The organism is uncultured Lactobacillus sp. (assembly GCF_948948975.1).
In the GTDB taxonomy this organism is placed as follows: Bacteria; Bacillota; Bacilli; order Lactobacillales; family Lactobacillaceae; genus Lactobacillus.
The window spans coordinates 1-57671 of record NZ_CARBVX010000010.1 but is presented as its reverse complement, the minus strand read 5'-3'; the positions used below and the strand labels follow the sequence as shown (position 1 = coordinate 57671).

Here is a 57671-nt window from a genome sequence, read left to right as displayed (position 1 = left end):
ATTGTATGGCAAAATCCAGAAACTGATATTGAAAACTTACTTAATTCTGATAAGTTTTCTTATGCGGAATCAGAGGCAGTTTCTAATGAAAAGTCTGATGATTTTGCTGAGTTTAGAATTTGAGTGAAAAATGGATATTTTTACACGTTTTGCTTCCTTTATTCAAGATTATATTTATGAACATGGTTGGAAAAATCTCCGTTCTATTCAAGTTGGAGCAGCAGAAACTATTTTTAATAGTCAAGATAATATCTTGTTAGCTGCTTCGACTGCTTCCGGTAAGACTGAAGCTGCATTTTTTCCAATTTTAACTGATCTCTATGAAAATCCTCCTCAATCAGTGGGTGTATTATATATTTCCCCACTAAAAGCTTTAATTAATGATCAATATGAACGGTTAAATGAACTTTGCCAAGATGTTGATATTCCTGTATGGCGTTGGCATGGCGAAGTGACTCAGACACAAAAGAGAAAATTACTTAAACATCCCTCTGGCATTCTACAAATTACACCAGAATCTTTAGAGTCATTGATGATTAATAAACATATGGATATTCCCAACTTGTTTCATGATCTGAGATATATTGTGATTGATGAATTACATTCTTTTTTAAGATCTGACCGTGGAGGGCAAACTTTTTGTTTAATCGAGAGATTATCTAAAATGGCGGGCGTTGATCCTCGTCGGATTGGACTTTCTGCAACAATTGGTGATACAAAATCTGCTGCTGCATTTTTAGGTGCTGGTTCTAAACGTAAAACTAGAGCTCCTAAAGGAGAAGGAAGCGGGCAAGTTTGGCGGCTATCAATGGAACACTTTTATGATAATGGCCCACAGGCTGATAGTAATGACTTTGATCCCACTCAACCAGTTTTAGATGAAAAAAGTGACCAAGCTCCAAACACAGCTGATCCATCAATGGCTTATATTTTTGAACATACACGCGGCAAAAAATGCTTAGTCTTTACTAATAGCCGTGAAGAGTGTGAAGCAGTTTGTCAGGTATTGAGGCAGTACTGTGAAGTAAAACATGAGCCAGATCGTTTTTTAATTCATCATGGTAATCTGTCTGCTGCTTATCGGCAAACAGCGGAGGCAGAAATGAAAGATGAAGACTCTTTGATGACTACTTGTGCTACTGCCACACTTGAATTAGGTATCGATATTGGAAAATTGGAGCGTGCCTTTCAGATTGATGCGCCATTCACTGTATCTGGCTTTTTACAAAGAATGGGAAGGACAGGACGTAGAGGCAATCCTTCGGAAATGTGGTTTGTAATGCGTGAATCACATCCTGAGTCCCGTGCTATGCTTCCTGAGATTATTCCATGGTCTTTATTACAAGGAATCGCTTTAGTTCAACTGTATCTAGAAGAAAGATGGGTAGAACCTCCTGAACCAAATCGTTTACCGTATAGTTTGCTCTATCATCAGACAATGTCTACCTTAGCTTCGAATGGTGAAATGACGCCTGCAGAGCTAGCTTCGCGAGTATTGACACTGCATTATTTTCGGAATGTTAGTCAAGATGATTATCGAGTATTACTTAGACACCTAATTAAAGAAGATCATATTCAGCAAACTGAAAATGATGGTCTAATTGTAGGTGTAAGCGGTGAGCGTGTAGTTAATAATTTTAAGTTTTATGCTGTTTTTCAAGAAAATGAAGAATATGCTGTTAAGTCAGAGTCAGAAGAGCTGGGAACTATTGTTAAACCACCGCCGGTTGGAGATAAAATAGCGATAGCGGGTCGTGTTTGGGTAGTAGAGGATGTAGATCGTAAGCGACATCAAGTCTATTGCCATCCTGTTAAGGGACGTATTCCGGCATATTTTGGGGATGTTGCAGGAGATATTCAGCCTGATATTTTGCAAAGAATGAATAAAATTTTAACCGAGAAAAAACAATACCCATATTTAATGAAACATGCTATTGCGCGTCTTAAAGAAGTACGTGATACTGCTAAAACTTCAGGGATGCTAGAAAGTAACTTAATTAACTTAGGTGGAAAAATGTGGTGTCTCTTTCCTTGGACAGGTACATATGCATTTTTAGCTTTAGAAAGATTAATCAAAATTAAGTGTGCTAAGCGAGTTGGTTTGCGTGGTTTTAATTCTAGTCGTCCGTATTTTATGCAATTTGCAATGGACGTAAGTAAGGAAGAGTTTTTAAAAATTTTAGTAGAAGAAGCTAATAAGGATTTTGACCCATTAGAGCTCGTCTATCCAAATGAAGTACCAGTATTTGATAAATATGATGAATATCTGCCCGATGAATTAGTGAGAAAAGAATTTGCTTACAGTATTTTAGATATTGAAGAAATGAGAAAATGCGTTAATAAACTGCAATAAAAAATCCATTCAATCGTGATGATTGAATGGATTTTTAATATTTATTTATCTTCGTAACCCTTTGGGTGACTCTTGTGCCAGTTCCAAGCAGTAGCAATTACGTCATCAACATCTTCATGTTTTGGCTTCCAGCCTAAAACTTTACGAGCTTTGCTTGAGTCAGCAACTAAGGAGTCAGGATCTCCGCCTCTTCTTGCACCAATGGTGTAAGGAATGTCGATACCAGTAACTTTCTTAGCAGCTTCAAGAATTTCTAAGTTAGAGTATCCTTGGGCAGTACCTAAGTTAAAGACATCAGATTTATTAGTGTCCATTACATGCTTAAGAGCTAAGATATGTGCATCAATTAGGTCTTCAACTTGAACATAGTCACGGACGTTAGTACCATCTTTAGTGTTATAGTCATCCCCAAAAATAGTGAAGTTACCATCGCCCGCAATAGCACTCTTTAAAATGTTAGGAATCAAGTGAGTTTCAGGTCCGTGATCTTCACCGATTGAACCATCACTTGAAGCACCAGCTACATTGAAGTAACGAAGGGCGATTGACTTAATGCCATTAGCCTTGTCAGCCCAGTGCATAATCTTTTCCATCATCATCTTAGTTTCCCCATATGGGTTAATTGGATTTAATGGAGTGTCTTCAGTAATTGGTAATTTTTCGGGAATACCGTAAGTAGCAGCACTAGAAGAGAAGACTAAATATTTAACTTTAGCATCTTCCATAGCTTGAAGTAGTGAAATCATTCCAGAAACATTATTATCATAGTATTTCAAAGGCTTCTTAACTGATTCACCAACTAATGAGTAAGCAGCAAAGTGCATTACTGCGTCAATATTTTCATCACGTAAGATTTTGCTTACTAAATTAGTATCCTCAATGTCGCCTTGATAGAACTTAGCTCTCTTGTCGACAGCTTTTCTGTGACCAGTGTAGAGAGAATCAAGGACAACAACATCGTTTCCTTCTTCAATTAATTTTCTAACAGCGTGAGAACCAATGTAACCAGCTCCGCCGATAACTAATACTCGCATTAACCTGTTACTCCTTTTTAAATAAATAATAACCGAATCAAGTTAATTTTATCATACTAGATTAGTTTGAAAATTCTGATTTGAAAATTTGTGCATTATTGCTACCGTGAATATCGATAACTGCAAAATCTACTTCTTTTATTGAAGAGGGATGAGAAAAAACATCATGCCACATTTTAGCAACTTCTTTTGAAGAAAAACCAAATGCTCCTGCTCCCCATGCACCTAAAACTAAATAATCTATTTGTTGATCTTCAGCTATGTTTTTAACAAAATACATTCGATCTTTTAAAGTCATGCAAGCCTCTTTATAAGAAATGTTATATAGCTTGGCTTCTCTATAATAGGGAGCTGCGCAGGTAATTACATTGATTGTATTTATCAATGTACCATCAAGATTAGTAAATACAACATTGGGACTATAAATAGCACGATTACGATAAAGATGATAATTTATATGTTGATTATTCCGCTTATAGTAATTTTTTAAATTGCTTATTATTTGATATAGGTTAGATTGATGACATAATATTTCCTCTTGAGCAGTTGCTCCTTGTAAATATCTTCCGCCCGGTGAAAGATAATCGGCGAAGTTTAAGAGAGCAATTTTACAAGTAGGATTTTTTTCTTTTAAATCAACAGCCGTATGGGCGGAACTTAAATTTATAAATTTAAGTTTGGAATATTGGTGAGTAGTATGTAAAAAAGTATTGTGCTCATCATAAATTTTACTTTGTTGAATACTTAACATAGTATTAACAGAGTATTTTTCTTTCATTATTCTATTATGTTGGTTAGCCATAACTGTATAATCATGGAACAATTTTGTATCCTCATTTTTTCTTATAGTAAATATTTATATAAAAATTATAGGCATAAAAGATGCAAATTAATATTATATGTATAAAATAATAGTTAAAAGAATAAGCTTATAAAAAGTAAGAGGAAAATAATATGGAAACAATTAAAAACATAATTATCGGCTTTGGAAAAGGCGGAAAAACTTTAGCTAAGTTTTTAGCACAAAAGGGAGAAGAAGTATTAGTAATTGAAAAATCTAATAAAATGTATGGAGGTACTTGTATTAACATTGCCTGCCTACCTTCAAAAAGATTAATTATTGAAGCAGCTAACGGCGTTTCTTATGTGGATGCAGTAAATGGTAAAAATGAAATGACTGCACAATTGCGGGAGAAAAACTATCATATGCTTGCAGATGAAAAGACTGTAACTGTATTAGATGGAGAAGCTCATTTTATTGCTGATCATGAAATTGAAGTAAAACTTTCTAATGGTAAAAAGGTTCAGTATAAGGGAGACCGTATTTTCATTAATACTGGTGCTGTTCCAGTGATGTTACCAATCCCGGGCTTAAAAGAAAGCAAGTATATTCTTGATTCAACTCAAGCCATGGATGAAAAGAAGATGCCAAAGAATTTAACAATTATTGGAGCGGGATATATTGGATTGGAATTTGCTAGTATGTTTGCAAAATATGGTAGTAAAGTTACAGTGCTTGATCATAATAAGGAATTTTTAGCCCGTGAAGATGAGGATATTAGTAATGCAGTAAAAAAAGATATGGAAGACGCTGGGATTAAGTTTGAACTTGGCGCTGATATTGAAAAGATTACTGATGAAACAAGTGATGCAAAAATTACCTATCAAATAAATGGAAAAAGAAAGACAATTAGTGCAGACCGAATTTTGGTAGCAACTGGTCGTAAACCAAATACTGAAAACTTAGGTTTAGAAAATACTGCAATTGAAACGACTGATCATGGCGCTATAAAAGTAGATGATTTTCTAAGAACTACTGTAGATAATGTATGGGCAATTGGGGATGTTAAAGGTGGTCTTCAATTTACGTATATTTCTTTAGATGATTTTAGAATTATTAAAGATCAACTGTTTGGTACGGGTGCTCGCATGGTCAGTGACCGAAAGGTAATTCCTTATAGTGTATTTATTTCACCCGCCTTATCTCAAGTTGGTTTAAATGAGAAGCAAGCAAATAAATTAGGAAAAGAATACAAGGTATTTAAATTGCCAGTTACAGCAATTCCTAAAGCAAAAGTTGCAAAGGATAATAGAGGTTTATTTAAGGCACTCGTTGACCCAGAAACTGAAAAAATTCTAGGGGCTACACTTTATGGAATTGAATCATATGAATTGATTAACATGATTTCTTTAGCAATGAAGGCCCATTTATCCTATACAGTTTTAAGAGATCAGATTTATACTCATCCGACAATGTCTGAAGCTTTTAATGACTTATTTAAATAAATTAATTGTAAAAAGCCAAATTTCATGAAAAAAGCAAAAGTTACTTTTATAATGTAAGTGATTAAAGAAATGAGGAAAAATATGAAATTTAATTCAGTTGAAGATACATATACATTGAATAATGGTGTCAAAATTCCGATTATTGGTTTTGGTACTTGGCAAACTCCCGATGGTGATGTAGCAAAACACGCAGTTGAAGCAGCTTTGAATAGTGGATATAGACATATTGATACTGCTGCAGCTTATGGAAATGAAGAAAGTGTAGCAGAAGGAATTAAGAATAGTGGCATTAACCGCCATGACTTATTTATTACTACTAAACTTTGGAATTCAGATCACGGTTATAAGGAAGCAAAAGCTGCAATTGATAAAAGTTTGCAAAATTTAGGGACAGATTATTTAGATTTATATTTAATTCACTGGCCTAATCCACTGGCTCTTCGAGAACACTGGGCTGAAGCAAATGCAGAAAGCTGGAGAGCTATGGAAGAAGCAGTTAAGGCGGGTAAGATTAGAGCTATTGGAGTTTCTAATTTTAGAAAGCATCACCTAGAGGAATTGCTTAAAACTGCAGAAATAAAACCAGTCGTTAACCAAATTATGCTTAATCCAAGCGATTTACAATCAGATGTGGTGAAAGTAAATGAAGAGTTAGGATTATTAAGTGAAGCATACAGTCCATTAGGCACTGGTGGTTTATTAGGAAATGAAGTTGTTGGCGAAGTAGCTAATGAAGTCGGAAAATCACCAGCTCAAGTTTTAATTCGTTGGTCGCTAGAACACGGATTTTTACCTTTACCTAAATCTGTTCATGATAAATACATTGCAGCCAATATTGATGTATTTGATTTTGAATTAGATGATGAGCAGATGAGTAAATTAGATAGTTTACATGGAGTTAGCGGCTTAACTACTGATCCAGATACAGCTAACTTTTAATAAAAAAGTCGAAGTAGTGGTGCTTCGACTTTTTTTATTTGTAAAATTTACTGATGCTTTACAGGGGAAGAAGATCTTTGTTATAATTCTAGTGTTAATGCTGAATTAGCTCAGTTGGTAGAGCGCTTCCCTCGTAAAGAAGAGGTCGCCAGTTCGATCCTGGCATTCAGCACTCAGGGTATTAGCTAAGAGTCTTTCAAATAAAGTTTTAGAAAACTTGGTTTGAAAGACTCTTTTTGCATTAATTAATATTTATATAATCTAACAAGGCAGGGCCACGGCCCTGCCTTGTTAGGTATACTAGTAGAAAAATGAAATGAGTGAGATTATGACTTTAATTTATACACGCTATGCCACTAATGCCGATTTATCAAATATCATGGTTATTATTAATGAAGCAAAAGATTTTCTAAAGCAGAGTGGTAGTAGTCAATGGCAAGGAACCTATCCGAATGAAGATACAATTTTAACTGATATCAAAAATAAAAGTGCCGTGGTGTTAATGGTAGATGATAAGGTAGCTGGATATGCGGCAAGTGTTGTTGGGATAGAGCCAACTTATCAGAAAATAAATGGAGAGTGGAAAAATACTAACGATGATTATGCTAATTTCCATCGTTTAGCTATTAGCAGTAAGTACCGCGGGATGCATTTAGCTAATTTTATGTTTTCAGATTTGATTTCAATTATGGTGAAGCAAGGAATTAAAAATTTTAGAATTGATACATCACGTAAAAATCAAATTATGCAACATTTAGCTTTAAAAAATAATTTTATTGAACGTGGGATTATTATGGTTGATGAAGATCCAGAGGATCCTAGTCGTTTAGCCTATGAACTAAATCTATAATTTGATATGTTCGTTCAAAATTACTACTCCAATAATTAGCAATAGGATTGCTACTGCATGAATTAAAATTTGCATTGGTTCACCATGGGCAGTAATTAAATTTCTTAAAAGGGCTGTAATTCCTAGACTCATTAAAAAGTTTAAGCTTGTATGACCCATATGCTTTAAGGCCGTCACAATCATAGCTGAAAATTCAAAGAATAAGAAGAAAGTGACTATTTCATCTAAAACTTTCGTAGGTATGTTAATTAAATTATTGCTAATCATAATACGACCTATTGCAAATAATTGACTAAACATCAGGATAAGCATTAAAGCTCCTAAAATTCCTAAAGCAATTATAGTAAAAAAGCGTAGAATATTAGCATATTTACTAGCTGTTTTATTAAGTTTCTTCATTATATATGTACCTTTCAATTACAGATAAGAATATTTTTACGCTTTTTAGTTAATTTTTCCAGAGGTGTTGTACGCCTTAATTTCATTAAAGAATGATATCTTTAATATAGAAGAGTCTAAAAATTACTTATGAGGTATTAAAAATGCCGTTTACTTTTTCTGAAATTATTGTTTTATTTTTTACATATTCTGTAATTGGCTGGATATGGGAAACAATCTATTGTTCGATTAAGGATCATCATTATGATTATCGGGGATTTTTGTTTGGGTCTTATTGTCCCGTATATGGCTTTGCAGTAACAACGATTTTAATCTGTACCTATCGGATTCAAAATAATATTTTCCTATTATATGTAGTTGGTGTAATAGTAGCGACAATTTTTGAGTATTTCGCTAGTGTATTTTTACAGTACGTTTTCCATATGAAGTTATGGGACTATTCTCATCTATGGGGAAATATTCAAGGCCGGGTTGCCCCAATTATTTCTTTATTTTGGGGAATAGGGGTAGTCTTTCTTGTAAAAGTTATTCAGCCATTTATTCAAAAGTTAATTACTTGGGAAGAAATAAAAACACATGGCTATCTTGCTTTAATAATAGTAATTGTGATGGGAACTGACTTTATCCTTACTATCTTTAGTGTAGAGAAACTACATATAAGTACTAAAAGTTGGAATGAACGTTTAGATACTCGTATAAAATTAGATGAGACCAAATTAAATCAGGCCTTTGATAAATTAATGGGAACATTATCTTGGAATCAGAAACGATTCCTTACAAGCTTTCCGCAGTTAAAGTTTACAGATACAAGGAAATTTAACCAATTTAAGAATAGATGGATAAAGAAAAGAAGAGAGAGTTAAGGAAAATGACTCTCTTTTCTTTGTTTTGCTACAGAAAGATTACATCGTTACATTATTGTAACTTAAGGCGCAAATATTACAGGAATGTAACAAGATGAAATATATCCTTAATTTTCTAGGAACTATTCTGCAATATTGAGCATGTATTATATAACCTGTAAAAAGAAATGACGAATTAATGATTCAAATCGAATTTATCAAGGAGAGAATTTAATTTTGGATATGCTTAATAAAAATTTGAAATCTACTTTAACTAAAACTGCTGCAGCTGCTGCCCTTACTTTAGCAGGTGCTGCAATTGTAAATAACACTCAAAATACTGCAAAGGCTGCAGAAGTTACTGTTGGCCAACAAGAAAAAGTTGTTACAATTAACTACCTTCCACACAAGAGCATTGCTGTTTGGAATTCATACGGTCCTGACAAGCAAATGACTGGTCAATACTTACCACATGCAACTGCTTGGAAAGTTATCAGAGCTGCATATGATGCTGCTGGTAACAAGTGGTATGATCTTGGTGCAAACCAATGGGTAATGGCTAAGTACACTCGCTTAGGAAAAGATACTGTTGATCCTAACGTTGCTTCAGAATTGTTTACTTCACAAGCAAGTTCATACAATACTGTTGCTCAAACTCAAACTACTCAAGGTTCATACTCAGCACCTAAGACTTCTGTAGGTACTTACTCTTCAGTACAAAGTACCCAACCTGCTCAAAGTACACAACAAACCCAACAAGCACAACCGGCACAATCTCAATCAAGTTACACTTCAAATGTATCTGGTTCTGAAGCAGCAGCTAAAGCTTGGATTGCAGGCCGTGAGTCAGGTGGTTCATACTCAGCAAGAAATGGTCAATACATTGGTAAGTACCAATTATCAGCATCATATCTTGGTGGAGATTACTCAGCAGCAAACCAAGAACGTGTAGCAGATAACTATGTAAAATCACGCTATGGTTCATGGACCAACGCTCAAAGTTTCTGGCAAGCAAACGGCTGGTACTAAAATTAGTGAATATAATATAAAAAGAGATGTCGTAATTGACATCTCTTTTTTGCGTTCATAGTTACAAGTCACATGATGTATTGATTTATTTTTATCTTATTTCTAATGAGTCATCTTAATTAATTTTGACCTCATAATTAAGATGGTTTGGAGTTTATTTTTTAATCGTCTAAGCATCTAATAATCATTAAAGGAAAGAAAGACATAATATGACTGATTCATAAGGAATAGTAGTTTTATATAGAAATGTTACAAGAAAGCGTGTTTAAGTTACAAATATTACATGACCTGTAACATAAGGCACTTTTATTTAATAATGTGGTAGCATTCATGTCATGGTTTTGACATTTTGAGGCTGTATTATGTAACTTGTAAATTAAATGACTGATAAATATGAAAGGAAGAATTTCTCTTGAAATTTCAATCTATCTTAACTAAGTCACTTGCAGCAGCTGCTCTTACCGCAACTGGTTTGGTAGCTTTAAATTCACAAAATACTAATGACGCACAAGCTGCTACTATTGTTCAAAATGATACTAATGTTGTAACTATTAACAATGCAAACTCTACTGTTGCCGTTTGGGATGGCGTTGAAAATGCCAACTTTACTGGTAAAGAATTAGTACATGGTACTACTTGGAAAGTTATCAGAACTGCTTACGATGTTATGGGTAACAAGTGGTATGATCTTGGTGCAAACCAATGGATCATGGCTAAGTACACTGTAGAAGGTGGAAATTCTGCTACTGCCAAAGTTGCTACCCCAGTAGCTCCTCAAGCACAAGCTCCTGTACAACAAGTACAACCGCAAACTACTGTACAAGCTCCAGTACAAAAGCAAGAAACTGCTCAAGTACAACAAGCAAAACCAGCTACTCCTGCAGCTTCACAACAAGCTTCTACACAACCTGCACAAGCTCAAACTAAGCAAGCACCAGTAGCTTCAGCACAACAAACTACTGTACAAGCTCCTAAGACTAACTACAACTACAATGTACAACGTACTTACTCAGCTCCTGTACAACAACAAAGAACTTACAGCTATGCTCCAGCACAAAAGCAAACTACTCAAGTAGCACAACCTGCTCAAACTCAAGCAACTACTAGCTACACTTCAAATGTATCTGGTTCTGAAGCAGCAGCTAAAGCATGGATTGCAGGTCGTGAATCAGGTGGTTCATACTCCGCAAGAAATGGTCAATACATTGGTAAGTATCAATTATCAGCATCATACCTTGGTGGAGACTACTCAGCAGCAAACCAAGAACGTGTAGCAGACAACTACGTAAAATCACGTTACGGTTCATGGACTGGTGCTCAAAAGTTCTGGCAAACTAACGGCTGGTACTAAAATATCAACTGAATTATGATTAAAAAGATCGTCTTTTGGCGATCTTTTTTTGTTTTTAATTAATTTTAAAAATAATAAACATTTTTTAGATTATTTTGTTGACAGACTTTCGTATTTATAATATGATATTAATCGTTGAGTGATTAAGTTCATTCAAATAGAGCCAACAAGTAAAAGGCTTGAAGGATGGGTTATAGCCAAGTGGTAAGGCAATGGTTTTTGGTACCATCATGCGCTGGTTCGAATCCAGCTAACCCAATAGATTAGCCAGGTTTTTACCTGGCTTTTTTTGTACATAAAATTGGATTGGGAGAGATTATTACGGAAACAAGACATGGGCGTAATTCTTTTTTTGATGGTGGTTTATTATCTTTTATTGGATGGCATATATTAGGAACAGTTATTACTGTTTGTACATTAGGAATTTGCTATCCTTGGGCTGTGTGTATGACCTATGGTTGGGAAATTAACCATACTGTAATTGAAGGGCACAGAATGAAATTTACCGGAAGTGCCTTTGGATTATTCGGTAACTGGATCAAGTGGCTACTTTTAACTATTATTACAGTCGGTATTTATGGCTTTTGGGTAGGGATAAAAATTCGTGATTGGAAGGCAAAAAATACAATTTTTGTTAACTAATAGAAAAGACTAGGGATGTGGCATTTTTTGTACCATCTCTAGTCTTTTAATTTACGAAAAATTATTTTTCATCAAATGGATATTTCACTCCCCAGAATCGGCAGCTCTAATAAAAGAAATTGAGTTGGCTAAAAAGAATAAAATTAAAATTATCGGTATTACTAATAATCCAGATTCTCCGATTGCGTTAAATAGTGATTATTATTTAAGGACAGGGGTAAGACAAACAGTTTTACAAAATCAATATTACTCCTCTCGTGTAGCAGCTTTTACAATTATTGAAGCCCTATTTTTGTTACTCATTAAAAGAGATGAGAAACGAATTGAAAATATTAAGCAACATGAAAAAATATTTTCTAGTCAAAAGATATAAAATGAATTTAAATCTTAGCTCAAATAGATTATCCTTAGGGTGTAAGACTTTTTATAGAAAGTAGGAATTGCAATGAGAAATGTAGCCGTAATTGGTATGGGACATGTTGGTGCGACAGTCGCTTTTACTTTATTTACTCATGGAATTGTTGATAATTTATACTTATTAGATAAAAATCAAGCTAAGGCAGAAGCCGAATATAATGATTTACGTGATACTTTAGCTAGAAATGATTATCATGTTAATGTTTTTTTAGGTGACTATAGCGATTTAAAGGATGTTGATATTATTGTAACTTCCTTTGGTAATATTGCTGCGACAGTTAAAACTGGAGATAGATTTGGTGAATTTGAAATTAATTCTAAGAATGCTAAGGAAGTAGGAGCAAAAATTAAAGAATCTGGTTTCAAGGGTATCTTAATTAATATTTCAAACCCATGTGATGCAATTTCGACTATTTTGCAAGAAACTACTGGTTTATCAAGAAAGCAAGTCTTCGGAACTGGAACTTTCCTAGATACTGCTAGAATGCAAAGAATTGTCGGAGAAGAACTTAATGAAGATCCAAGAAATGTAGCAGGATTTGTTTTAGGCGAACATGGAGCATCTCAATTCACTGCTTGGTCAACTGTATCAGTTAATGGTAAGTCTGCCAAAGAGTTGTTTACAAAAGAACAAGAAGAAAAATTAAGTGCACAACCTAATAAGAATTCAATGAAGGTAGCATTTGGTAAAGGATACACCTCATATGCAATTGCAACCTGTGCTGTTCGCTTAATTCAAGCTGTATTTAGTGATGCCAGATTATTTGCACCAACTTCTGTATATTTAGATGAAGTGCAAACCTATATTGGATATCCAGCAATTATTGGAAAAGATGGAGTAGAGAAAGTTATTCCGTTAGAGTTAACTTCTGAAGAAGATGAAAAGCTAAGGGAATCAGCTACTATCATTAAGAAGCATATAGCCCAATTAAAGTAGGTAAGAGTAAAAATAAAAAAGTTAGATTTTTTCTAATTTTTACTTGCTTTTTGCTAGGCAGTTCGTTATTATAATTAAGTAACGTTTCGGAGGCCTAGCGAAGTGGCTAAACGCGGCGGTCTGTAAAACCGCTCTCTCTGAGTTCGGTGGTTCGAATCCACTGGCCTCCATTGCTGAATTTTATTCAGCTGGTTGTATTGAACAACAAGTAAAAGTTCAATCAAATGGGTTATAGCCAAGTGGTAAGGCAATGGTTTTTGGTACCATCATGCGCTGGTTCGAATCCAGCTAACCCAATAGTTCGAAAGAACACCCAACCCGAAAAAAGGTCATCTTTTGATGACCTTTTTTGTTATATTGCAATTTTAATTTATACTTTGTATTTTACCTTTCCAGTTAAGGATACCGTCAGTAATGCTAATTAATTTCTTATAACCTTTAGATTTTAAAGATTGGCATACATAGTTTGAAAGATCACCGGACCGACAAATAAAATAGTAGGTCTCATTTTTAGGATCATTGAAGTATTTTAATTCTTCAAAGGGAAGATTATGACTATTAGGAATATGACCTGATGCAAATTCAATTGGTGTTCGTAAATCATATAAATTGATGTTAGAATCTTGTGCTAAAATTTCTGCTAATTGATTTGTAGTAATGTTAATCATAGTTACCTCCATTTCTGATTATATTTAAGCAGAAAACATTGAAAATAAAGGGAATAATGTATGAAATTTTTATGTAGAAAGGATCGATTTGTATGGCGCGTCTTGTTAAAGTCAGTGGTCGAGGAGACGGTACTACTTGGAAAAGTGCTCTTAAAGACTTGCAGCCCGATGATGTATTACTGCTTGCTCCTGGATTTTATGAATTAGATAGAGGCTTAGAAGTAAATAATATTACTATCAAGGGAACGGGGAGTACACCAGAAGAGACTGTAATTAATGGCTTTTTTGTGTTGGAGAGTAATTGCAATTTTTTCACATTAGAAAATATTGCTCTTCAAACAAAATCTGGTCATAATACTATTTATGTTGATGATGCTGCTGATACTTATCTTACTTTACGTAACACTACCCTTTATGGGGATGAAGATGATATGGCCGCAATTGCTGTGAATGGAAAATGTACATTAGAATTATTTTCAAGTAAAATTTTGAATTCTAGTGTTTCCTTATTTGCACAAGCTGACTTTAGACTTACAATGACCGATTCATTAATTGATTATGATTCTGAAAATTACGCAGCTTTAGGTATTCAGGGAAAAGGGACTGCAATTATTTCTAATAGTATTATTCATGGTAATCTAAGTACATATCCAAATTCAAATGCAGAAGTTGACTTGAATAATACGACTATTTCATATGGTTTAATTCATGGCCAAACTTGGGTAAATATGCTCAATTCAACGGTTGAAAAGAACGATGACTCTAGCTTCTATATTTCAGATGATTCATGGGTGAATATTTTACAGTCTAAATTTAAAGGCGGTATTTTTCTTGATAAGAATACGAGAACTTTGATTCAAAATAGTAAAATAGACCGTTTAATTGCATGTGATAATGCGAAAGTAACCTTAAACAATTCAACTATTATTAGTCACGCAGATTTTCAAGATAAGGCCACGGCAGATGCAACTAGAGTCGCCTTTTCTGGAAGAGATGATTTTGAGTATTTTTTAGCCTTAAATGGGCAAGCAACTTTAGGGGGCCGGGATTTAATTATTAATCCGAATGGGAGTAGGCTGGCAGTCCAGGATGATGCTAAGATTAAACTAAATATTGTTTCAAGTAGTGCTCAAGATTTAGAGGTTGAATGCAATAGTAGACCCAATATTAATATTTTGGGAATGCGTTGGGAAGCAAAGAAGAACAATGACTAATCAGCTGGTTTAAGCTAAAATAAGTTTGGTAGCAGAATGAAGTGAGGGGTTATCATGCAAGAACCGATGTATATTAAAATTCACAATCAAATAAAGCGTGATATTGAAAATAAAAAATATAAAGTTGGAGAGCGGATCCCTGCTGAGCGGCAATTAGCTTCAAAATTCAATGTCTCTAGAATGACGTTGCGTCAAGCAATTAAGACATTAGAGGATGAAGGGATCTTAGAAAGACGTTTAGGTAGTGGAACCTATGTTTCTAGCCAAAAGGTCCAGGAAAAAATGTCTGGGATCATGAGTTTTACCGATATAACTCGTTCTAATGGTCAGGTTCCTTCTAGCAAATTACTGTCTTATCGTATAACGAAGCCATCCCTATCTGAAAAAGAAAAGCTAAAAATTCAGGATACAGATAATGTATTGAGAATGGAACGTGTTCGTTTTGCCGATAATGTACCAATTTGTTATGAAGTAGCAACAATTCCTTATGAATTAGTTTCTCGTTTTTCTAAAGATGAAATTTCAAGTAGTTTATATCAAACTCTTGAAGAAAAGGGTGGCTATAAAATTGGGAGCGTTGTAGAAAACATAGGTGCAGCTGTTGCTAATGAAAATGAAGCGCGCTTATTGTCAGTTAAAAGGGGTGAACCATTGGTAACTAGACGACAGGTTACTGAACTTAGTAATCATTATCCTTTTGAATATGTTCGGGCATCGTATGTAGCCGAAAGATTCGAATTTACATTTGAAAAATAAAAAATGCATAATGTAGTTTAACTTTTGATATGTACTACATTATGCATTTTTTATTTCAAGTCTTTTTTGATTTGTGTAGTAGAAATTCCAGGAGTTCTTTCAAGATATTCAACTTTACAATAAGGTTTTAGAAAATCGAATTTTCCCTCCCAGTCATTACCCATTACGAAAGTATCGATATCATATTTTTGTACGTCATTAATTTTTTGATCCCAATTTTCTTCAGGAATAACTTTATCTACATATCTAATTGCCTCTAAGATATATTTTCTTTCAGCATAGCTATTATAGGCTTGTTTATGTTTGCTAAATTCATTAAATTCGTCTGTTGATAGACCTACGATTAAATAATCGCCTAAGGCACGAGCTCTTTTTAGAAGGCGAATGTGACCATAATGCAATAGATCAAAGGTTCCGTAGGTAATAATTTTTTTCATAATAAATACTCCCTTATAATAGTTACTATTCTAGCAGAAGTAGAAAAAAGTGAAACTTTTATATTAAAAAAGTTTCTAGGTCTTTTTTGTTAAAATAATAAGTAAAGATATTATTTCACATAGAAATGGTTAAAAAGTAGAGAATGAGTAAAGTTAATATTTTAGGAATTGAATTTGATAACTATTCTTTGGAAGAGTTCAAAGATAGATTGATTAGTAGATTGAATAATAAATTATCAACCATGGTAGTAACAGCTAATCCCGAAATTGTAATGGCTGCTAATAAAGATCCAAAATTTATGAAACTTATTACCAAGAATGCAGATTTGATTACACCGGACGGAATTGGAATTGTATTAGGCGGAAAAATGTTAAAAAAGTCGCTTAAAGAACGAGTGACAGGGTATGATCTGTTTACTTGGCTACTACAAGTAGGAAATTTAAGAAAATTACGTGTATATTTAATTGGTGCAAAGCCTGAAGTAATGCGAATTACTAAAGAAAAAATTACGCGTGATTATCCCGGAATTGAATTAGTCGGAGCGGAAGATGGCTATTTTAAGGATGACTTAAAGACAGTAGCTAAAAGAATTGAAGAATCGAAACCTGATTTAGTTTTTGCAGCAATTGGTTTTCCAAGACAAGAAGAGTTAATCTCCATCCTCCGCCAAGCAAAAGTGCCCGCAATTATGATGGGAGTTGGCGGAAGTTTTGATGTTTTTTCTGGCGTAGTAAAACGTGCTCCAGAAGCATTTCAAAAAACGCATCTTGAATGGTTCTATCGCTTAATTACTAATCCAACTCGCTTTAAGCGTATGCTTGCATTGCCAGAATTTGTAGTTGAAGTTGAAAAATCAAAAAAAGAAAATAAAAGAAAGAATTAATTAAATGAAAGTTTTACATATTAATGCTGGTTTAGAAAAAGGTGGGGGACTGTCTCATATTGTTAATTTGTTGACAGAAGCAAAAAAACAAAATGCTGATTTCGAACTCTTAACTTTGGCAGATGGCCCTGTAGCAAAAGCGGCTAAAAAAGCAAAAATTAAAACAACCATTTTAGGAGCACAAAGCCGTTATGACCTAAGTGTTTTAAAGCGCCTTACTAGATTTATTAATGAGGGAAACTTTGATATAGTTCATACTCATGGAGCACGGGCTAATCTATTTGTTTCAATGATTAAAAAGCAAATCACAGCAAAGTGGATTATTACTGTTCATTCTGATCCTTTAAAAGATTTTGAAGGACGAGGAATGGTTGGAAATATTTTTACTAAATTAAATATCATGGCTTTAAAAAAAGCAGATGGTATCTTTGCAATTACCCAGAACTTTTCTAATCTTCTAGTTGAAAAGGTGGGCATTCCGAAAACAAAAATTTGTGTAATTTATAATGGGATTTTTTTCCATCAAAATAAGGATGTTCCTAAAAAATATGCTCATCCCTATTTCAATATTATTAATGTTGGTCGAACTGAAAAAGTTAAAGGACAAGACTTGCTTTTAAAGGCAATAAGAAATCTTAATGATCAAAATATTCGCTTGCATATTGTAGGTGATGGCAATGAATTAAATAATTTAAAAGCACTGGCCCGAGATTTAGGCATTAGTCCGCAAGTAACTTTTCATGGCTTTTTGACTCACCAAGAGACTAGAAAGTTATATCAAAAGATGGATTTGGCAGTTTTAACATCTTATTCAGAAAGTTTTCCCCTTGTTTTATTAGAGGCTAGTGATAACTTAGTGCCAATTTTGTCAACCGATGTTGGAGATATTGAGAAGATGATTCCTAGTGAAGAGTATGGTTTTGTTGCTAAAATTGGAGACATAGATAGCATTAGTGAAAAATTAAGACAAGCTATCGCTAGCAGCAAGACGGATCTTAGAATTATGGCTGAAAAAGAAAAGACATATCTAATGCACGCTTTTTCAATGAAAAACCAATTGGTGGCAATTGAAAATTATTACAAACTTGTTTTAGGTGAAAATAGTGGAAAATTATCATAAAAGCAAGATTTTAGCGATTTTAATTGGAATTTTACCTTTAATTTTTGAATTTAGTAGCAATATTTGGAAGGGTGATAATGGCTTTCTCATTATTAGTGCCGCTTATGGATTGATATTGCTCTTATTAGCTTTATCGATTCTTCTTGAAGATTTAGATCAATGGTTTCTAGAAAAAACTTTGAGTCTTCTTTCAGTTTTTTTAGCGTTAACAGTAGTTCTAAATAATCTGGATATCTTCCCTCTATCAGAAATTGGAGCTTTATATCAATTAACAATTATCTCTTATATGGGGATTTTATATTTTTTAGATCGACACTTTAATACAAAGAATTTAGTATTATTATTACTTAATTTAAATGTTTTAGCCCAATTACCAATCAAAGCAGGTACTTTGTTAATTTTAATTATTTCTGTTTTAACTTTTGTCTTTTATCTGATTAGAGTTATGGTTACTTTTAGTGAACAGTTGCGTCCTTTTTTATTGTGTGTTTATTTGATTGTTCTACTTATTTCTCTAGTTTGGTATGTACCGGAATTGCCTGAGGGAATTTTAGGGAATCTTTCTTGGAATATTGGTGCAATTCTTTTATTGATAGAGCTAATTATTTTAATAGAAATAATAGGCGCAATGATTTATTTAAAAGCTAAAGGTTATTTAGCTATTAATGCTCACTTAATTGTAGGAATAATAGGATTTTTGACGATTAGTGAGCTAAGTATGCTTGTTGTTGAATCCAATGTGATTAATACAAGCTACTTAGTTTTAATCTTTATTTTGGCTTTATCTATTGTTAATATCTTTGGAAATATAAGTTTAGGGAAGAAACAAGTAAAAATTTCAGTCTTAATCCCAGCCCATAATAGTGCAAATACGATTGTTGAAGCCCTAGAATCAATAAAAAATCAAACTTACCAAAATTGGGAAATTATTTTAATTAATGATGGCTCAAGGGATAAAACAGAAGAGATTATAAGACGATACTTAGGAAATACAAAATTACCTCTTACATATACTAAGCAGACTCATCATAATTATTTTCAGTCTATTAGACATGGTCTGAAATACGCTAGTGGAGAAATAATTTTTGTTTTAGATGCTGATAAAATACTATTCAATCAAAATGTTTTTTACCGTGCTGTTAGCACTATTCTTGGTGAAAAATGTGACGGAATGTTTATCGGAATTAGAGCCATGTATCAGCGCTTAAAAGATGGTAAATTTCATTTAGTTAGACCTTATTATCGAAACGAAGTTAGTTTAATAAAAACCGCCCTGGGACTGGGAAAAAATATTTATACTAACTATGCTTTTTGGCGTAGAGAAGTATTTGAAACTAGCGTATATGAAAATTATTTAATTAATGGGATGCCAGCTTGGTATAATGCACAAAATAATTTAGGCTTAAGAGTAGCCAATGGGAATTTCGTTGGGTTAAAATATCGGGTTTCCAAAAAATCAAGTTTAGTTAATAATCACCTAAAACAAAATAATTCTAAAACTTTATTTGAGTTATCTACAAATTTGAGAACTTTGCATCATATTGTAAGCCGGATAAAGATCCCTGCCTATTCTACTCAAGCGACTTTATACAATTTAATCAATAGGCTTCGTATTGCTTCTTTATATCCATCAATTTTTAAACAAGGTCAAACTTCTTTAAAGGAAATCACGCCTCTAGTTGTTAAAAATATTAAAGATTCTGAATTGGATAATGTATATTTGAAAACAATTGTTGATTTTAGCAATAATTTTGACCCTCAGAAAACTGCAAAAATTGTTATTCCCAAAGGTACAAAAATATATTTGGGAACAGAAATTGATGAGTTTAGTAATAAGTTGTCAAAAAATATGTTAGACCAGTTTTATTACGATTTAATGAAAATAATTAGTCAAGGAACTAATATTTACAAAATTAAAAAAGATGATCAGAAAAAGTTAGAACAGATCCTAGAATTTTTTACAATTAGGGATTATGTAAAAATAATAAGTAATTAAAATATTGAAAAAGAGGCATCTATTTTGATGTCTCTTTTTGATATCTGCTCTTCTTTGATTATAATAAAATACAAGAAAAAAATTATTTGTTTTAGTGATGAGGGGATAAAATGTTTTACCCACAAGTTGATCAAGATGATTCATTAATTTTACATACTGATTTGTATGAAATTAATATGATGTATACCTATTTTAAAAAGGGAATAAGTGAAAGAAATTCTGTATTTGAAGTGTTCTTCAGAAAAGAACCTTTTGGCAATGGTTACGCAGTTAACGCTGGTTTAAGTCATGTTATCCAATACTTAAATAATCTTCATTTTAAAGAAAGTGATTTAGAATATCTCAAGGAAACCTGTGACTATGAGGATGACTTTATCGATTATTTACGTAATTTAGAATTGAAGTTAACTATTCGAAGTGCTAAAGAAGGTGTATTAGTTTTTGCTAACGAGCCAATTATGCAAATCGAAGGACCATTAGCTCAAGCACAATTAGTTGAAACTGCAATTTTAAACATTATTAATTTCCAAACTTTGATTGCTACTAAGGCAGCTAGAATTAAGGTCGCTGTTGGTAATGATGGTTTAATGGAATTTGGCTCACGTCGTGCACAAGAAACCGATGCAGCTATTTGGGGAACACGAGCAGCATACATTGGTGGCTTTGACGCTACTAGTAATGTTAGAGCAGGAAAATTATTCGATATTCCTGTCGCTGGTACTCATGCTCACTCTTTGGTTGAAGCATTTAATAATGAATATGATGCTTTTAAAGCATATGCTGAAACTCATAAGGACTGTGTATTCCTAGTTGATACCTATGATACTTTGAGAAGTGGTGTGCCAACTGCTATTAAAGTTGCTAAAGAAATGGGCGACAAGATTAATTTCCAAGGAGTTCGAATTGACTCAGGTGATATGGCATATATTTCTAAGAAAGTGCGTAAGCAATTAGATGATGCTGGCTTTCCTGATGCAAAAATTTATGCTTCAAATGATTTAGATGAAAAGACTATTCAAAATCTTAAGATGCAAGGTGCAAAAATTGATGTTTGGGGAATTGGTACCAAATTAATTACAGCTTTTGATCAACCGGCTTTAGGTGGTGTATACAAGTTAGTAGCAATTGAAGATAAAGAAGGCAATATGCGCGATACTTTGAAAATTTCTTCAAATGCCGAAAAAGTATCTACCCCAGGTAAAAAACAGGTATGGCGTATTCAAGCAAACTCTGAAAAGAAAAATGAGGGTGACTGGGTATCACGCTATGATGAAGATCCAAGAAAATTTGATGCACTCTTCATGTTCCATCCGCAATACACTTATATTAATAAGGTTGTTACTGATTATACTGCTCGTCCTTTACTACAAGAAATTTTCCATGAAGGAAAACTTGTTTATGAAGAACCTACTCTTAAAGAAACAAAAGAATTTGCAGCCAATAACTTAGACGGATTATGGGACGAATATAAGCGTAGTTTGAATCCACAAGATTACCCAGTGGATTTATCACAAAAGCTATATGATAACAAGATGAGCTTAATTAATGATATTCGTGGTCGAATTGTGAAAAGAGGATATTAAATGCGTCCATTACAAGAAGAAATTGTTGCTTATGAACATGTATTACCTGAAATTGATCCGAAAAAAGAAATTAGAAAATCTATTGACTTTTTGAAAGATTATTTAAAAGAAAATCCTTTTTTGAAAACTTATGTTTTGGGAATTTCCGGTGGTCAAGATTCAACTTTAACGGGTAAACTTTGTCAAATGGCAATTGAAGAAATGCGTGAAGAAACTGGGGATGATTCTTACCAGTTTATTGCTGTTCGTCTACCTTATGGCATTCAAGCAGATGCAAGCGATGCCGCCGATGCAATTGCTTTTCAAAAACCGGACCAAGACTTGATTGTTAATATTAAAGAACCAGTTGATGCAATGGTAAAAGTCGTTGAAGCAACTGGTCAAAAAGTTACTGACTTTAATAAAGGAAATATCAAAGCGCGTCAAAGAATGGTAGTTCAATATGCAATTGCCGGTGCCAATAATGGAGCTGTTGTAGGTACTGATCATGCAGCAGAAAATTTCTCTGGTTTTTACACGAAATATGGTGACGGTGCTGCTGATATTACTCCGTTATTTAGATTGGATAAGCGTCAAGGCAAGGCAATGCTTAAGGAACTTGGTTGTCCTAAGCACTTATATGAAAAGGCACCAACTGCTGATTTAGAAGAAGATCGCCCAGATTTACCTGATGAAGTAGCATTAGGAGTAACTTACAAAGATGTTGACGATTACTTAGAAGGTAAAGATGTAAGTGAAGAAGCAGCTGAACAGATTGAAAAGTTGTGGAAAAAGAGTGAACATAAGCGTCATTTACCAGTAACTATTTTTGATGATTTCTATAAGCAAAATTAGTTAAGTATTTTTCTTGGAGGAAATATGACGGTTTTTGTAGTTGGACCAGATGACCGAGGTTTTTTCAAAAAGCAGCGTACTACTTGGAAATTTGAAGATGCATTAAATCAAGCTTCAGATGGGGATGATATTCTAATCAAGAGAGATTATCAGTTCCCACTTGAGGATCAAAATTATGTAATTAGCAAGAGTCTAAATATTTCTGGCGAAGATAATACTTTTATTTTAGGCGGCTTTATCATTAAAAATGGCGCCCGGGTAAAATTAAATAATCTGACTCTGAGACACTATCGAGATAAGAATAATTCCCTTCAAGTAACAAATAACAGTCAGTTAATTGCGACACAGGTTTCGGTCGTTAATGATGCTACGACTGGTCAAAATTATCCAATTATTTATGTAGATGATGGTGCTAGTGCTCAATTTGATGATTTGTACGTTAAAAAGGATAAAATTGGTGACGGTGCACATAGAATTTATGTTGAAAAAGGAAATCTAGAGATAAAGAATAGTACTCTTAATTGTAAAATTATTTCTATTGGAGCGAATTTAACTCTTCAGAATACTGCGCTTAGCTATGGTGAAAGTAATGCCCTTAATTTATCTTCGAATACTGTTGCTACATTACAAAATGTAACTGTAACGGGTGGAGTAAAAGAAAAAGATTATCCTTGCATTTTTAGTAGTGAATCTACTCTCAATATTGTTTCTTCAATTATTGAAGAACCTAATTATTCGGAGGCCCTTTATTTACAAAAAGCTGCTCAGGCAAAAGTAGAAAATTCAATAATTGATTCTTTATATCTCTATGATCAAAGTAAGATAGATGTAGGAAATACAAGTAGAATTGTTGAGTCAATTACTCTAGAAGATCATAGTGCTTTAACTGGAGAAACTCTTTTACTTGATGGTAGAGATAATGGGAAAATTAACATTTTTGCTAAAGGTGAAAGTAATATAAAGCTAGACTGGATTGGGCTAGCCTTTGAAAGTTCACCTAATATTAAAATTGAAGATAATGTAACTTTTAATGTTCCTAAAGTTTATGTGTTGAAATTTGATTCTACTAATGATGAATATGATTTAGATGAAAATAATCAATACACGATAGTAAAAGATAATTTACAAGACGATATTGAGTACTTTACTACCCAGAAAAAAGAATCTAACTCTAAGCAGGCACATAAAACAGAAAAAGACCAAAAGGATCTACCAAAAGGTCCTCAAAAGTCAGGTATGCAGCAGCTTGATGAAATGATTGGTCTAGAAACGGTGAAGCAACAAGTCAAAGAATTTATTGCAGTCACTGTTTTAAATAAAAAGCGTGAAGAAAAAGGTTTAAATACTAGTTCTCAAACTTTGCACTCATTGTTTTTAGGAAATCCAGGAACTGGAAAGACAACCGTCGCACGTATTGTTGGCCATGTTCTATATGAAAAAGGCGTAATAGCTGAAGATAAGTTAATTGAGACATCTCGAGCTGATCTAGTAGCGGGCTATATTGGTCAAACAGCCGAAAAAACTAGAAAAGTTCTTGAATCGGCTCTAGGTGGGATCTTGTTTGTTGATGAAGCATACACCCTAGCTAGTGGTGGTCAGAATGACTTCGGTAAAGAAGCAATTGATGAAATATTAAAGTTTATGGAAGATCATCGTTCTAATATTATGATCATCTTTGCTGGTTATACTAACGATATGGAGAAGTTTTTAGAAACTAACCCAGGATTACGTAGTCGTATTCCGAATAAATTTGATTTTGAAGATTATACAGTTGATGAAATGGTTCAAATTGGGTTGTTTGCTCTAAAGAAACAACAATATCATGTAAATCCTTCAAGTTATGCAGACTTATTGAAGAATAACTTAAGTAAAGATAACGATAACAGTAATGGGCGTTGGGTTCGAAATCTAAATGATAAGATCATAAAGAAACAAGCAGTACGCGTAGCCTTGAGTGATAGTTATTCAGAAGAAGACTTGATAAATATTACTGATGCGGATTTAGATGCTGTTAGACTTTAATTTTTAAAATTTAACTGCTATTTTTGATGATTTTTATAAAAAGAACTAAACTTGTAACGGACTAAATAGTTTAATATACTATAGATGCATAAGAGAGTAACGGCAAGTTATTGCGATAAGTTCAACAACCGAGATGAATATCTCTGGGCTTATCTTAATTAGTGAGACTTATGACTGATAACTGGTCATAAGTCTTTTTTGTTTATTGGAGGGTTGTACGGTGAAAGGGAAATACTATGCTCAAGATATTCCTCAAATTGAGAAAGAGTTGAACACATCGTTAGACAATGGATTGTCTGATAATGAAGCAAAAAAGAGACTAGCTTCAGATGGGCCCAATTCTTTAGCTTCAAAGAAAAAGCGTAGTATGTTTATGCGCTTTATCGATCAATTTAAGGACTTTATGATTATTGTCTTAATTGTAGCCGCCGTTTTATCTGGTGTAGTGGCTAATGAATGGACTGATGCAGCAATTATTATGATTGTTGTTTTGTTAAATGCAATTTTAGGGGTAATTCAAGAGGCTAGATCAGAAGCTGCTATCGATGCTCTAAAGGAGATGTCGACACCGAATGCCCATGTAAGACGTGGAGGTGCAATTTTAGAAATTCCAAGTACAGAGATTGTGCCTGGTGATATTGTCTTGCTTGAAGCAGGAGACGTTGTACCAGCGGATATGCGACTAGCTAAGACTGCAAGTTTAAAAGTTGAAGAGTCAGCTTTGACAGGTGAGTCAGTACCTGTTGAAAAAGATAGTGATGTGTTAAAAGCTGATGATGTAGCATTAGGTGACCGTGTTAACATGGCTTACGCAAATACTAATGTAACTTACGGCCGAGCAGAAGGTATTGTTGTTGGCACTGGTATGAATACCGAAGTTGGTAAGATTGCTACAATGCTTAATAATGCAGATGAAACAGCTACTCCATTAAAGGAAAACTTGAATCAGCTTGGTAAGACTTTAACAATTATGATTTTGGCAATTTGTGTGATTGTCTTTATCGTAGGAATGTTTACCAAACAGGGAAGCGAGCCAACTAATAAATTAATTATCGATATGTTTCTAGTTGCTGTCTCCTTAGCTGTAGCTGCAATTCCAGAAGGATTACCAGCTATCGTAACTATTATTTTGGCTTTAGGAACGCAGACAATGGCTAAACATAAGGCAATTGTTAGAAAATTGCCAGCTGTTGAGACCTTAGGAGCTACCGATATTATTTGTTCTGATAAGACTGGTACTTTGACACAGAACCAAATGACTGTTGAAAAAATTTACTATAATGGCGAACTTCATAACGATGAAGCACCGATTAATAGTGATAATCCAGCTATGATGTCAATGATCTTAGCCAATGACACAAAAATTGAAGATGGTGGTCGGCTTTTAGGGGACCCAACTGAAACAGCCTTGATTCAATATGCTTTTGATCAAAATATTAAAGTTGAAGATCTTCTTAAGAAAGACAGCCGCGTTCAAGAAGTTCCATTTGATTCAGAAAGAAAATTAATGTCTACGGTTAACCATTATGGCGATAAGTTCTTTGTGGCTGTAAGGGGAGCGCCAGATGAATTATTAAAGCGAGTAACAAAAATTGAAAAAGATGGTCAAGTAACGCCAATTTCAGATAATGAAAAAGAAACAATTCTTGCATCAAATAAAGGGATGGCTGAACAAGCTTTACGTGTCTTAGGACTTGCTTACAAGATTGTAGATAAAGCTTATGATGATCCAACGACTAATAATGTTGAGCAAGATCTAATCTTTGCTGGCTTAGTGGGAATGATTGATCCAGAAAGACCAGAAGCAAAAGCTGCTGTTGCCGAAGCAAAAAGTGCCGGTATTAGAACAGTAATGATTACTGGTGACCATCAAATTACAGCTGCTGCAATTGCATCTCGCTTAGGCATTTTAGAAGAAAGTCCAGATAAAAATAAGGCTGTAATTACTGGTGCAGAACTTGATAAGCTTTCTGATGAATACTTCAATGAGCATGTTCAAGACTACAGTGTCTATGCTCGTGTTTCACCAGAAAACAAGGTTAGAATTGTTAAAGCATGGCAAGCAAATAATAAGATTGTTGCTATGACTGGGGACGGTGTTAACGATGCACCTAGTCTAAAACAAGCTGATATCGGTATTGGTATGGGAATTACTGGTACTGAAGTTTCAAAGGGTGCAGCTGATATGGTTTTGGCAGATGATAACTTTGCGACAATTGTTGAAGCTATTAAACAAGGACGTAAGGTATTTGCCAATATCCAAAAAGCAATTCTTTATCTGATGAGTTGTAACGTTGGTGAAGTTTTAACAGTATTTATGATGACCATGCTTGGTTGGGATATCTTAATGCCAGTGCAATTGTTGTGGATTAACTTGGTTACTGATACTTTGCCAGCAATTGCTTTGGGTGTTGAACCAGTAGAGCCAGGAATTATGAAGAAGAAGCCACGTGGTAGAAAGTCAAACTTCTTCAGTGGAGGCGTTGCAAGCTCGATTATTTACCAAGGTATTTTAGAAGGTATTTTAGTTTTAGGTGCATATCAATTTGGCTTGCATGTCGGTCCTCATGTTGGAAATGCAGCTATGCAGCATGCTGATGCTTTAACGATGGCCTTCCTTACCTTAGGATTAATCCAATTATTCCATGCCTTTAACTCTAAATTTATTCATAAATCAATCTTTAGAGCACAAACATTTGAAAATAAGTGGTTTAATGGAGCAATTCTTATTTCTGCTTTAGTTATGGCAGCAGTAGAAATTCCATTTTTAACTAAGATTTTTGATGTAACTGAGTTAGATGGAATGCAGTGGTTAGTAGTTATCGTTGCAGGATTCTTGATGATAATTATTGTTGAAATTATCAAATTCTTTGAACGGAAAGCTGCTAGAAAATAATGTAGAAAACAAAAGATGTTAAAGCAGGTTAAGAAATCTGTTTTAGCATCTTTTTTCTAAAAAATTTAGTTTTGGAGTTAAAATATTAAAAAGTAAATTTTAGAAGGGCTAAAGAAAATGAAAAACATTGGTCAAATATTAAAAAAAGAACGAAAAATTAGAGGCCTGACTCAAGAAGAATTTGTAAAGGAAATTATTTCTGAATCATATTATTCTAAAGTTGAACGTGGACTGAATGAGATTAGTGCTAAAGATCTATTTGCTATTTTGGATCATAATAATATTAGTGAAGAAGAATTTATCTCTAAGTTGCACGATAGTAAAGACAGTGAGAAAGATTTAGAAATTGAACTACTTCAAGCTTTTTATCATAAAGATATTAAAGAAATTAATAATATATTTGAGACAATTTCTAATTCGAATTGTAGTGAACGTTTAAAACTTACAGCTTTGATAGTACAAGCGCAATCTCAAAATAGAATTAAGACATTAAGCAAAAAAGTTAGGTCGAGAATTAATATAATTTTTTTTGAGAATAAAGAATGGGAAATAGATATAACTGCACTTCAACTTTTTTGTAACTCTATGCTTTTATTTGACTTTGAAGAATTAAATGATCGTTTTTATCAACTGTGGAATTTTTATAATTGTAAATTAGATAAATACTCTTTTCATATCCAGAAGTTAATCGGGACGATTTGTATCAATTTTTTACAGAATTGTTATTTAAATAATAAACATAATGATGTGGAATTAGCTTATAATTTAATTAATCAATTGGCTCCAATTCCTGATCTCGGAATGTTTCAAATTGTTAAGAACTATTATTTATTTTGGTTTAAAAAAGATTTTACTCAATGCAGAATAATTAAAGATTTTCTAATTAAGAATAAATTGAAATTATTTACAAATAATTTACCACCTTTAAATTAGAAATCTTCAAATATGACGATTAAAAAGTAAAAAATAAAAATAAGATAAACTTTAAATTAAGAAATTTTTATTGAGAACTAGGTAGGAGGCTAGAAATTTATGGTATGGCTTGGATTTACCATAGTATCAGTAAATTTTCTTTTAAATTTATTGTAATTATTTTATTAGGAGTCTTCATTATGAAGATCATGGATAAAAGTCGTAAGTTTGATGAAGAGAAGAATTTAGGTAGAGAACTACCTGCTGCAGGATGTTGCTGTAGTTGTAATGGTAATGAGGAATCATCAGATTAAAGGAAAAAGCTCCTGGTACAGGAGCTTTTTTGGTAGGTGAAAGTTATGGAATACAAAGATATATATGATTGTGGTAACAAACTTAATAAGCTCGCATTTAATAGAACCTTCTCATTAGCCACAGGAAGTAAAGAAGATTATTATAATCGCTTTGTAAGAAGGACGGATTATCTTGAACTGAATAATGTAGAAAATGATTTTATTGGAGATAAGTTTGTAAGGAGTTTTGAATCATATTCAAATCCGCAAAATCAAAAGTTTTCAATGTCATTTAATCTAAAAGAAGATTTAAACCGTGCTATTAAATTACCAAAGGTATACAAGTCAAGCAATAAAAATCTAGAACAAATTTTTTTTGAGAGAAGTAGTAAAAGAGAATTTAAAAATACTATTTGGAGTTTACAAGATGTAAGTAATTTATTTTCCGGAATTAGAGTATTTTCAAATAAGCATAGATCATATGCTTCTGGGGGAGGATTATATCCAATAAATTTATATTTCTTTGCACAAAAAATTAGAGGATTAAAGAAAATGGCAGTGTATAGATATCAGCCAGTGACCCATACAGTTTTAGAGATAGGAGAAATCCATCAAAATAATCTTTCAGCGTATGCCCATATAGAAAACTTTGTAAATCTTGAAAATATAAGTATGATGATGTTTTTGGTTAATAATAGAAATGAAAATGAATTTAAGTATGGTAATCGAGGAACGATTTTTTCTTTGGTAGAAGCTGGAGAAATGATACAAAATATTGCTCTGTGTGCAGCTGAATATAATTATAAAATGTGTCAGTTAGGTGGATACAACATTGAAAAAAGTAATGTTGAATTAAAAATTGATGGGGTTAATACATTTATTGCAGCCTGCGCTGTTGTTGGGAGTTGATGAAATGGATTATATAGAGTTGAAAGATAAAAGTGTAAAGTTTCGTCTGGAAAAAGACAGACTGTATCTAAGATTGGGAATATGGGATTACACAGATATATATATTGACAGAGAAGCATTCATTGAACATAATTCGAATTTTGATAATTTTGTAGTACTTTTTTTAGATTTATTGAATGGAAAAAGAAAAAAGAAGAATGATTTTTCTGATCCATATTGGATAGCTTTACTTGATGAATTGATAGAGAATCACTTAATTATTGGATATGAGGAGCGACAACAGTCTCTCTTGTATGTGATAACAGATGAATCAAATTATGATAAGTTAGTTAAATATAATTGTCTATGTAATCGAAATGCACAAATTCATCTGTTGAATGAAACTTTTGAAGTAGATGAAAACTTTAATTATTTTGTTGTGTTAAATAATCCAAAGGTTCATACACTTAAAAATCTTAACAAACAATTTTTTAAAGCTAAGAAAAGTTGGAATATGGGTATTATAGATGGAAAATTTATGCATCTAACGTCTTTTGTACCAAATATCACAGGCTGTTTTGAATGTTTTGAGCTAAATAACAGTATAAGGATGGCGGACTATGAAAATTATATCAATTATCTAGAAATAGAAGAAAAACTGAATTTAACTAAAAATGTATGGAGTTCTTCCTTATTTATGTATCAATTTCTTTTGATGCTGGCTGATAAAAAAGTTAGTTCATTGAGAGGAAAATTGCTAAGTGTATATCTTCCAACACTTGAATTTAACCTAGAAACGTTACATAAGAGTAGTTTATGTTCTTTGGATGGTCTGAGAGCTCAAAAAATATCCCAAAATTTAAATTTGAATGCACAGACGGTAATAAAGAAAATATTAGAGGATAAAAATGATAAATAATTGGAAATTATCACCCTTAGGTATAGATAAAATAAAAAATATAAGTGGGAGATACACTGGATTGCTTACAGATGAAGTATTTTATACGCCTGGTGCAAATGATGGAGTTCAAATGAATATAGCTACTGCCTCTTTACCCAATTATGAAAAACTACTAAATGGACCAAAATCTAAAATTAATTATCATTTGTCTGGATATGGTATAGATTTGAATGATAGTTTAATCAGACTGGGCGGTGAAAGTGTAGAAAGAGCAGCAGGCGTATTTTCACATGTGTATCTACAAAATAGAGTTATCAATGCAGAATATGCGGAGTTTAATGAGAAAAATATAGTAAATATTAACTATCTATTTCCCTACACTAATAAACAATTAACTCTTTTACATAGACTTAGTAGTAACTTTTTAAGTAAAAATCCTACTAAAAATTTACGACAGAATTGGATAAAAACTTATTCTTTGTTTAACCCTGAAAAAGTAATTTATGTTCCAGAAAATATTTTCTTTTTTGGACCTAAAAGTAAATCCAGGTTTTATCTTTCTGTTTCTACTGGAACGGCTGCTCATATTAATTGGGAAAAAGCTTTATTGAATAGTTTAATCGAATATATTCAAATAGATGCTTTTATGTTTTCTTGGTATGCAAATAAAAAGTATTTAGGATGTGAGCTAAGTAATATTAAAGAAAAAGCAATAAAAGAAAGAATATATAAGTTATTTGGAAATTATAAAGATGAATATAAATGCATGATCATTGATATTTCAGAGTATGCACAAATTCCAATTTTTGTATATGGGGTGTTTCTGATATCAAAAAATGGGAAAAATGTTCCTGCCATTTCTTTTGGATTACAGGGAGGAATAAAAAGAGATGAAACTATTTTAAGAGCATTTTGTGAATCATTAGCTGATTTAAAAATGTCAGAATCTAATTACATTAGAAAAATGAATTTTTCTAAGATCGATACTGATAAGATATTAGACTTTGATAAGAATGTTGAATATTTTGCTAATCCTGAAAATTATATCAAAAATGTTAAGTATCTGTTAAGTAGGATTAAAAGTGTAAATAAACTTGGCACTAAGGAAAACTATGTAAAAAACCTTTCTGAAATATTAGATAGATTAAGGGAGATAGCACCACAATCTTCTTTTCTTGATATAACGCCACCGTATGTTAATGGATATAGAGTAGCACGAGTATTTATACCTGAATTTTTAGCAATGACTTTTCCATCGTTTCCCCAATTAAATCATCCGCGATTGAGAAAATACATCAATGAAAAATACTACATTCATCCTATGCCTTAATTTATTCATAGTATTATTTTCGAGTACTATAGCTGGATATATATTTGCGTATACCAAATATTCGTTTTATAAAATATATAATTTAATATTAATTGGAATCCTATCAATTCAGTTAGTTGAAATACCAAATAATATAATCTTTAATTCGCTTTATAAAAAACTATATATAAATATTTTTGTTTTACTATTAACTTTTTTTCTTTTAGTACTAAAAATAAAAGAAAAAAAGATGCTAGCTTTAACCGCTGTTTTAGAGGAGTGTATATATCGAATTGTTGCTGTTCCAGTTTTTATGTATGCATCAAACTCTAAAATATTATTGATTATAGTCGTTAGTTTAGTCTTTATGATTAATCATATATATATAATATTGAAATCAGCAAACATTTTTGTGTCTTTCATGATTCTATTTATGCTCAATCTTATTTTAATCTTAATGGCACTCTATATAGATATTTGGATTTGTCCGTTAATCCACCTCTTATATGACTTGGCGGTTATGCGACAGCAGCAACAGAAGGAGGGAGAAACATGACTTTACTATCAGTAGCAAATGTTTCTAAGACTTACAAAAAAGCAACTAAAGATGCAGTTTCCAATGTATCGTTTACAGTAGATAAAGGTGACATTGTCGCTTTTCTTGGACCAAATGGAGCAGGGAAGACAACTACTTTAAAAATGATTTTAAATCTAGTTAGTCCCGATAAAGGAAAAATTTTTTTTAAAGAAAATGAGATAACAAATAATAGTACTACCTTGTTAAAGAACACAGGGACTTTATTGGAAGGATCAAAAAATATGTTTTGGTCTCTTTCTCCGATAGAAAATTTTATCTATTGGGGAGGGCAACGAGGACTAAGAAAAGAGGTTGCTAGGCAAAAAGGATTAGCATTGTTAGAGCAATTTGATTTACTTGATAAAAAAGACATTTCGATTACGAAATTAAGTAGAGGTATGCAGCAAATTGTTGGAATTTGTTGTGCCATGATTGCAGATCCTAGTCTTTTGGTCTTAGATGAACCAACATTGGGATTAGATCTTAGTGCAACGCAAATAATGATATCTAATCTGAAAAGATTAGCCTGCAATGGAGTAGGCATATTAGTAACTACTCATCAACTAGATTTTGCTCAGAAAATTGCAAATAAAATATTATTAATAAATCATGGAAAATTGGTCTTTTCAGATAGTATAAAATCTAGTTTAGATTATTTAAATAAACAAATAATTATGGATTTAAATCTATCTAGACCATTAAATTTAGAAGAAACAGCTGGATTAGTATGTTATTGCAATCTTGTTTCGCAAGATTGCAATAGTTATCAGCTAATCATTAAGAAACAAGAATATCTGCCTAAGGTACTTTCTTTACTGGGAAGACTTCCTATTATAAAAATACAGACGAAAACTAGAGGATTAGAGGAAATATTTGAACATTATGCTAAGGGAGAAATAGAAAGATGACTAGTTTTAAGAGCGAATTATATAGACAATTATATTTATACAAAAGATATCCTTTCAATTATATTTCAGATTTTTTTTTATTAGTCTTAATGTTTATGTCTATCTTTTGGGGCGGTACGCTTGTCGGCGGAGGAGTAATTGGAACCTCGTTGAATGCTTTGGTCGTTGGTTATGTTTTATGGTCTTTGATACAAAATACTGTTAGTCAAATGGGAATGACAATTATGAATCAAGCTAAAAGTGGAATTCTTGAACAGCAGTATTTAATGCCAATTTCTTCTAAGAGATTATTTTTTAATAAAAGTATAGCTAATATTATTGTTTCCTTGATACAAGCTATATTGGTTTTAGTAGTTTTGATGATATGTACTAGTCACTGGATTAAACTTCCGTTAGTTACTATAATTCCATTTACACTATCTTTAATTGTAACAATTGGTTTAGGTTATCTAATAGTTAGTTTAGTGTTGCGCTTTAAAAGAATTGGTAGTACTTTAATTATTTTTCAATATATATATTTAGGTATTTTGTTAACTAATTTTGAAAACTATCCTTTTTTTATTAAAATTGTTTCCTGTTTTTTGCCAATTTGTCCCATGGTTAGTTGGATGAGATTGGCTGTTAACAATAAGTTTTATGATTGGTGGTTTTATCTACTTGGATCACTATTTAATACGATCTTGTGGTTGGTTATTGGTATATTAATTTTTTCTTTAACAGATAAATATGTAAAAAGAAATGGAACACTAGCACTATATTAATTACAGAATAGATTATTAGAAAATAAAGTTTTATCAAATAATCAAAAAAAGCTTGAGTTTACTCAAGCTTTTTTTATACCCTTAGTAATGAGTATATAATTGACAAATATTAAATAGTTGTCAGCAAATCCATTTATTTAAGGAACATTTAAATGAAAAGTTTATTTTTTCGCTTATACTTATGGGGAATGAGTTTCCTTGCAAGTCTTCGACCAATTAAAGAAAAGAATATTGTAGTTTTAAATGGCTCAGGTAGATCCGGTTCAAACGGCTATTTATTTTATAAATATATTAAGGCAAAACATCCTGACTATAACATTACTTTAGTTGAGCCTTGGCCATCTTCTCATTTATCTTGGGAAACATGGAAAAAGATTGGTGCAGCCAAGTATGTGATCACAACACATCAACCTTTTAAAGCGCGCCCTGCACAAATTAATATTCAATTCTGGCACGGTGTTCCACTAAAGCGAATGGGATTTATGGCGCATAATACACGCTATCGTGCTAATAAACGAAATCAAAAACTTTGGCATAAAAATGCTGATATGGTAACATCAAGCTCTGATTTATACGAAACTTTAATGAGCGCATGTATGGCAATTGAGGGTGAAAAATATCAAAAGCTAGGCTTTCCTAGAATTGATTATATTGATCAACCAGCAATCTCTAAAGAAAAATTATTAGAGGATTTGTTTAACACTAAGGATGAGCAAGCTAAAATCGGGATTTATATGCCAACTTTTCGCTATGAGCTCGACGATCCAAACGTGATGGAAATGATAAAACAAGGTAATTTTTTTGCTTTTTTAGGCTTTGACCCTTATGAATTGGATAATGCTTTAAAGAATAATCACCAATATTTGATTGTGAAACTTCATCCCTATGAAATGCGAATGTTTGACGACTTTAATAGTCAGTGTTCCAATGTTGCCTTTTTAAATAATGATTATCTTTTTGAAAATGACCTTGATTTATATGAATTGCTTGGAGATACTGATTTCTTAATAACTGATTTTTCATCAATTTATTTCGACTATTTGTATCTTAACAAACCAATTATTTTTATTACGAACTATCTAAAGCAATATGAAAAAGTACGTGGGCTCTTACTAAGCCCCTACGAAGATGTTACACCGGGACCTTGTGTTAACTCACAAAAAGAACTTCTGCAAGTTTTGAGACATCCTGATGATAAGCAATACCAAAATCAGCGTTTTTATTGGCTTAGTTTAATTGATGAAGTTGAAGATATTGATTCTTGTGAGCCTATCTTTGATTACATGACAAAGAAGTTTTAGAGGAAAAAGTAGTGAAGCGAACTTTTCTTAATATTTTATATAATGCGGTCTATCAAATTTTTCTAGTTTTAGTACCGCTGATTACTGTTCCATACTTATCAAGAGTGTTAGGTCCTAAGACTTATGGGATTTATGGTAGTGTAAATAATACTGTGCAATTTTTAATGGTATTTTGTACCTTATCAGTTTCCTATATTGGTATTAGAACAGTATCTCGGACTAGAACATATGGTACCCCTCAAGAATTGACTGAGGCTTTTTGGGGCTTATGGTATTTTCAAGCAATTGCTGGTTTAGTAACTATTTTAATTACTTTATTTATCACTAATATTTTTCATATTCAATATTGGAACTACTTAATCTTAATGGTTCCATACTTAATTTCAGCTCAAGTTGATATTTCCTGGTTCTTTCAAGGACTAGCTGATTTTGGGAGGGTTGTATTAAAAAATACTACCGTTAAATTAGCCAGCGTAGTTCTAATTTTATTATTAGTTAAATCACCTGCAGATCTTTGGAAATACTTCCTGATTATGTCGGTTTCAACTATGCTAGGATCTTTTGTGTTTTGGCTTGATATTCATCGTTATGTAGGAAGACCAGTAGGACATTTCTATAAATATAAGACCACCATTATTTCGATTATAACCTTAATGATTCCTCAGATTGCTACACAGATCTATACTTCTCTTGATAAGCCAATTTTAGGTTTCTTCAGTAATTCAACGCAGGTAGCCTTTTACGATAATTCACAGCGAATTTCAAATATGGTATTAGGGGTAATTACTAGTATCTCTCTGGTAATTATGCCGAAGATGGCTAGTGAAGAAAAAGAGACCCAAAAGGTAGTTTTAAAGAAGTCTCTGGAAGCAACTACAATGCTAGGAACGTTATTTGCGGTAATTATTATGGCGAATACTAAACAGTTTGTACCTTTCTTCTTTGGTAAACAATTTATTCCAATGACACCTTTGATGTTCTTTTTTGCATTAACAATTATTATGATTCCGATGGGGGGAGTCTTTGCTAATCAATTTGCCCTTGCTAATAGAAGGGATAAAGAATATGCAATACCAGTTGTAATTGGAGCTATAATTGAATTGATTTTAGCAGCTATACTAGATCGACCATATGGAGCCGGCGGTGCTACAGTTGCAATTTTAATTACAGAATTTGTAGTGTTAATTTTACGCCTGTGGATTGTTAGAGATGACTATAATTTTAAAGATGCCTTTTGTGATGTACCTAAATATTTCCTAATTGGAATAATTACCTTGATTGCTGGCATGTTAATGCCAAATATAATTAAGTCAAGCTTTTTAAACATGGCAATTAAGTCAATTTTGATGCTAATCATTTATGCAGGAATTATGTTTATGATGAAGTTAGACTTTAATCAAGATATGATTGAATTTGTTACTCGCTTTTTTAGAAAGATTAAAAGATAAAAATGATTCCTAAAAAAATCCATTATATTTGGGTGGGAAATCACCCTAAATCACCTTTAATTGAAGAATGCATTGCAACCTGGAAAAATAAATTACCGGATTATGAAATTATTGAATGGAATGAAAATAATTTCAACGTACATGGAAATAAGTATATTGAACAAGCCTATGAGGCCAAAAAGTGGGCATTTGTTTCTGACTATATTAGGGCCCGTGTGATTTATGAACAAGGGGGTATTTACTTAGATACAGATGTTAGAGTACTTAAGAAATTAGATCCGCTTTTGAATAATCGGGCGTTTATTGGTTTTGAAAACAATAATTACTTGTCGGCTGCTATTTTTGGTGCTGAAATGAATCATCCTTTTATGAAAGATATTCTTAATTATTACAATAATCGAGATTTTACTTTTGATAAGAATGATCAAATGGCAGGCGTAAATAGTATTTCAGTAACTGATATTTTAAAAGAAAAATACGGTTTAAAGACAGGCAATAAGGAACAAATATTAAAAGAAGGGCTCCATGTTTATCCGGATGGATTTCTGTGTAATCCAAGCAAGGATTCGTATTCCATTCACTTGTTTACTGGAACATGGATAGATGGGAAACAGTCTTTAAAACAAAAAATTGTGACTGATTTAAAGAGAAGGATATCTTCTCCAAAACAAGCTGGGATATATCAAAAATTAATACGAAAATAATGAATCAAGCAGAGTTACAAAAATTAGTAAAAGAAATTTCTTTACAGTATTTTCATGTTCCGTTTAAGCATGAAGTTAAAATCAATAATCGAATGACAACGACGGGCGGAAGATACTTTTTAAATGACCATCATATTGATATTAACGGCCATTTTTTAGAGAAAAAGTATCATGCAGATTTAATTGGAATAATTAAGCATGAGTTAACGCATTATCATTTGCATTTAGCGGGTCGCGGTTATCAACATCGTAATCGTGATTTTAAGAATTTGCTTGCGGCTGTTGGAGGCAGTCGCTATACACCAGATATTGGTTTAAGACGAAGCCAAAATCGAAACTATATTTATGAATGCAAAGATTGCCATTTTAAATATCCTCGTGTTCGCAAAGTAAATACAAAAAAATATAGGTGCGGCAGATGCGGCGGAAGACTAACATTAATCAGAGAAAAGAAATAAAAAATTTGAATTTTCATTTGCTAAAAGAAAAATTATCTGGTATATTATTTAAGTACCGCGGGCGTGGCGGAATGGCAGACGCGCAAGACTAAGGATCTTGTGATCGCTTTTAGATCGTGGAAGTTCGAGTCTTCTCGCCCGCACCACTAAGAAAAGGAAGTCGCAAATGCGGCTTCCTTTTTTGTTAAAGTTATAATTAATAAAGTAGGAAAGACTATGATTAATAAGAAGACTTTTAGAATTGCTATCAGTGCTATTTTTATTGCAATCATTTTAGTTCAGACCTTTGTCCCTTATATTGGTTACATCCGTATTTTGCCGGGCTTGCCTTCAATTACAACTATTCCTTTAACAGTTGCGTTGGCCGGATGTTTAATGGGACCAGGATTTGGAACATCAATTGGTTTATTTTGGGGATTCTTGAGTATGTTTGTTGCATATACACAGCCCGGTGACATTGTCAGCATGCTTTTATTCCGAAATATTCTTATTGCTTTAGTTCCTCGGACAGCTGCAGGTTTTATTGCGGGAATGATTGGACAAGCTGCAAAGGACGATTCAAAATTTCAAAAGACTATTGTTTATACAATCACGGGATTATGTACTTCTTTGACTAATACACTCCTTGTAGTTGGTATTACTAGTCTTTGGTACATGAAGGATCCGTCTGTTTTACTTCATTCATTAGGTCAAACTCAAAATTCAGCTCCTTTAGTTGCCATTTTAATTAGTGTTTTAGGTATTAATGGTATTGTAGAAGCAATATTTACCGCTGTTCTTACACCAGCAATTGTGATGCCTTTGAAACAAGTAATGAAAAGGAAGATAAGTTAAAATGTCGCGTAGACGCCGTCACAAAAATATTCAGTATGTAATTGCAAGAGCATTTGCAATTTGCTTTACTTTGGTAATAATTTTATCAGGCTTTTTGTACTGGCGTCAGCAAGCTGTGAATAATGAACGATTACGTCAGGCACAATTAGAAAAAGAACGATCTCTTCAAAGCAAAGAAAAGTTTATTAAAGTAGTAGCTCCAATTGCCCAAAGGACTGACAAGCCTTATGGACTCTTTCCAAGTGTTACAATCGCGCAGGCTTGTTTGGAAAGTAATTTTGGTCAAAGTGAGCTTTCTAGAAAATATAATAATTTATTTGGCGTTAAGGGAACAGATCCTAATACAAGTCGCGAGTTAACGACTTCTGAATTTGTTAATGATCATTGGGAAACCGTTACGGGGCGTTTTCGAGTTTACGATACTTATGAAGAATCAATTGAGGCACATACACGTCTATTTGTGAATGGGACTACTTGGAATAGCAACCAATATCAGCATGTTTTAGCTGCCAAAGATTATGCCACGCAAGCGCAAGCATTAGAAACAGATGGATATGCGACAGATCCAGGTTATGCAAAAAAATTAATTGATATAATTAAAGAATTCAATTTAACACAGTATGATTAAACTAAAAACGACAATAGTTAAGTAAATGCTATTGTCGTTTTTTGTTATAATAGACAAGTCTATTTTAGCGTTTGAGTTAACAGAAAAGGAAGAAGCAATGAGCGAAGAAACAATTCTTGCAGGATTAAATCCTCAGCAGAAAAAAGCTGTGCAGTGTACTGAAGGTCCACTTTTAGTAGTTGCTGGAGCTGGTAGTGGAAAAACATCAGTTTTAACACGTCGAATTGCCTATTTAATTGAAGAAAAGGGCGTTGCGCCATGGAATGTTTTAGCCATTACTTTTACTAATAAGGCTGCAACTGAAATGAAAGAACGTGTCCAAAAGTTATTAGGACCAGCAGCAGATAGTGTTTGGATGTCAACTTTTCATGCGTTATGTGTCCGTATTTTACGTCGTGATGCAGAAAAAATTGGCTACTCTAATAATTTTTCAATTGCTGATTCTGCAGAACAATTGACACTAATTAAACGAATTGAAAAGGATCTTAATATTAATCCTAAAATGTATGATCCAAAAGCAATTTTAGGTGCTATTTCGAATGGAAAAAATGATTTACTTACTCCAAAAGATTTTAAGGAGCAAGCAGCTAGTCCATTTGAAAAGATAACAGCCCAAGTGTATAGCGAATATCAACATCGCTTAAAGCGTGATCAAATTATGGATTTTGATGATTTAATTATGCAAACGCTAGTCTTGTTTAAGAAGGACAAAGAAACTTTGCATTATTATCAAAATAAATTCCGCTATATTTTAGTCGATGAGTACCAGGATACGAATGAAGCACAGTATCAACTTTGTGTTGCTCTAGCTGCTCAATATAAAAATATTTGTGTTGTTGGGGATGCAGATCAGTCGATCTATGGTTGGCGCGGAGCTAACATGGAAAATATTCTTAATTTTGAGCACGATTACCAAGATGATGAAGTTACTACTATTAAACTGGAGCAAAATTACCGCTCTACTGGCCATATTCTTGATGCAGCTAACTCGGTGATTAAGAATAATATGAAACGTAAACCTAAGAAACTTTGGACTGATAAGGGCGCTGGCGATAAAATTAATTACTACCGTGCTCAAAGTGGAAATGATGAAGCACTGTTTATCATTTCAAAGATTAAAGAGGAAATAAAAGAACATCAAAGAGACTACAAGGATTTTGCTGTTCTTTATCGGACCAATGCTCAATCACGTAATGTCGAAGAAGCGCTAGTTAAAGCTAATATTCCGTATCGGATTGTTGGAGGACATAAGTTCTACGATCGAAAAGAAATTAAAGATATTTTGGCTTATTTAAAAGTTGTCGCAAATCCTGCGGATTCAATGAGTTTTAATCGAATTATTAATGTACCAAAACGTGGTTTGGGTCCGACTACGATGGCAAAGTTTAACGGCTTTGCTAATGATAATGACTTTACAGTAGAAGAGACGTTTAAGAACTTGAGCTTAGCACCAATTACGGGTCGTCCTGCTAAAACTCTAGCTACTTTTGGAACTGCCCTAAAAGATGCGATTGAATATAGCAAGACGCATGGCGTAACAGGTTTAACGGAAAAAATATTAGCAGATTTTGGATACAAAGAAGCTTTAGAAAATGAACATACAATTGAAGCAGATACTAGATTAGAAAACTTAAATGAATTTCTGACTGTTACTAAGCGTTTTGATGATAATTATGAGCCCGAAGATGAGAATTCAACAGCTTTAGGTGATTTTCTTTCAGAAATTTCATTATTAAGTGATCAAGATGATTTAGAAAATCAAGATAACCAAGTTGCATTGATGACTCTTCATGCTGCAAAGGGATTAGAGTTTCCAGTGGTCTTCTTGGTTGGAATGGAAGAGGGGCTCTTCCCACTTTCAAGAGCAGCAGAAGATCCAAGTGAACTTGAAGAAGAACGTCGACTAGCCTATGTCGGAATTACGCGTGCTGAGAAGAAACTCTACATAACCAATGCTTTTTCTAGAATGATGTACGGTCGCCCGCAACGTAATCAACCATCACGCTTTATTGATGAGATTGAAGATAAGGATTTAGAATTGGTTAACCCAATGCCATCTAATTCTGTCATATCTGTTCCTTTTGCTGTTAATAGAAAGAAACAAGCTAACTCTCATGTTTACCTTCCAAAGATTACAATTGAGGAGGCTAAGAAAGCAACTGGTGCAGTTGGAGCTGAGAAAAAGTCCTGGAATGTTGGTGACCAAGTTTTCCATAAGTCATGGGGAAAAGGCGTTGTAGTTAAAGTTAACGGTACTGGTGAAGATATGGAATTAGATATTGCTTTTGCTAGCCAAGGAGTAAAACGTCTTTTAGCTGCCTTTGCACCGATTAAAAAGATATAATGAAATAGGACAGCTTGAATTAGAGAGGAGCTAATATAATGGCAGTTTTAACTCATAATGAGGCTTCTCAGAAAGTCGATGAATTAAGAAAAAAACTTGATAAATGGGCAGATGATTATTATTCAAAAGACGCTCCAGTAGTTGAAGATGCAGTATATGATAAGACCTATCAGGAATTAGTAGAATTAGAAGAGCAATTTCCTGACTTAGTAACTGCTAATTCAATTACCCAAAGAGTTGGTGGAGAGATTAAAAGCGATCTTTCTAAAGTTGAGCATCTCGTTCCAATGCTTTCAATGGGGGATGTTTTCTCAAAAGAAGAGCTCAAAGAATTTGACAAAAGAATTACGAAATTAGTTGGTCATCCAGTAGCTTATAATGTGGAATTAAAAATTGATGGATTATCTTTATCCTTAGAATATACTAATGGAAAATTAACACGTGCTTCTACAAGAGGAAATGGTCGTGTTGGTGAAGATGTGACAGCTAATGCCAAATTTATTAAAGATATTCCGCAAACTTTACCTGAACCTTTAACAACTGAGGTTCGTGGTGAATGCTACATGGAGAAAGAAGCATTTGCAACCTTAAATGCAGAACGTGATGAAAAAGGAGAGCAAGTTTTTGCTAATCCTCGAAATGCTGCTGCTGGTTCTTTAAGACAATTAGATGCTCGAATTACTAAAAAAAGAAATTTAAGTACTTTTATTTATACTTGGGTTAATCCACCAAGAAACATTACAAGTCAACATCAAGCGATTGATGAAATGAATCGATTAGGATTTCATACTAATCAGTCTGGACGACGTTTTGAATCAATGGACGAAGTATTTAAGTTTATTGATGAATATACCGCTAAACGTAATGATTTAAGTTATGGAATTGATGGTATTGTTTTAAAAGTTGACGACTTAAGTTTACAAAATGAACTGGGTAATACTGTAAAAGTACCTCGCTGGGAAATTGCCTATAAGTTTCCACCAGAAGAGCAAGAGACTGTAGTTAGAAATATTGAATGGACAGTTGGCCGAACTGGAGTAGTAACACCTACTGCAGTAATGGATCCCGTACAGCTTGCTGGAACCATTGTATCTCGTGCGTCTTTACATAATCCAGACTATCTGAGAGAAAAAGGCGTAAGAATTGGCGATACAGTTAAATTGCATAAAGCTGGAGATATTATTCCAGAAATTTCTAGTGTCGTTTTAAGTAAGAGACCTAAAGATAGTAAACCTTATGAAATTCCAAATGTTTGTCCTTCATGCGGGGAAACTTTAGTTCATTTGCAAGATGAAGTAGCGCTTCGTTGTATTAACCCGATGTGTCCAGCTCAAGTTGAAGAAGGAATAATCCATTTTGCTTCACGTGGAGCGATGAATATCATGGGACTTGGTCCGAGAATTGTAAAACAATTAATTAACAAAGGATTTATTAATGATGTAGCTGATTTATATCACCTAACACCGGACCAACTAGGACAATTAGATCATTTTAAGGAAAAATCGATTGATAATTTATTATCTTCTATTGAAAATAGTAAGCAGAATTCTGCGGAATTGTTACTATACGGCTTAGGAATTGATCATGTTGGTGCAAAGGCCGCTAGGTTAATTTTGGAAAAATATAAAAATTTGGAAAAGGTTAGTCAATTAACAGTGCCAGAATTAACAAGTATCGATACAATAGGAGAGACGATTGCGGAATCATTAACGGCATATTTTAATCAACCGAGCGCACAGAAACTATTACAAGAGTTGCGTGATAGTGGGTTAAATATGAAATATTTAGGAACAGTTGAAGAAGAAGCACCAGATAATTTCTTTAAGGAAAAAACAGTAGTTTTAACTGGAAAATTGTCTGCTTTTACTCGAAGTGAATTCACCAAAAAGCTTCAAGATCTTGGTGCAAAAGTCACAGGGTCAGTTTCTAAAAAGACTGATTATTTGATCTATGGAGCAGACGCAGGCTCTAAAAAAGACAAAGCTGAAAAACTTCAAGTTCCAATGTTAACTGAACAAGAAGCAATTGCAAAAATTGAAAAATAAAGAATAAGAAGGAAAAATAAATTGAAAAGATTTTTGCAAATAGCACTACTATTAGCAACTGGGTTAAGTTTAAGTGCATGTGGCAATTTAAAAAATTCTGATCTTGCTAATAACCCTACTACTTCTACAACAAAGAAAAAAAGTTATCAAACTACTAGTACCAGTAAAAATGGGTACAATGTTCTTTTAAAAGATGGAGAATATGTGACTAGTCCAATTGGAGGAACAACGGAAAATACTAGTGATAATAATGTAGATGGTCGTGCTTTAGAATCTGGGTTAATTGATTTATCTCACAATACTTTTTCAAGTAGTAAGTATGTTTTTCAAGAAGGACAAAAAATCTCTGTTGCTGATGCTACTGATTGGCTAGGAAGAAAGTCTAAGAGTAATCCAGAAGGTCTAAATGCAGAAAAAAGTAATAAAAAGAATTCGTATAATCCAATTATTTTAGATCAAATTTTAGAACAAGATTTTTTGACTAAATCTAATTCTAGTTACAAAATGGATGGTATGAGTGTTGGGCTAGCTCTTAACTCGGTTGATTACTACCAAAAAGTTAAAGATGGTCCCCAATATCATAAAGATATTTCTCGTGCAGAACAGGAGACTTTTGGTAAAGAAGCAGCTAATAAATTAGTTTCGTATTTACGTAAAAAGAAGGGATTAAAAGATATCCCAATTTTGGTTGGACTTTTTAGTAAAACCAGTAAAGATTCTCTTGTAGGTGGAAATTACTTTGCATATGGAATTGCTAATGCAAATAGTAGTAAAATAAATGATTGGAAAACAGTCAATAATCGTAGTCAAGTGCTACCGACTGTTGGAAGTGAAAAAGCAATCAATTCTACTGATGCAGCTTCATTTAGTGATTTTAAAGCAGCTATTCAAGGTTACTTCCCTAATATTAGTGGGGTAACAGCGACTGTTCATTATCAAAATAAAACTTTGACACAAATGAACATTACTGTAACTACACAATTCTTTGGTTATGCGCAGATTGAGAGTTTTTCAAGACTTGTATTGTCAGCTGCGAAGAAGTACTTACCTAAGGATGCACCAATAGAAATTAAGATTAATTCTGTTAATGATACGCAGGCATTAATCGCTAAGAATTCCGCAGACGATAGTTATTATGTCCACGTCTTTGGCGGTGAATAGGAGGCAAACGGTGAAAATTACAAAAGATGAAATCAATCACGTTGCAGCACTATCTCGACTTGAGTTTGGTGAAGACGAAATTGATAAGTTTACTGAACAAATGGGTGACATTATCAATATGGCACATCAATTAGCCGAAGTTGATACTGAAGGAGTTCCTGAAACTGTTCAAGTTGTTGATCGAGAGACTGACTTTAGAGAAGACAAGCCTGAACATTGGGAAAGTCGCGCAGAATTAATGAAGAATGTTCCTGAAAAAGCTGATGGCTTCATTAAGGTGCCAGTAATTATTGATAAGGATGATAATGAATAATGAATTACTTAAATGAAAACATTGACTCATTAAATAAAAAATTACAAGATGGCGAAATAACAGCTGAAGACCTAGCTAAGGAAACAGTTAAAAATATTAAAGAAACAGACAAAAAGATTAATGCCTGGATTACTGTTGATGAAGACGCAAAGCCAGCAGAAAATTTAGATTTTAATAAAAATAAATTAGCTGGGATTCCTATTGCTATCAAGGATAATATCATTACTAATGGTATGAAGACTACAGCAGCTAGCCACATTCTTTACAACTATATGCCTGTTTATGATGCTACTGTAATTAGCAAATTAAAGAAGGCGCAAGCAACTTTTGTTGGTAAGACTAACATGGATGAATTTGCAATGGGTTCATCCACTGAACATTCTTACTATGGTGAAACACATAACCCATGGAACTTGGATAAAGTTCCTGGTGGTTCATCGGGTGGTTCTGCAGCTGCAGTTGCGAGCGGTGAAGTTGTTGCAGCTCTTGGATCAGATACTGGTGGTTCTATTCGTCAACCAGCTGCCTTCAATGGTATTTTTGGTATTAAACCAACCTACGGTAGAGTATCACGTTGGGGACTTATTGCTTTTGGTTCTTCATTGGATCAAATTGGTGTAATGAGTAAGCGTGTTAAGGATTCAGCTGAAGTATTAAACGTAATTGCTGGTCCTGATGAACATGATGCAACTGTTTCTGAACAAGAAGTACCTGATTACACTAGCTTCTTAGGCCAAGATGTTAAAGGCTTACGTGTGGCTGTTCCTAAGGAATACATGGATGCTGTTGACGGTGAAATGCGCGAAGTTATCCAAAAACAAATTGATGTTTTGAAGGATGCCGGTGCAATTATTAACGAAGTTTCATTGCCACATACTAAGTATGTTGTTCCTACTTACTACATTGTTGCTTCTAGTGAAGCTTCTTCAAACCTTCAAAGATATGATGGTATTCGTTATGGCTACCGTGCAAAGGACACTAAGAACTTATTAGATGTTTATGTAAAATCAAGAAGTGAAGGCTTTGGTGACGAAGTTAAGCGTCGTATTATGCTTGGTTCTTTTGCTTTATCAGCTGGTGCATATGATGAATTCTTCAAGAAGGCTGCACAAGTTAGAACATTAATTTGCCGCGACTTTGAAAAGATTTTTGAAGAAAATGATGTTATTGTTGGACCAACTACTACTGAGCCAGCATTTGGTATTGGTGAAGAAATTTCTGATCCAATTAAGATGTACAATAATGATATTTTAACTATTTCAGCTAACTTGGCTGGTATTCCAGCAGCTAGTGTACCTGCAGGTTTAGTTGATGGTATGCCTGCTGGTCTTCAAATTATGGCTAAGCGTTTTGATGAAGGAAATGTATTTAAAGTTGCTGATTTCATTGAACGTAATAATAAATTCTACGAAAAAACACCTACAGGAATGGAGGATTAATTAATGAATTTTAAATCGACTATTGGTCTAGAAGTCCACTTCGAATTAAAAACAAAGAGTAAGATTTTTTCTCCATCACCAGTTAGTTATGGTGCTGAAGCAAATACTGAAACTAATGTTATTGACTGGGCTATGCCTGGTGTCTTACCTCGTTTAAACAAAGACGTTTACCGTCTTGGAATTATGGTTGCTTTAGCAACTCATTCACATGTTTTACCAGTAACTCACTTTGATCGTAAGAACTATTTCTACCCAGATAACCCTAAAGCTTACCAGATTACTCAATTCTTCCAACCACTTGCTCGTGATGGTTATATCGAAATTGAAGTTCGTGGTAAGAAAAAGCGTATTGGTATCCATGAAATGCACATTGAAGAAGATGCTGGTAAGAACACACACGGTGCTAACGGTTATTCATACGTTGACTTAAACCGTCAGGGAGTCCCTCTTCTTGAAGTTGTTTCTGAACCTGATATGGAAGACCCAGAAGAAGCTTATGCATATTTGACTAAATTACGTCAAATTGTTCAATTTACTGGTGCTTCTGACGTTAAGATGGAAGAAGGCTCAATGCGTGTTGATACCAACATTTCTATCCGTCCTGCAGGTCAAGAAAAGCTTGGTACCAAGGTTGAAATGAAGAACTTGAACTCATTTGACCACGTACGTCGTTCTCTTGCTTATGAAGAAAAACGTCAACAACAAGTGTTACTTTCTGGCGGTAGAGTTCAACTTTCTACTCGTCGTTTTGATGAAGCTACTGGTAAGACTGTCCTAGAACGTGTTAAGGAAGGGGATGCAGACTACCGCTACTTCCCAGAACCAGATATTGCTCCTTACCATATTAAGCAAAGCTGGATTGACGAAATTGAAAAGAGTTTACCTGAATCACCATTTGAACGTCGTAAGCGTTACGTTGAAGAATATGGTATTAAGGAATACGATGCAGACGTTATTTTGCAAACTAAGGAATCAAGTGATTTCTACGATGCAGCCGTTACTGCTGGTGCAGATCCAACTTTAGCTGCTAACTGGTTAAACACTCAAGTTAATGGTTACTTGAATGAAAATCAAGTTGGCATTGCGGATATTAAGTTGACGCCAGAACACTTAGCCGAAATGATCAAGATGATCAAAGATGGTACTATTTCATCTAAGATTGCGAAGAAAGTCTTTAAGGAATCTATTGAAAATGGTACTGATCCTAAGAAATACGTTGAAGATAAGGGTATGGTTCAATTATCTGACGTTTCTGTTCTTGGGCCAATGGTAACTAAGGTTGTTGATGATAACCCACAATCTGTTGAAGACTTTAAGAATGGTAAAGATCGTGCGATTGGATTCTTGGTTGGTCAAATCATGAAACAAACTCGTGGTAAAGCTAATCCTAAAGTTGTTAACCAATTGCTTAACAAGGAACTTCAAAGTCGTTAATCATTTTAGGGAGGCGAGAGGCGATGACGAAAAAAGCACGATTGATCTATAATCCTGTTTCAGGTCATGAGCAGATGCTTCAAAATGTAGCAGATATTTTAAATGTATTAGAACAGGCTGGTTTTGAGGCCAGTGCTTTTAGAACTACGCCAGACCCTCTGTCTGCTCAAAATGAAGCAAGAAGATGTGCCTTAGCAGGTTTTGATTTGCTAGTTGGGGCTGGTGGAGACGGTACTATCAACGAGGTAGTTAATGGAGTTGCTCCATTAGAAAAAAGCCCCAAGCTTGCTGTTATTCCAGCGGGAACCACTAATGATTTTGCTCGCGCATTAAAAATCCCTAGAGATAATTTAGTTGATGCAGCTAAGGTGATTTTGACAGGGAAAACACAAAAGATGGATATTGGGCGTGCCGGTAAGCAATATTTTATGAATATTGCTGCTAGTGGTTCATTAACTGAGCTTACTTATGGTGTGCCATCAGAAGTGAAATCCGTCCTTGGTTATAGCGCGTATTTGCTTAAGGGGGCAGAAATGCTACCAAAAATCAGTAGCAATAAGATGCGTTTAACCTATGATGAGGGAGTCTATGAGGGAGACTTATCAATGTTTCTTTTAGGGATGACCAATTCAATTGGCGGATTTGAGCGGATTATGCCAGATGCTCAATTATCAGATGGACTATTTCAGTTGATTGTAGTTAAAACTGCAAATCCAGTAGATGTTTTACGTTTAATGGCTATGGCTTTGAATGGAAATCATGTTAATGATCCACAGATTATCTATACTAAGACTAAAAATTTGAAAGTAGAATTATTAGGTGAGAGTAAAGATAAGGATCCGATTCCTGTGAATTTAGATGGTGAGATTGGTGGTCATTTACCAATTGATTTTGAAAATCTAAAGCAGCATATTGAATTTTATGTGGGTTAATATAAAATAGAGACTAATAATTTATTAGTCTCTATTTTTGTTGGAGAAAAAATTCATTCATAAATTAAATACAGATGTTAATGGAGTTGCTGAATGGGCAATCATTTTTTATACTTTTTTCCCTTAGTGGGCTTTATTGCTAGTCGGGTATATTTAATAAAGAAAAAATGAAAGCTAATGCAGTTTCCTTTTATGCACTAATGGGATTATTAATAAATGTAATTTTTTATATGATTTTTGGAAGATAGGGGTAATTTATGGCGGTAAAACTAATTGCAGTAGACTTAGATGGAACTTTACTAACCAGTGGAAATACAATTTCACCTGAAACGTTGAGAACTTTACAAGTGGCGCATGGGATGGGAATTAAAATTGTTCTTGCTTCTGGGCGTCCTCTCTCTGGGGTAATGCCTTTTGAAAATCAATTAGGACTTGAAGGAGCAGAAGAATATGCAGTAGTTTTTAACGGTGCTGTTGTACAAGATTTGTCTGGAAAAGTTTTAATGAGTCAAGAGATGAATTATCGTGACTTTGAAGTAATGCTTCGCTTGCAGAGACTTGCCCATGTGAACTTACATTTTGAAACAACTGAACGTTTCTGGACCTTAGATCGAGATCTCTCAGTACAAATGCAAATTAATGCTGCCTTAACTGATAATGAAATCAGAGTTCGTGAACGTAAAGAGATTCCGCAAGATTTTACCTTTAATAAGGTAGGATTTACTTGTGCAAAAGATAGTGATCAAGTTGAAAAACTATGGAATTCTATTCCCTACTGGGCTTTCGAATCCTATGATATAGTTCGTAGTTTAGATAACTGTATTGAGCTAAATGGGATTGGGGCTTCAAAAGGAAATGCTTTAATGGATTTGGCGCAACGTTTAAAAATTAGCCCCGAAGATGTCATGGTCTTTGGTGATCAAGGTAATGATGTTTCTATGTTTGAGAATCCAAGCTTTAAGAAGATTGCAATGGGAAATGCAATTGAAGATATTAAGGAAAAAGCTGATTTCGTAACCGATGATAATAATCATAATGGTATTGCAAAAGCTCTTAAAAAGTTTGTGATTTAAATGTAAGGATATACCTCTATAAAAATTAATAATTAAAAGAATACACGATTCTATGAGTAGCTGATTTTATAGAATAGTGTATTTTTTAATATTTTAATACTAGATTTTGGACTGATTAAAGTGCACTCTTTTTATATAATACATATTATTTTTAATGATAACTTTAAACTAATGAATAACAAAAATGTTATTTTTTTGTAGACACTATTGACGATGCTAAGTGCTTTTTCTTTAATTTAATTACAAATGATATATTATAAATGTGTATAGTAATGTATTATTTATGTGTTCTATTAATATTTATATAATTGTAATTTATGATATGGATTGGGAAAAGCATGGAAGAGAAAAATTTTAAAAATAAAAGAAAAGATAGTCAAAAGAAAAAATATGTAGACCCCAACAGATTAAAGGATCAGAGTGATAATTCAAAGTCCTATATTAAAGAACTTGCTGCATTAGCAGCAATTTTAGGTACCGGAACAACTGGTATTGCGATTTTACCCAATGATCGTGTATATGCAGCACAAACTTCTGTAGATGCTAAATCTCAAATTGTGGGATCAGTATCAGAAAGTACCAAAACTGGGGTTTCAAATCAAGTAAATAGTAAATCTACTGAAAAAGAAAATAGCATTAGTAATTCGGAAGCACAAAGTTCATCTACTTCTAAGAGTCTCAAAATTTCAGAAAGTGTTTCTGACTCTATAAGTCAGTCTGAAAGTATTTCCCGTATCGTATCCCAATCTCAGAGTTTCTCACATTCACTGAGTCAATCGGAAAGCATACTTAATTCTCTAAGTCTGGCCAAAAATAAATCAACAGAAAAAAGATCTAATACTCAAAAGATAAATAGATCCCATCTATCTTCTAATGAACATAGTACAGTATTAAAAAGTAATAAAAACGTTGAAGAGAATTCTACAGGTATTAATAGACCAGCTAATCCATCACGTGTAAGTGAATCTACAATTACTTCTGTATATACCTCACCTTCGAATAATATTCCAACTACATTGCAGGCGAGTTTAGATTTAAATAAAAATATCTCTTCTCTTGTCAATTTGCCTCTAGCTACGAATAATACAATTGAACGAAATAATTCGACTGCAAATTCTCAATTACCAATTGCTTTAGGTGCTAATTTTGTGACTTTAGCAACAACAAATGACACAGTTGTTAAACCTACTTTTTCTGGTACAGTGATGATTAAAAATGCTGATGGCAGTAATGTTAATGGAACAGACTTTAAAGATGGGGCTGTACCTACCTATACATTTCGCTTATCAACATATGGAGACTCTACCGTTACGAACCCTCAATTTATAATTATGATTCCCAAGGGATTTACTGCTACTACGGCTGATTTTTCTACTTTAACTAATAGCCAAGGCATTGATATCTTTAGCGGTGGAGGATTTGCAGGACCTTATAATGGAACATCGACAATAAAGGAACTAGGAAATTACGGTCCAAACGGTGAACAACTATTTATGATCACCTTAACTGGGGCAACACCAACTTGGGGGAATAACTTTGGTGGTCAAGTCAAATTAACTTTAGATGCAAATGCAAAAGGTGTAGTTTCGTATAATGTATATGGCGCTCCCTTTGTTTCTGAAGTATCTAATTATGCGGTAGCAAATGGAACAAGCCCCTATGGAGGTGGCTCGTATACTTTTAATGTAAATGGGCAAGCAATTGAGGTTGTTAAAAACTCTACTGGTATTAATAATCAACAAGGCTCGATTAATTATAGTCTTAACAACACTGTAGAATTACCTCAATTTACAGGAGTTGCTTCTTTCGGTAATTTAAATTCATCTGGTGCTTTTGTTTCTGGTAATAGTATTAACTACACGAGTAATACGCCACAGTCACAAATACCAACACTTTCTGTTCGTCTTTCTACACTTGGTAATTCTACAGTTAATAATCCACAATTTATTGTAATGATTCCTAAAGGTTTTACGTCGAGTACAACTGATTTTAGTTTAATAGACAAAAATGTTGGTAATTATTTTGGTGGTCAATTTAATGGATCTAATCAATATTCGCCAAGTAACTATTCAATTGAAGATTTAGGAAAAGTCGGACCAAATGGAGAGCAGTTGTTTAAAATCCAGTTAGACTTTAATCCTGGCTGGAATGTGGCACAGAATTTTGGTGGACAATTTAAATTAACACTAGATCCAACTCAGACAGGAACCTATAGCTATGGAAGCAATGGGGCTCCAATAGTTTCAGAACTTGCAAGTGATGCGAAACCAAGTGCATCAACAGATGCTAATTATACTTTTGTAGCTAATGGACAGAATATAGCCGTAGTAAAAAGTAGTGCCAGTTCGATTATTAACTATGCAATAAATACAAATTTGCTTCCTACATTTACAGGTACTGCAATTCTTGATGCAAATGGAAAAACGTACAGTGGAGATTCAGTGCCAACTTATAGTTTCCGTTTATCAACAACTGGGGAATCTACAGTTCAAAATCCTAAATTTATTGTAATGATACCCGATGGATTTACAGCTACTACAGATGACTTCAGTTTTGATACTAGTGGATATTCCGGTACGGCATCAGTTAAAGAGTTAGGCAATTATGGACCAAATGGAGAGCAACTCTTTGAAGTATCATTAACTGGGACAACGCCTAATTTTACAACTAATTCAGTAATGGGATCGGTTAAATTGAGTCCAAACTTTAATGGCAACACTGGTGGTAGTCACACTTATTCAAATGCAACTGCGCCTTTGGTAGCAGAAGTTTCTAACTATTCTAGTACAACCTATGGAACTTATACATTTAATACAAGTGATGGAGCGCTCAATGTTGTAAAAAGTCCACAAACTGTTAATTGGACTGATCCAAGTAATCAAGCTGCTAATAGTAGCGGAAGTGTTACTTATACAATACAGGTAGGGAAAGAGAAATTACCGACTACTGCCTATACCATCAGTAACCTTAAAGTAACACCAGTTGCTGGAGCAACAAGTAGTGATGCTGGATATGAACAGCTTGCCTTTTCACTCACTCCAAAACAAACTTTACAAGATGGTCAATATATTGATGTTCATTTGGGATTGCCAGATACTAATGGAAATATTGAAACTTACGATAGTAAATTAGCAGCCAATCTTCCTCTAATGACTCCTAATGGAGTGCAAATAGCCACTGCATATAATATGGGGACATATTATAGAATAGTTTTTAATTCTGCAGCAGCTGTGTATACTAGTGGGAATAATAAGTTAACTATTAATCCAATATTAAGATGGGGAAATCCACAGTCTCAACAACCATCTATTAGCACTAATCAAAGTAGTGACAATACCACTAATTTAGGAAAAGTCTATGTTTATCAATATACTGATGATGAATCTAAAAATGGAACTCTATTTGCTTATACTCCTACCAATGATGTAACAATCAATGGACAACATTACGCTAGTGGCCTTCACATTCAAGGGCAATATGTTTATGATAAGCAGTATCTTGACTATAATAACACTACTACAGCGGGGATTTTTTATAATAATAATAGAGTTTGGGGACCAAATAATAGTGTCTCTATAAATACTAATTGGGCTAATGCTATAGGTTTTAGGCTTGCTACTAGTGGAGCATCTACTTCTGAAGCCAATACGGGTTCTAATTTTGATATCACAATTACTGTAGGAAATAGTAAAGAATTTACTTATACTTGGCTTACGGACAGTCAGATGGAAGACCGGATTAAGAGCATCTATGCGTGGTATGTAAATAATGAATTAAGTAATGAAGTTGCCGGAAGTTCTCCTACAAATGTTTACTTGAAGAATGAAATAAATAAAGTTAGTCAAATGACTTCACTAGTTACAGTAACACATGAAGAAACCACTACAACTGATGGTGAAATTAAAATGGTTTATCATGTTCAAATTGCTGACTCTTCAATTAGATTAAAAGGATTGATTATTCCTTTAACAGTAAGTGCAAATGGTTTTACAATGCCAGATGATATCAAGTCATATCAGGAAGATCTTGATAAATCACCTACTGTAGATAAGAATAACTATGAAAATACTCCTGCTATGGGTGCAGCTACAAGTAATACAGCCTTACAAGAGGCGTTGCAAAATACGGCGCACCCGGTTATGACTATTACAAATAATGTTACGGGGGATACAGTTCCTTTACCAAACACTATAGATTGGAATACTTGGAAAGCTGGTATTGCCTATGGTGTTAACGGAGATGTTACCAACTCAAATGATTCTACTAATACACGAACTGCTACACTTGAATTTATTAATGATACTAATCCTTCAAATCCAATTACACTTACGCAAGCTACGAATAATTTTCAAGGACCTGCTGAAGGAAAAATTACTTTTTCAAATGCTACTGCGACATTAGAGGGTTTAGAAAGTGAAGGATATATTCTTGAAAAAGTTGTTGATAACCAAACTGGTCAAGTATTAACTCCACCAGATGGTGTATCTATAAGTGATTTAAGTAAATATGTATATGGATCATTGGGAGATGGTCCTAATAAATTTACTGTTTACTTACGTAAAATAGATACGGCAAGTATTAGTGCTTCACAAAGTGAGAGTACAGTAATATCTGAGAGCGAAAGCAGGAGCAACAGCCTAAGCAACGCAGTATCGATGAGCGAAAGCCTAAGTAACTCAGTGTCAATGAGCGAAAGCGTAAGTAACTCAGTAAGCATGAGTGAGAGCCTAAGCAACTCAGTATCAATGAGCGAAAGTCTAAGTAACTCAGTATCGATGAGCGAAAGTCTAAGTAACTCAGTATCGATGAGCGAAAGCTTAAGCAACTCAGTAAGCATGAGCGAGAGTTTAAGTAACTCAGTAAGCATGAGTGAGAGCCTAAGCAACTCAGTAAGCATGAGCGAAAGCTTGAGCAATTCAGTATCGATGAGCGAAAGTCTAAGTAACTCAGTATCGATGAGCGAAAGCTTAAGCAACTCAGTAAGCATGAGCGAGAGTTTAAGTAACTCAGTAAGCATGAGTGAGAGCCTAAGCAACTCAGTAAGCATGAGCGAAAGCTTGAGCAATTCAGTATCGATGAGCGAAAGCTTAAGTAACTCAGTAAGCATGAGTGAGAGCTTGAGCAACTCAGTATCGATGAGCGAAAGCTTGAGTAACTCAGTATCAATGAGTGAGAGCTTGAGCAACTCGGTATCAATGAGTGAAAGTTTGAGTAACTCAGTAAGTATGAGTGAAAGCCTAAGCAACTCAGTATCGATGAGTGAAAGCTTAAGTAACTCAGTAAGCATGAGCGACAGCTTAAGCAACTCAGTAAGCATGAGTGAAAGTTTGAGTAACTCAGTGTCCATGAGTGAAGGCTTGAGTAACTCAGTATCGATGAGCAAGAGCCTAAGCAACTCAGTAAGCATGAGTGAAAGCTTAAGCGACTCAGTAAGCATGAGCGAAAGCTTTAGCAACTCAGTATCAATGAGTGAAAGCTTATCTAACTCAGTATCAATGAGTGAGAGCCTAAGCAACTCAGTAAGCATGAGTGAGAGCTTAAGCAACTCAGTATCAATGAGCGAAAGTTTGAGTAACTCAGTATCGATGAGCGAGAACCTAAGCAACTCAGTATCAATGAGTGAAAGCTTATCTAACTCAGTAAGCATGAGCGAAAGTCTAAGTAACTCAGTAAGCATGAGTGAAAGCTTGAGTAACTCGGTATCAATGAGTGAAAGCTTAAGCGACTCAGTAAGCATGAGTGAGAGCTTAAGCAACTCAGTATCAATGAGCGAAAGCTTAAGTAACTCAGTATCAATGAGTGAGAGTTTGAGTAACTCAGTATCGATGAGCGAAAGTCTAAGTAACTCAGTATCGATGAGCGAGAGCTTAAGTAACTCAGTATCGATGAGCGGCAGCTTGAGTAACTCAGTAAGTATGAGCGAAAGCTTAAGTAACTCAGTAAGCATGAGCGAAAGTTTGAGTAACTCAGTAAGTATGAGTGAAAGTCTAAGCAACTCAGTAAGCATGAGTGAAAGTCTAAGTAACTCGGTAAGCATGAGTGAAAGCTTAAGTAACTCAGTAAGCATGAGTGAGAGCTTAAGTAACTCGGTATCGATGAGTGAGAGCTTAAGCAACTCAGTATCAATGAGCGATAGTCTAAGTAACTCAGTAAGCATGAGCGAAAGCTTGAGCAACTCAGTAAGCATGAGTGAAAGTTTAAGCAACTCAGTAAGCATGAGTGAGAGCTTAAGTAACTCAGTAAGTATGAGTGAGAGTTTGAGTAACTCAGTGTCAATGAGCGAGAGCTTGAGTAACTCAGTATCAATGAGTGAGAGCTTAAGTAACTCAGTGTCAATGAGCGAGAGCTTAAGCAACTCAGTAAGTATGAGTGAAAGTTTAAGCAACTCAATAAGCATGAGCGAGAGCTTAAGTAACTCAGTAAGTATGAGTGAAAGTTTAAGCAACTCAGTGTCAATGAGCGAGAGCTTAAGTAACTCAGTAAGTATGAGTGAGAGCTTAAGCAACTCAGTAAGCATGAGCGAGAGCTTAAGCAACTCAGTGTCAATGAGCGAAAGTTTGAGTAACTCAGTAAGTATGAGTGAAAGTTTGAGCAACTCAGTAAGCATGAGCGAGAGCTTAAGTAACTCAGTAAGCATGAGTGAGAGCTTAAGCAACTCAGTAAGCATGAGCGAAAGCTTGAGCAACTCAGTAAGTATGAGTGAAAGTTTAAGCAACTCAGTGTCAATGAGCGAGAGTTTAAGCAACTCAGTAAGCATGAGCGAAAGCTTGAGTAACTCGGTATCAATGAGTGACAGCTTAAGTAACTCAGTAAGCATGAGTGAAAGCTTAAGCAACTCAGTAAGCATGAGTGAGAGCATGAGTAACTCAGTATCGATGAGCGAAAGCTTAAGTAACTCAGTAAGCATGAGTGAGAGCATGAGCAACTCAGTATCAATGAGCGAAAGCTTAAGCAAATCAGTATCAATGAGTGAGAGTTTGAGTAACTCAGTATCAATGAGTGAAAGCTTGAGTAACTCAGTAAGCATGAGTGAGAGCATGAGTAACTCAGTGTCCATGAGCGACAGCTTAAGTAACTCAGTAAGCATGAGTGACAGCTTAAGTAACTCAGTAAGCATGAGTGAAAGCTTAAGTAACTCAGTAAGCATGAGTGAAAGTTTAAGCAACTCAGTGTCCATGAGCGACAGCTTAAGTAACTCAGTATCGATGAGCGAAAGCTTGAGTAACTCGGTATCAATGAGTGAAAGCTTAAGTAACTCAATAAGCATGAGTGAAAGCTTGAGTAACTCAGTAAGCATGAGTGAAAGCTTGAGCAACTCAGTAAGCATGAGTGAAAGCTTGAGTAACTCGGTATCAATGAGCGAAAGTTTGAGTAACTCAGTATCGATGAGCGAGAGCCTAAGCAACTCAGTAAGCATGAGCGAAAGCTTGAGCAACTCAGTATCAATGAGTGAAAGTTTAAGTAACTCAGTAAGCATGAGTGAAAGCTTAAGTAATTCGGTAAGCATGAGTGAGAGTTT

General features: G+C 33.9%; 45 protein-coding genes, 5 tRNA genes and 1 pseudogene (1 of these 51 running past the window's edge). 46 read left to right on the top strand and 5 right to left on the bottom strand.

What is annotated here, in order from left to right; translation table 11 throughout:
- Together Q9R40_RS05505 and Q9R40_RS05500 are read left to right on the top strand one after the other, a co-directional pair.
- A protein-coding gene (locus Q9R40_RS05505) for an ATP-binding protein (protein WP_304676850.1) crosses the window boundary here: on the top strand, positions 1–123 show its 3' end. It extends 1212 nt beyond the left edge of the window; 123 of the gene's 1335 nt are visible here — the last part of the coding sequence; its start codon lies off the left edge, out of view; it ends in the stop codon at positions 121–123.
- Positions 124–130: 7 nt separating this feature from the next.
- The gene (locus Q9R40_RS05500; RefSeq protein ID WP_304676848.1) at positions 131–2353 is read left to right on the top strand and encodes a DEAD/DEAH box helicase; all 2223 of its coding nucleotides are present in this window, start codon (positions 131–133) and stop codon (positions 2351–2353) included.
- A 41-nt stretch (positions 2354–2394) separates the two neighbouring features.
- On the opposite strand, the gene galE is transcribed toward Q9R40_RS05500, so the two are convergent.
- Positions 2395–3387 (bottom strand): UDP-glucose 4-epimerase GalE, encoded by a 993-nt coding sequence (galE, locus tag Q9R40_RS05495; RefSeq protein WP_004893395.1) that lies wholly within the window; start codon positions 3385–3387, stop codon positions 2395–2397.
- Positions 3388–3448: 61 nt separating this feature from the next.
- On the bottom strand, positions 3449–4189 hold the full coding sequence (locus tag Q9R40_RS05490; protein WP_260316619.1) for a TIGR02452 family protein: 741 nt from the start codon (positions 4187–4189) through the stop codon (positions 3449–3451).
- Between the two features lie 152 nt (positions 4190–4341).
- Between Q9R40_RS05490 and Q9R40_RS05485 the strand changes: the two genes are divergently transcribed.
- The 4 genes from Q9R40_RS05485 to Q9R40_RS05470 all read left to right on the top strand — a co-directional run bounded on the left by Q9R40_RS05485 (position 4342) and on the right by Q9R40_RS05470 (position 7462).
- Positions 4342–5673 (top strand): FAD-dependent oxidoreductase, encoded by a 1332-nt coding sequence (locus Q9R40_RS05485; protein WP_304676844.1) that lies wholly within the window; start codon positions 4342–4344, stop codon positions 5671–5673.
- 81 nt (positions 5674–5754) lie between these two features.
- Positions 5755–6612 carry an aldo/keto reductase gene (locus Q9R40_RS05480; protein ID WP_304676842.1) on the top strand — a complete coding sequence of 286 codons (858 nt, stop codon included), beginning with the start codon at positions 5755–5757 and terminating at the stop codon, positions 6610–6612.
- Between the two features lie 99 nt (positions 6613–6711).
- Positions 6712–6784: transfer RNA gene (locus Q9R40_RS05475), tRNA-Thr, on the top strand.
- A 156-nt stretch (positions 6785–6940) separates the two neighbouring features.
- A complete protein-coding gene (locus tag Q9R40_RS05470; protein WP_304676859.1) occupies positions 6941–7462 on the top strand; it encodes a GNAT family N-acetyltransferase in 522 nt (173 codons plus the stop codon).
- Here the strand turns inward: Q9R40_RS05470 and psiE are convergent.
- Complete coding sequence (psiE, locus tag Q9R40_RS05465) at positions 7457–7861, bottom strand: phosphate-starvation-inducible protein PsiE (RefSeq protein WP_304676841.1); 405 nt, start codon at positions 7859–7861, stop codon at positions 7457–7459. The two genes, Q9R40_RS05470 and psiE, sit on opposite strands and share 6 nt — an antisense overlap.
- 143 nt (positions 7862–8004) lie before the next feature.
- Here psiE and Q9R40_RS05460 point away from each other — a divergent pair, with 143 nt between their 5' ends.
- From Q9R40_RS05460 to Q9R40_RS05420, 9 genes and pseudogenes are all read left to right on the top strand, one after another.
- Positions 8005–8724 carry a putative ABC transporter permease gene (locus Q9R40_RS05460; RefSeq protein ID WP_304676839.1) on the top strand — a complete coding sequence of 240 codons (720 nt, stop codon included), beginning with the start codon at positions 8005–8007 and terminating at the stop codon, positions 8722–8724.
- A gap of 222 nt (positions 8725–8946) precedes the next feature.
- A complete protein-coding gene (locus Q9R40_RS05455; protein WP_297939958.1) occupies positions 8947–9732 on the top strand; it encodes a hypothetical protein in 786 nt (261 codons plus the stop codon).
- 412 nt (positions 9733–10144) lie between these two features.
- Positions 10145–11083 (top strand): cell surface protein, encoded by a 939-nt coding sequence (locus Q9R40_RS05450; RefSeq protein ID WP_304676837.1) that lies wholly within the window; start codon positions 10145–10147, stop codon positions 11081–11083.
- A 187-nt stretch (positions 11084–11270) separates the two neighbouring features.
- Positions 11271–11342: transfer RNA gene (locus tag Q9R40_RS05445), tRNA-Gln, on the top strand.
- Positions 11343–11398: 56 nt separating this feature from the next.
- Positions 11399–11725: a DUF898 family protein gene (locus tag Q9R40_RS05440; RefSeq protein ID WP_304676857.1), complete on the top strand. Its 327-nt coding sequence runs from the start codon at positions 11399–11401 to the stop codon at positions 11723–11725.
- 79 nt (positions 11726–11804) lie between these two features.
- Positions 11805–12098 (top strand): annotated as a pseudogene (locus Q9R40_RS05435) (SIS domain-containing protein); the annotation flags it as partial.
- 72 nt (positions 12099–12170) lie between these two features.
- Positions 12171–13079, top strand: coding sequence for an L-lactate dehydrogenase (locus Q9R40_RS05430; protein ID WP_297939962.1), 909 nt, complete (start codon positions 12171–12173; stop codon positions 13077–13079).
- Positions 13080–13167: 88 nt separating this feature from the next.
- A tRNA-Tyr gene (locus Q9R40_RS05425) sits at positions 13168–13249 on the top strand.
- 55 nt (positions 13250–13304) lie between these two features.
- Positions 13305–13376: transfer RNA gene (locus Q9R40_RS05420), tRNA-Gln, on the top strand.
- 68 nt (positions 13377–13444) lie between these two features.
- Here Q9R40_RS05420 and Q9R40_RS05415 read toward each other — a convergent pair.
- Entirely contained in the window at positions 13445–13747 is a 303-nt protein-coding gene (locus Q9R40_RS05415) for a rhodanese-like domain-containing protein (protein ID WP_053107740.1), read from the bottom strand.
- A 92-nt stretch (positions 13748–13839) separates the two neighbouring features.
- On the opposite strand from Q9R40_RS05415, the gene Q9R40_RS05410 reads away from it, so the two are divergent.
- Positions 13840–14961: a hypothetical protein gene (locus Q9R40_RS05410; protein WP_304676834.1), complete on the top strand. Its 1122-nt coding sequence runs from the start codon at positions 13840–13842 to the stop codon at positions 14959–14961.
- Positions 14962–15015: 54 nt separating this feature from the next.
- Complete coding sequence (locus tag Q9R40_RS05405; protein ID WP_297939966.1) at positions 15016–15717, top strand: GntR family transcriptional regulator; 702 nt, start codon at positions 15016–15018, stop codon at positions 15715–15717.
- A gap of 50 nt (positions 15718–15767) precedes the next feature.
- On the opposite strand, the gene tagD is transcribed toward Q9R40_RS05405, so the two are convergent.
- Positions 15768–16154 (bottom strand): glycerol-3-phosphate cytidylyltransferase, encoded by a 387-nt coding sequence (tagD, locus tag Q9R40_RS05400; RefSeq protein ID WP_004893441.1) that lies wholly within the window; start codon positions 16152–16154, stop codon positions 15768–15770.
- A 143-nt stretch (positions 16155–16297) separates the two neighbouring features.
- On the opposite strand from tagD, the gene Q9R40_RS05395 reads away from it, so the two are divergent.
- The 29 genes from Q9R40_RS05395 to Q9R40_RS05255 all read left to right on the top strand — a co-directional run.
- Complete coding sequence (locus Q9R40_RS05395) at positions 16298–17038, top strand: WecB/TagA/CpsF family glycosyltransferase (RefSeq protein ID WP_304676832.1); 741 nt, start codon at positions 16298–16300, stop codon at positions 17036–17038.
- 4 nt (positions 17039–17042) lie between these two features.
- Entirely contained in the window at positions 17043–18158 is a 1116-nt protein-coding gene (locus Q9R40_RS05390; protein ID WP_304676831.1) for a glycosyltransferase, read from the top strand.
- On the top strand, positions 18142–20154 hold the full coding sequence (locus Q9R40_RS05385) for a glycosyltransferase family 2 protein (protein WP_304676829.1): 2013 nt from the start codon (positions 18142–18144) through the stop codon (positions 20152–20154). Before Q9R40_RS05390 ends, Q9R40_RS05385 begins: the two co-directional genes overlap by 17 nt.
- A gap of 110 nt (positions 20155–20264) precedes the next feature.
- Entirely contained in the window at positions 20265–21737 is a 1473-nt protein-coding gene (locus Q9R40_RS05380; RefSeq protein WP_304676827.1) for a nicotinate phosphoribosyltransferase, read from the top strand.
- Positions 21738–22571, top strand: a complete 834-nt coding sequence (gene nadE, locus Q9R40_RS05375; RefSeq protein ID WP_304676826.1) for an ammonia-dependent NAD(+) synthetase — start codon at positions 21738–21740, stop codon at positions 22569–22571.
- Positions 22572–22595: 24 nt separating this feature from the next.
- Complete coding sequence (locus tag Q9R40_RS05370) at positions 22596–24593, top strand: AAA family ATPase (protein WP_304676824.1); 1998 nt, start codon at positions 22596–22598, stop codon at positions 24591–24593.
- Positions 24594–24813: 220 nt separating this feature from the next.
- A complete protein-coding gene (locus Q9R40_RS05365; RefSeq protein ID WP_304676822.1) occupies positions 24814–27489 on the top strand; it encodes a calcium-translocating P-type ATPase, PMCA-type in 2676 nt (891 codons plus the stop codon).
- Positions 27490–27606: 117 nt separating this feature from the next.
- The gene (locus Q9R40_RS05360) at positions 27607–28422 is read left to right on the top strand and encodes a helix-turn-helix domain-containing protein (RefSeq protein ID WP_094503533.1); all 816 of its coding nucleotides are present in this window, start codon (positions 27607–27609) and stop codon (positions 28420–28422) included.
- A gap of 338 nt (positions 28423–28760) precedes the next feature.
- Entirely contained in the window at positions 28761–29603 is an 843-nt protein-coding gene (locus Q9R40_RS05355; protein WP_304676815.1) for a SagB family peptide dehydrogenase, read from the top strand.
- A gap of 4 nt (positions 29604–29607) precedes the next feature.
- Complete coding sequence (locus tag Q9R40_RS05350; RefSeq protein ID WP_279037649.1) at positions 29608–30501, top strand: hypothetical protein; 894 nt, start codon at positions 29608–29610, stop codon at positions 30499–30501.
- A complete protein-coding gene (locus tag Q9R40_RS05345) occupies positions 30491–31813 on the top strand; it encodes a YcaO-like family protein (RefSeq protein WP_210144840.1) in 1323 nt (440 codons plus the stop codon). Before Q9R40_RS05350 ends, Q9R40_RS05345 begins: the two co-directional genes overlap by 11 nt.
- Positions 31814–32344: 531 nt before the next feature.
- The gene (locus Q9R40_RS05340) at positions 32345–33277 is read left to right on the top strand and encodes an ABC transporter ATP-binding protein (RefSeq protein WP_304676810.1); all 933 of its coding nucleotides are present in this window, start codon (positions 32345–32347) and stop codon (positions 33275–33277) included.
- Entirely contained in the window at positions 33274–34038 is a 765-nt protein-coding gene (locus Q9R40_RS05335) for an ABC transporter permease (RefSeq protein WP_304676807.1), read from the top strand. Before Q9R40_RS05340 ends, Q9R40_RS05335 begins: the two co-directional genes overlap by 4 nt.
- A gap of 152 nt (positions 34039–34190) precedes the next feature.
- Complete coding sequence (locus Q9R40_RS05330; protein WP_304676804.1) at positions 34191–35339, top strand: CDP-glycerol glycerophosphotransferase family protein; 1149 nt, start codon at positions 34191–34193, stop codon at positions 35337–35339.
- A gap of 11 nt (positions 35340–35350) precedes the next feature.
- Positions 35351–36787, top strand: coding sequence for an oligosaccharide flippase family protein (locus Q9R40_RS05325; RefSeq protein ID WP_304676802.1), 1437 nt, complete (start codon positions 35351–35353; stop codon positions 36785–36787).
- 2 nt (positions 36788–36789) lie between these two features.
- Positions 36790–37491, top strand: coding sequence for a glycosyltransferase family 32 protein (locus Q9R40_RS05320; RefSeq protein ID WP_304676800.1), 702 nt, complete (start codon positions 36790–36792; stop codon positions 37489–37491).
- Positions 37491–37949: a SprT family protein gene (locus Q9R40_RS05315; RefSeq protein ID WP_297939861.1), complete on the top strand. Its 459-nt coding sequence runs from the start codon at positions 37491–37493 to the stop codon at positions 37947–37949. The genes Q9R40_RS05320 and Q9R40_RS05315 overlap by 1 nt, the downstream gene beginning before the upstream one ends.
- 57 nt (positions 37950–38006) lie before the next feature.
- Positions 38007–38095, top strand: a tRNA-Leu gene (locus Q9R40_RS05310).
- Positions 38096–38165: 70 nt separating this feature from the next.
- On the top strand, positions 38166–38783 hold the full coding sequence (locus tag Q9R40_RS05305) for an ECF transporter S component (RefSeq protein WP_304676796.1): 618 nt from the start codon (positions 38166–38168) through the stop codon (positions 38781–38783).
- 1 nt (position 38784) lies between these two features.
- The gene (locus Q9R40_RS05300; protein ID WP_304676795.1) at positions 38785–39411 is read left to right on the top strand and encodes a glycoside hydrolase family 73 protein; all 627 of its coding nucleotides are present in this window, start codon (positions 38785–38787) and stop codon (positions 39409–39411) included.
- Positions 39412–39508: 97 nt separating this feature from the next.
- Complete coding sequence (gene pcrA / locus Q9R40_RS05295) at positions 39509–41755, top strand: DNA helicase PcrA (RefSeq protein WP_304676791.1); 2247 nt, start codon at positions 39509–39511, stop codon at positions 41753–41755.
- A gap of 38 nt (positions 41756–41793) precedes the next feature.
- On the top strand, positions 41794–43800 hold the full coding sequence (ligA, locus tag Q9R40_RS05290) for an NAD-dependent DNA ligase LigA (protein ID WP_304676788.1): 2007 nt from the start codon (positions 41794–41796) through the stop codon (positions 43798–43800).
- A 21-nt stretch (positions 43801–43821) separates the two neighbouring features.
- Positions 43822–44961 carry a CamS family sex pheromone protein gene (locus Q9R40_RS05285; protein ID WP_297939847.1) on the top strand — a complete coding sequence of 380 codons (1140 nt, stop codon included), beginning with the start codon at positions 43822–43824 and terminating at the stop codon, positions 44959–44961.
- Positions 44962–44971: 10 nt separating this feature from the next.
- Complete coding sequence (gene gatC, locus Q9R40_RS05280; RefSeq protein WP_004897863.1) at positions 44972–45274, top strand: Asp-tRNA(Asn)/Glu-tRNA(Gln) amidotransferase subunit GatC; 303 nt, start codon at positions 44972–44974, stop codon at positions 45272–45274.
- Positions 45274–46713, top strand: a complete 1440-nt coding sequence (gene gatA, locus Q9R40_RS05275) for an Asp-tRNA(Asn)/Glu-tRNA(Gln) amidotransferase subunit GatA (protein ID WP_023599883.1) — start codon at positions 45274–45276, stop codon at positions 46711–46713. Before gatC ends, gatA begins: the two co-directional genes overlap by 1 nt.
- 3 nt (positions 46714–46716) lie before the next feature.
- Positions 46717–48147, top strand: coding sequence for an Asp-tRNA(Asn)/Glu-tRNA(Gln) amidotransferase subunit GatB (gatB, locus tag Q9R40_RS05270; RefSeq protein ID WP_260317184.1), 1431 nt, complete (start codon positions 46717–46719; stop codon positions 48145–48147).
- A gap of 23 nt (positions 48148–48170) precedes the next feature.
- A complete protein-coding gene (locus Q9R40_RS05265) occupies positions 48171–49079 on the top strand; it encodes a diacylglycerol kinase family lipid kinase (protein WP_304676782.1) in 909 nt (302 codons plus the stop codon).
- Positions 49080–49336: 257 nt separating this feature from the next.
- Positions 49337–50152, top strand: a complete 816-nt coding sequence (locus Q9R40_RS05260) for a Cof-type HAD-IIB family hydrolase (protein ID WP_304676780.1) — start codon at positions 49337–49339, stop codon at positions 50150–50152.
- A gap of 338 nt (positions 50153–50490) precedes the next feature.
- Positions 50491–57671 (top strand): hypothetical protein (locus Q9R40_RS05255; protein ID WP_304676777.1); only part of this gene is annotated, 7181 nt, incomplete at its 3' end.

Coding starts and splice junctions, on each gene's coding strand:
- gatA (WP_023599883.1), top strand. CDS start 45,274: ATGAATTACTTAAATGAAAACATTGACTCATTAAATAAAAAATTACAA.
- Q9R40_RS05300 (WP_304676795.1), top strand. CDS start 38,785: ATGTCGCGTAGACGCCGTCACAAAAATATTCAGTATGTAATTGCAAGA.
- Q9R40_RS05455 (WP_297939958.1), top strand. CDS start 8,947: ATGCTTAATAAAAATTTGAAATCTACTTTAACTAAAACTGCTGCAGCT.
- Q9R40_RS05415 (WP_053107740.1), bottom strand. CDS start 13,747: ATGATTAACATTACTACAAATCAATTAGCAGAAATTTTAGCACAAGAT.
- Q9R40_RS05370 (WP_304676824.1), top strand. CDS start 22,596: ATGACGGTTTTTGTAGTTGGACCAGATGACCGAGGTTTTTTCAAAAAG.
- Q9R40_RS05330 (WP_304676804.1), top strand. CDS start 34,191: ATGAAAAGTTTATTTTTTCGCTTATACTTATGGGGAATGAGTTTCCTT.
- Q9R40_RS05470 (WP_304676859.1), top strand. CDS start 6,941: ATGACTTTAATTTATACACGCTATGCCACTAATGCCGATTTATCAAAT.
- Q9R40_RS05345 (WP_210144840.1), top strand. CDS start 30,491: ATGATAAATAATTGGAAATTATCACCCTTAGGTATAGATAAAATAAAA.
- Q9R40_RS05335 (WP_304676807.1), top strand. CDS start 33,274: ATGACTAGTTTTAAGAGCGAATTATATAGACAATTATATTTATACAAA.
- Q9R40_RS05490 (WP_260316619.1), bottom strand. CDS start 4,189: ATGGCTAACCAACATAATAGAATAATGAAAGAAAAATACTCTGTTAAT.
- Q9R40_RS05315 (WP_297939861.1), top strand. CDS start 37,491: ATGAATCAAGCAGAGTTACAAAAATTAGTAAAAGAAATTTCTTTACAG.
- Q9R40_RS05265 (WP_304676782.1), top strand. CDS start 48,171: ATGACGAAAAAAGCACGATTGATCTATAATCCTGTTTCAGGTCATGAG.
- Q9R40_RS05390 (WP_304676831.1), top strand. CDS start 17,043: ATGAAAGTTTTACATATTAATGCTGGTTTAGAAAAAGGTGGGGGACTG.
- nadE (WP_304676826.1), top strand. CDS start 21,738: ATGCGTCCATTACAAGAAGAAATTGTTGCTTATGAACATGTATTACCT.
- galE (WP_004893395.1), bottom strand. CDS start 3,387: ATGCGAGTATTAGTTATCGGCGGAGCTGGTTACATTGGTTCTCACGCT.
- Q9R40_RS05485 (WP_304676844.1), top strand. CDS start 4,342: ATGGAAACAATTAAAAACATAATTATCGGCTTTGGAAAAGGCGGAAAA.
- Q9R40_RS05460 (WP_304676839.1), top strand. CDS start 8,005: ATGCCGTTTACTTTTTCTGAAATTATTGTTTTATTTTTTACATATTCT.
- Q9R40_RS05360 (WP_094503533.1), top strand. CDS start 27,607: ATGAAAAACATTGGTCAAATATTAAAAAAAGAACGAAAAATTAGAGGC.
- Q9R40_RS05410 (WP_304676834.1), top strand. CDS start 13,840: ATGGCGCGTCTTGTTAAAGTCAGTGGTCGAGGAGACGGTACTACTTGG.
- Q9R40_RS05355 (WP_304676815.1), top strand. CDS start 28,761: ATGGAATACAAAGATATATATGATTGTGGTAACAAACTTAATAAGCTC.
- Q9R40_RS05320 (WP_304676800.1), top strand. CDS start 36,790: ATGATTCCTAAAAAAATCCATTATATTTGGGTGGGAAATCACCCTAAA.
- Q9R40_RS05380 (WP_304676827.1), top strand. CDS start 20,265: ATGTTTTACCCACAAGTTGATCAAGATGATTCATTAATTTTACATACT.
- Q9R40_RS05405 (WP_297939966.1), top strand. CDS start 15,016: ATGCAAGAACCGATGTATATTAAAATTCACAATCAAATAAAGCGTGAT.
- Q9R40_RS05395 (WP_304676832.1), top strand. CDS start 16,298: ATGAGTAAAGTTAATATTTTAGGAATTGAATTTGATAACTATTCTTTG.
- Q9R40_RS05340 (WP_304676810.1), top strand. CDS start 32,345: ATGACTTTACTATCAGTAGCAAATGTTTCTAAGACTTACAAAAAAGCA.
- pcrA (WP_304676791.1), top strand. CDS start 39,509: ATGAGCGAAGAAACAATTCTTGCAGGATTAAATCCTCAGCAGAAAAAA.
- Q9R40_RS05350 (WP_279037649.1), top strand. CDS start 29,608: ATGGATTATATAGAGTTGAAAGATAAAAGTGTAAAGTTTCGTCTGGAA.
- Q9R40_RS05500 (WP_304676848.1), top strand. CDS start 131: ATGGATATTTTTACACGTTTTGCTTCCTTTATTCAAGATTATATTTAT.
- Q9R40_RS05480 (WP_304676842.1), top strand. CDS start 5,755: ATGAAATTTAATTCAGTTGAAGATACATATACATTGAATAATGGTGTC.
- gatB (WP_260317184.1), top strand. CDS start 46,717: ATGAATTTTAAATCGACTATTGGTCTAGAAGTCCACTTCGAATTAAAA.
- Q9R40_RS05260 (WP_304676780.1), top strand. CDS start 49,337: ATGGCGGTAAAACTAATTGCAGTAGACTTAGATGGAACTTTACTAACC.
- Q9R40_RS05430 (WP_297939962.1), top strand. CDS start 12,171: ATGAGAAATGTAGCCGTAATTGGTATGGGACATGTTGGTGCGACAGTC.
- tagD (WP_004893441.1), bottom strand. CDS start 16,154: ATGAAAAAAATTATTACCTACGGAACCTTTGATCTATTGCATTATGGT.
- Q9R40_RS05305 (WP_304676796.1), top strand. CDS start 38,166: ATGATTAATAAGAAGACTTTTAGAATTGCTATCAGTGCTATTTTTATT.
- ligA (WP_304676788.1), top strand. CDS start 41,794: ATGGCAGTTTTAACTCATAATGAGGCTTCTCAGAAAGTCGATGAATTA.
- psiE (WP_304676841.1), bottom strand. CDS start 7,861: ATGAAGAAACTTAATAAAACAGCTAGTAAATATGCTAATATTCTACGC.